Genomic DNA, 57,671 nt, shown 5'->3' with positions numbered 1-57,671 from the left:
CGCCTTCGCCAGCCAGCGCGCCGGCCCAGGCCATGGCCAGCGGCAGCTCGGCGATGCCGCTCAGCAGCAGGGCCAGCACGGCGATCTTGACCAGCCAGTTGGCCAGCGTCCACAGCCAGCCGCGCGCATGCGAGCGCAGCACCGCCTGCAGCACGCGCGCCAGCGCCCGCGCCAGCCAGGTGCCGCCACCGCCCGGCCCGCCCACTGCCGCCAGGGCAGCGCGGGCCAGGCTGGCACCGCGCCAGACGATGAGGCCCAGCAGCGCCAGCGCCAGCGTGCCGCGCAGGACAAACGCCGCAGCCGGCGCCAGGCCGAGATCAGGCCCGAAGACCGCGGCGCCCAACAGGCCCAGCACGGCGGCGTCCTGCAGGCGCAGCCAGAAAAGGCTGGCAGCCGAATCACCCACCGGCACGCCCCAGCGCTTGTACAGCAGCCAGGGGAAGCCGAGTTCGCCGGCGCGCATGGGCAGCACATTGATGGCGGCGCTGTGGACCAGCGTGATGTGCAGGCATTCGGCCAGGCGCACCGGCAGCCGGTGCCGCCACTCGTCGCGCAGGCGCAGCGCGCGCAGCGTGTAGCTGGCCCCCATGCCCAGGGCCGCGATCAGCCAGGTGAGGGGCGGCAGCGCCGTGGCGCGTGCCCACAGCTGGGCCGGCGCCGGCAGCACCCAGGCCAGGGCCAGGGCGGCCAGGCCGCCGAGCAGCCAGACGAGGATTTGGCGCTTCACCGCGCGCCCGGCCCGGGGTGGGCGCGCCACCACAGCAGCGCGGCGGCCAGGCCGATCAGCGCGACGACGCCGTGCATCCAGCCGGCCTGCGGGTATTCGCGCTCGGCGACCCAGAAGCCGCAGGCCGTGGCCACCAGGGCCGCCGCCGTCAGATGGGCGCCGACGCGGCCAGCCAGGCCATCGCCCATGCGTGCCACCAGGGCCTGCCCCTTCGGCGTGCCATTGATGGCCAGCCCCACGGCCCAGCCCAGGGCGGCGCCGGCTGCCACATCGCTGGGCCAGTGGGCGCCGACCGCGATGCGCGACAGCGCCACCGCCAGTGCCGCCAGCAGCGCGAGCACACGCCAAGGCAGGGCTGCGGCGCGCAGCGGGCCGGCCAACAGCAGTGCTGCCGCGGTGAAGGCCATCGCCGCATGGCCCGAGGGCATCGAGCGCGAGCGCAGCTCCATGCCGATGACCTGCACCGCCTCGGGCCCCAGCAAAGCCAGTGGGCGCCCCATCGCGAAGCCGCCCTTGAGCAACTGCACCAACAGGCCGCCGCCGATCACGGCGACGATGAAGGCCGCCAGCACCTGGGGCCGTCGCGGCCCGGCCGCGCCGGCGAAGAGCAGGGCGGCGCTGCCCAGGCCGGCCACCGACAGCGCCGACCAGGCCACCGCCCCCGCCGGCCCCCAGGCGTTGACGGCGGCGAAGATCTGGCGGTCGAGCGCACCGCCGTGCAGCGCCAGCGCGCCGCCGCCCAGCAACAGCGCCGCCAGCGCAGCTGTGCGCCAAGCGTGCGGGGATTGCGTTGTGGGCAGGCCTTGATCCATGCGGGTGTCCAGGCCGCGATTGTCGGCGATGCGCCCTGGGGGCGCCGGGGCGGGACGGTCAGAACAAGAAGTAGCGCTGCGCCATCGGCAGCACCGTCGCCGGGTCGCAGGTGAGCAGCTGCCCATCGGCGCGCACGCGGTAGGTCTGGGGGTCGATCTCCATCGCCGGCGTGTAGGCGTTGTGGATCATGTCGGCCTTCTTCACCGTGCGGCAGCCCTGCACCGAGGCCAGACGCTTGCGCAGGCCGAGCTGCTCGCCGATGTCGGCCTGCAGCGCGCTCTGGCTGACGAAGCTCAAGGACGTGGCCGGCAGCACACCGCCGTAGCTGCCGAACATGGGCCGGTAGTGCACCGGCTGCGGCGTCGGGATGCTGGCGTTGGCGTCGCCCATCAGCGCCGCGGCGATGAAGCCGCCCTTGAGGATGAGGCTGGGCTTGATGCCGAAGAAGGCCGGGCGCCAGATCACCAGGTCGGCCCACTTGCCGACCTCGATGCTGCCGACCTCGTGCGCGATGCCGTGGGCCAGGGCCGGGTTCACCGTGTACTTGGCGATGTAGCGCTTGACGCGGAAGTTGTCGTTCTTCGCGCCGTCACCCGGCAGCGCGCCGCGCTGGCCCTTCATCTTGTGCGCCGTCTGCCAGGTGCGGATGATGACCTCGCCGACGCGGCCCATGGCCTGGCTGTCGCTGCTGAACATGCTGATCGCGCCGAGGTCGTGCAGCACGTCCTCGGCGGCGATGGTCTCGCGCCGGATGCGGCTTTCGGCGAAGGCCAGGTCCTCGGCGATGCCGGCGTCGAGGTGGTGGCACACCATCAGCATGTCGAGGTGCTCGTCCAGCGTGTTGACGGTGTAGGGCCGGGTCGGATTGGTGCTGCTGGGCAGCACATTGGGCTCGCCCACCACGCGCATGATGTCGGGCGCGTGGCCACCGCCGGCACCCTCGGTGTGGAAGGTGTGGATGGTGCGGCCGCGGAAGGCGGCGATGCTGTCCTCGACAAAGCCGCTCTCGTTGAGCGTGTCGGTGTGGATGGCCACCTGGGTGTCGGTGACCTCGGCCATGGTCAGGCAGTTGTCGATGGCCGCTGGCGTCGTGCCCCAGTCCTCGTGCAGCTTGAGGCCGATGGCGCCGGCGGCGATCTGCTGGCTCAGGGCCTCGGGCCGGCTGGCGTTGCCCTTGCCCATGAAGCCCAGGTTCATCGGGAAGGCCTCGGCCGCCTGCAGCATGCGGTGGATGTTCTCCGGGCCCGGCGTACAGGTGGTGGCAAAGGTGCCGGTGGCCGGCCCGGTGCCGCCGCCCAGCATGGTGGTGACGCCGCTCATCAGCGCCTCTTCGATCTGCTGCGGGCAGATGAAGTGGATGTGGGTGTCGATGCCGCCGGCGGTGACGATCAGGCCTTCGGCCGCGATGATCTCGGTGCCGGGGCCGATGACGATGTCCACCCCCGGCTGCACGTCGGGGTTGCCGGCCTTGCCGATGGCGGCGATGCGGCAGCCCTTCAAGCCGATATCGGCCTTGACGATGCCCCAGTGGTCGATGATGAGGGCGTTGGTGATGACGCAGTCGGCCGCTTCGTGGTGGCCGGGGCCGTTGACGACCTGGGACTGGCCCATGCCGTCGCGGATGGTCTTGCCACCGCCGAACTTGACCTCTTCGCCATAGCCGCCGGCGTGCAGGGTGTAGTCGCTCTCGACCTCGACGATGAGGCCGGTGTCGGCCAGGCGCACGCGGTCGCCCACGGTGGGGCCGTACATCTCGGCGTAGGCGCGTCTTCCGATGGTGGCCATCACACGCCCCCGTTCGTCAGGCCGCGGAAGCCCCAGACCTGGCGCAGGCCGCCGTAGGCGACGAGCTCGACCGTGCGCTCCTGCCCCGGCTCGAAGCGCACCGCCGTGCCGCTGGCGATGTTCAGCCGCATGCCCTTGGCCGACTGGCGGTCGAAGTGCAGCGCCGCATTGGTCTCGGCGAAGTGGTAGTGCGAGCCGACCTGGATGGGGCGGTCGCCGGTGTTGGCCACGAGGAGGCTCAGGGTGGTGCGGCCGGGATTGAGCGAGTGCGCCGGGCCATCGGTGAAAAGTTCTCCTGGAATCATCGCCGGGCCTTCATGCAATAGGTTGGTGCACGGTCACCAATTTGGTGCCATCGGGGAAGGTTGCCTCGACCTGGATCTCGCTCACGATCTCGGGCACGCCCTCCATCACTTCGTCGCGCGCCAGCACGGTCTTGCCCTCGCTCATCAGCTGGGCCACGGTCTTGCCGTCGCGTGCGCCTTCGAGGATGGCGGCGCTGATCAGCGCGATGGACTCGGGCACATTGAGCTTGAGCCCGCGCGCCTTGCGGCGCTCGGCCAGCAGCGCGGCCGTGAAGAGCAGGAGCTTGTCTTTTTCACGCGGAGTCAAATCCATAAAGGCATCCAGTCAGCGCGTGCGGCCGCAAATGCCGGCCGAACACGCGGAGTCAAATCCATTGAAGTTTCCAATCAGCGCGTGCGGCCGCAAAAGCCGGCCGAACACGAGGTGTCAGGTCCATGGAGTGGGGCAGAGCACGATGGGTGCCACCATCCTAACGTCGGCGGCGTGCACCGTTGGCGCGCATCGTGCATGACCCGAGGGCCATGCCTGTTGCCGAACCCCTGACCATGCCCTCTTCCGGTGCGCCTGTCGCACCCCAGCAGCGGGTGATCAAGGTCAGGCGCGACTACAACGACTGGGTCGCCCGCGAAAGCCTGGAGGACTATGCGCTGCGCTTCACGCCGCACAGCTTTCGCAAGTGGAGCGAGTGGCGGGTGGCCCATACCGCGCTGGGCGGCGCCGCCTCCTTCCTGGTGCTGGAAGCGCTGGGCGCGACGCTGCTGCTGCAGTTCGGCTTCGTCAATGCCTTCTGGGCCATCCTGGCGACGGCGGCCATCATCTTCGCCGCCGGCCTGCCCATCAGCGTCGTTGCGGCCCGCCACGGCCTGGACATGGACCTTCTCACGCGCGGCGCCGGCTTCGGCTACATCGGCTCGACCATCACCTCGCTGATCTACGCCAGCTTCACCTTCATCTTCTTTGCGCTCGAGGCGGCCATCATGGCCTACGCGCTGGAGCTGGCCTTCGACATCCCGCCCGCCTGGGGCTATGCGCTCAGCGCGCTGGTGGTGATCCCGCTTGTCACCCACGGCGTCACCGCCATCAGCCAGCTGCAGATGTGGACGCAGCCGCTGTGGCTGGTGTTGCTCATCACACCCTACGTCTATGTCTTCCAGGCCCACCCGGGGCTGGTGGACGAGTTGCGCGCCTACGCCGGCATCGATGGCCGCGGCGGCGCCTTCGATCCGCTGCTCTTCGGTGGCGCGCTCACCGTGGGCGTGGCCCTCATCACGCAGATGGGCGAGCAGGTCGACTACCTGCGCTTCATGCCGGCGCGCACGGCCGCCAACCGCGGGCGCTGGTGGCTGGCGGTGCTGGTGGGCGGGCCCGGCTGGGTGCTGCCGGGCGTGCTCAAGATGCTGGGCGGCGCGCTGCTGGCAACGCTGGCGCTGAGCCTGTCGGTGCCGGCCGATCGCGCGGTCGACCCCAACCAGATGTACCTGGCGGCCTACGAGGGCGTCTTTCCGCGCTATGGCTGGGCGGTGGCGGCCACGGCCCTGCTGGTCATCGTTTCCCAGCTCAAGATCAACGTCACCAATGCCTATGCCGGTTCGCTGGCCTGGAGCAACTTTTTCGCGCGTGCCACCCACAGCCACCCGGGGCGGGTGGTGTGGGTGGTGTTCAACACGCTGATCGCGCTGATGCTGATGGAACTGGAGGTCTTCCGCGCCATCGGCGGCGTGCTGGGCCTGTACTCCAACATCGCCATCAGCTGGATCATGGCCGTGGTGGCCGACCTGGTGATCAACAAGCCCCTGGGCCTGAGCCCGGCCGGCATCGAGTTCCGCCGCGCCCATCTGTACGACATCAACCCGGTGGGCGTGGGCGCCATGGGCGCGGCTTCGCTGCTCTCGGTGCTGGCCTACCTGGGCGTGTTCGGCGGCGGCGCCCAGGCCTTCTCGGCCGCCATCGCGATGGGGGTGGCGCTGCTGGCCTCGCCGCTGCTGGCCTGGGCCACGCGCGGCCGCTACTACATCGCCCGGCCCGGCGCCGCGGCCGAGGGCGCCTACCTGGGCCAGGCCATGGCCAGCCGCTGCGTCATCTGCGAGCGCGCCTACGAGGGCGCCGACATGGCGCCGTGTCCGGCCTATGGCGGACCCATCTGCTCGCTGTGCTGCTCGCTGGACGCGCGCTGCCAGGACTTGTGCAAGCCGCCCGAGGCGCGCGCCTCGCTGCAGATCCGCGCCCTGCTGCGCCGCCTGCTGCCGCGCGCCTGGTGGCCCCAGCTCGACACCGGCCTGGGCCACTACCTGCCGCTGATGGCGGTGGTGGCGCCGGCCTTGGCCGGGCTGCTCTACCTGCTGTACGAGCTGGAGTTGCGCGCCATGGGCGAGGCGGCGGCGCTGCTCGGGCCTGCGCTGCGCGCCGGCTTCGTCAAGGCCTATTGCGCGCTGTTGCTGGTGAGCGGCGTGATTGCCTGGTGGCTGGTGCTCACGCGCATCAGCCGCCGCGTCGCGCAGGAGGAGTCCAACCGCCAGACCGAGGCCCTGGTCAAGGAGATCGATTCGCACGCACGCACCGATGAGCAGCTGCAGCGCGCCCGGCACGCGGCCGACGCCGCCAACCGCGCCAAGACGCGCTACATCTCGGCCATCAGCCACGAGCTGCGCACGCCGCTCAACAGCATCCTGGGCTATGCCCAGCTGCTCGACGAAGACCCGGCCATGCCCACCCACCGGCGCCAGGCCGTGGGCGTGATCCGCCGTGGCGGCGAGCACCTGCTGAGCCTGATCGAGGGCACGCTGGACATCGCTCGCATCGAGGGCGGCAAGCTCACGCTGGACGCGCGGCCGGTGCGCCTGCGCGAGGCGCTGCAGCAGATCGTGCAGATGTTCGAGCTGCAGGCGCTGGGCAAGGGCCTGCGCTTCGAGCACGACGTGCAGGGCGCGCCCGAGCTGGTGCGTGCCGACGAGCGCCGGCTGACCCAGATCCTCATCAACGTGCTGGGCAATGCGGTCAAGTTCACGCCCGCCGGGCGCGTCGCCTTTCGCGCCAGCCATCTGCGCGACATGGCGGTGTTCGAGATCGAGGACAGCGGCCCCGGCATCGCCGAGGCCGACCTGGCGCGCATCTTCGAGCCCTTTTCACGCGGCGCCCACGCCGAGGCCGCCAGCCACGCGGCGGGGGGCACGGGCCTGGGCCTGACCATCGCGAAGATGCTGACCGAGCTGATGGGCGGCGAGCTGACGGTGTCGTCGCGCCTGGGCCAGGGCACGCTGTTCCGCATCCGCCTCTTCCTGCCCGAGCTGCAACCGGGGCGCGGGCCGGTCCTGCCCCCGCCGCGCAAGGGTTATTCCGGAGCGCGTCGCCGCCTGCTGGTGGTGGACAACGAGGAGGTCGACCGCCTGCTGCTGGCGCGCCGCCTCGAGGCCCTGGGCTTCGACGTGCTGCAGGCGGCCTCGGGCCAGGCCGCGGTAGACCTGATGCAGGAGGAAGGCCAGTCGCCGCACGGCGCCGGCCGGCCGGTGGACGCCATCCTGATGGACCTGGCCATGCCCGGCATCGACGGCTGGGAGACGCTGCGCACGCTGCGCCGCCTGAAGCTCAGCGCGGCGCCGGCGGCCATCGTTTCGGCCAACGCCTTCGACAAGGCGCTGGACAACGATGTCGGCATCACGGCCGCCGATTTCATCACCAAGCCGGTGCGCTTCGACGAACTGCTCGACTGGCTGGGCGCCCAGCTCGGCCTGCAGTGGCTGGCTGCCGCGCCCGCGCCGCCGCCGCCGGCCTTGTCCGGGAACCTGCCCCTGCCCTCGCGCGAACAGCTGCTGGCGCTGCAGGAGGTGATCAGCCTCGGTTACCCGCGCGGCGTGCAGCGCCTGCTCGACGAGATAGCGGCCGCCCGTCCCGATTGCGCCGCCTGGCTGGCGCCGCTGCGCGCACTGGCCCAGGCCTTTCGCTTCGACCCCATGACCCGGCTGATCCAGGATGCACTCGCCAAGACCCACACCGCCTGAAGCTGCAGGCCCGCTCGACCGGCTCGACCGCTCGCGCGCCGGCCTCGTGCTCATCGTCGACGACGTGCCCGACAACCTGGCCCTGCTGCACGACGCGCTGGATGCCGCCGGCTACACCGTGCTGGTGGCCACCGACGGCGCCAGCGCGCTGCTGCGCGCGGCCCAGGCCGAGCCCGACATCGTGCTGCTCGACGCGGTGATGCCGGGGCTGGACGGCTTCGAGGTCGCGCGCCGGCTCAAGGCCGGGCCCGAGACGGCCCACATCCCGGTCGTCTTCATGACCGGCCTCACCGACACCGAGCATGTGCTGGCCGCCTTCGAGGCCGGCGGTGTGGACTATGTGACCAAGCCCATACGCCCGCCCGAGGTGCTGGCGCGCATGGCCGCCCACATGCAGGCGGCCCGCCAGGCCCGCCAGGCGCGCAATGCGCTGGACGCCTACGGCCACGCCACGCTGTCGCTGCGCCTGGGGCCGGGCCAGCCGCGCCTGACCTGGCAGACGCCGCTGGCGCGGCGCTGGCTGCCCGATTACTTCGGCAGCGCGGTCGACGAGGTGCCGGCGCCGCTGCTCGCTTGGTTGGCCCAGGCGGAGGCCGGGCGCGAGGTGAGGCCGCTGGCCACGCGGCTGCCGCGCGACGGCGCGCGCCAGCTCGTGTGTACGCTGCAAGGGCGCACCGTCGACGAGGATTGGCTGGTCGTGCTGCGCGAGGTCAACGACGCCGCCACCGTGGAGGCCACGATGCAGGCCTTCGGCCTCACGCTGCGCGAGAGCGAGGTGCTGTACTGGGTGGCCAAGGGCAAGACCAACCGCGACATCGGCGACATCCTGGGCTCGAGCCCGGCCACGGTGAAGAAGCACCTGGAGCGCGTCTACGAGAAGCTGGGCGTCGAGACGCGCACCGCGGCGGCGGCGCTGGCGATGCAGCGGGTGCGCGAGCTGAATCCGGCCTGAAGGTCGGTGCAAGGGCGCGCCAGCGCAGCGGTCTGCGGGCGCCAAGTCTGGCGCGGCGGGCGCGGTTTCGCCCACAATCCCGGCCCTTGATGCACCTGCCTGCCCGCCTCTCGTCTGCCTTCTCGTCCGTGCTCGACCGCCTTCTGCGCGGCGTCGGGCGGGCCTGCACGCTGGTGCCGCCGCTGCTGCTGGCCCTGGGCGCCATACGCATCGTCCAGCTCGTTCATTTCTGGCCCGCGGGATTCCATGCGTCCGCGCCCGACGTCGGCCGCGTGCTGCTCCAGGGCTTGCGATTCGACCTGCGCGTGGGCGCCGTTGCCGGCCTGCTGCTGCTGCCGGCACTGGCGTGGCTGCCGGCGCGCGCCGCGGCGCGGCTGCTGGCGGGGGTGGTGGCGTTGCTGCTGCTGCTGTCGCTGATCAACCTGCACTACTTCGGCTTCTACAAGACGCCCATCGACGACGTCGTCTTCGGCCTCTTCGAGGACGACACGCGGGCGGTGCTGCAGACCGTCTGGCACGACTTTCCGGTGCTGGCCACGCTGGCGCTGGGCGCGCTGCTGACGCTGGTCACCGTCCGGCTGCAGCGCGGGCTGCTGCGGCGCCTGGCGCCGTCGGGTGTGCAGCTGCTGGCCTGGCCGCCGGCCTTGCGTGCCCTGGCCCTGGTGCTGGCGCTGCTGGCGCTGCTGCTGGCCAACAAGGGCACGCTGCGCGCGATGCCGCTGCAGCGCCAGCACTTCAGCGTCACACCCTCGGCCTTTCTCAACGACATGGTGCCCAATGGCGCCGTTGCGCTCAACTACGCCTGGGACAGCCGGCGCAAGTCGCTGGACCTGGGCAATCCTCTGGCCGGACTGCGCGGGCTGGGCTTCGATTCGCCGCTGGCCGCTGCCGCCGTGCTGGGCCTGCCGCGCGGCAGCGAGGCCGAACTGGCCGCGGCGATGAGCACCCACGAGGCCCTGCCGGCCGGCACGCCGCGCCGCAACCTGGTCTTCGTGCTGATGGAATCCTGGAGCGCCGAGCCCCTGCGCTACCAGGGTCCGGGCTTCGACGTGCTGGGCCGCATGGCACCCACGCTGGCCAACGCCTGCCATTTCAGCAACTTCGATTCGGCCCAGGGCGGCACCCACACCACGCTGGAGGCCTTGCTCTACGCCAGCCCCATCACGCCGCTTACGCTGGGCCGCGCCGGGCGCAAGCCCATCCCCTGGTCGATCGCCCTGGTGGCGCGCCAGGCCGGCTACCGCACGCTGTTCCTGACGTCGACGCGCGCCGGCTGGCGCCAGCTCGACCGCGTGCTCGCGGTGCAGGGCTTCGACGAGGTCGTCGACGGCAGCACGCTGCAGCAGGCCTATCCCGAGGCCGAGATGGGCATCTGGGGCGTGTGGGACGGCTATGTCTTCCGCTACCTCGCCGAGCGCCTGGCCAGGCCGCCGGCCGAACCCGGCGACAAGCCGCTCTTCGTCTTCGTGCTCACCGCCACCAACCACCCGCCCTACGACCTGCCGGCCGACTACGCGCGCCCGCCGCTGGACCTGGCGGCCTGGAAGGGCGAGACCGGCTCCGAGACCCTCAAGCCCAATCTCGACACCTACCGCTATGCCACCGATCTGCTGGGCGGCTTCGTGCAGCAGGTGATGCAGGGCCCGCAGAAGGACCGCACCGTCATCGCCGCCACCGGTGACCACAATGTGCGCTCCTTCGGCATCTATGCCGAGCCGGCGCGGCGCCACCTGCTGCACCAGGTGCCTTTCGTGATCTGGGGCGCCGGCCGACCCTGCGGCGAGCAGCAGCAGCTGCCGGCCAGCCATCGCGACATCTTCCCCACGCTGATGCCGCTGGCGGGCATCAGCGGGCCCTACCTCAACAGCGGGCGCAACCTGCTGCGCCCGCCCTCGGCAGCGCCGCTGGAGGCGCCGCGGGCCCTCTTCTTCGCCGGCGAGGCGCGCAGCGCCACCGGCCTGTGGCGCCTGGGCGACCCGGCCTCCTTCAGCTGCAGCCCGCCGCGCGAGCCTGCGGATGCCTGCCGCTTCGACGCGGCCGACGACCTGCAGGAACGCGCCCGCCTGGGTCTGCTGGACTGGCACGTCCGACGCAGCCTGCGCTGAGTTGTCGAGGGGCCATCGGCCCCGGCCCATACGCCGGACGGCGTATTTCCCGTTGGTGGCTTGCTCCCTAGCCTTGCGTCTGTCGTTCGCAACATCAACCCGGAGCCACAACCCGATGAACACCACGCGCAGAAGTGCCGTCCAGAAGCTGTCCACCCTGATGCTGGGCGTCGCCGCCCTCGGCCTCACGCCGGCCCATGCCGCCGACACCATCAAGGTGGGCGTGCTGCATTCGCTGTCCGGCACCATGGCCATTTCCGAGACGGTGCTGAAAGACACCGTGCTGATGGCCATCGACGAGATCAATGCCAAGGGCGGCCTGCTGGGCAAGAAGCTCGAGCCGGTGGTGGTGGACCCGGCCTCGAACTGGCCGCTGTTCGCCGAGAAGGCCAAGCAGCTGATCAGCCAGGACAAGGTGGCCGTGGTCTTCGGCTGCTGGACCAGCGTCTCGCGCAAGAGCGTGCTGCCGGTGTTCGAAGAGACGAACTCGCTGCTCTTCTATCCCGTGCAGTACGAAGGCGAAGAACTCAGCAAGAACGTCTTCTACACCGGCGCCGCGCCCAACCAGCAGGCCATTCCCGCGGTGGAATACCTGATGAGCAAGGACGGCGGCAGCGCCAAGCGCTGGGTGCTGCTGGGCACCGACTATGTGTACCCGCGCACCACCAACAAGATCCTGCGCTCCTTCCTCAAGAGCAAGGGCGTGGCCGACGCCGACATCATGGAGGAGTACACCCCCTTCGGGCACTCCGACTACCAGACCATCATCGCCAAGATCAAGAAGTTCGCCGGCGAAGGCAAGAAGACCGCCGTCGTCTCCACCATCAACGGCGACAGCAACGTGCCCTTCTACAAGGAACTGGGCAACCAGGGCCTGAAGGCGACCGACGTGCCGGTGGTGGCCTTCAGCGTGGGCGAGGAAGAACTGCGCGGCGTCGACACCAAGCCGCTGCAAGGCCACCTGGCCGCGTGGAACTACTTCATGTCGATCAAGGCCCCGGCCAACGACGGCTTCGTGAAGAAGTGGAGCGCCTATGCCAAGGCCAAGGGCATCGCCGGCCACAAGGACAAGCCGCTGACGAATGACCCGATGGAGGCCACCTACATCGGCTTCAACATGTGGGCGCAGGCCGTGACCAAGGCCAAGAGCACCGACACCGACAAGGTGATCGCCGCGATGGCCGGCCAGACCTACACCGCGCCCTCGGGCATCACGTCCAAGATGGATGAGAAGAACCACCACCTGCACAAGAGCGTGTTCATCGGCGAGGTCAAGGCCGACGGCCAGTTCAACGTGGTGTGGAAGACGCCGGGCCCGGTCAAGGCCCAGCCCTGGAGTCCCTTCATCCCCGAGAACAAGGGCAAGAAGGACGAGCCCTCGAAGTAAGGGCCCCCCGGAGCGGCCTGGCGGCCGCATCCCCCCCCCCAAGGGGGGCAGGACGCCAGCGGCCCGGCAGAGCCGGTACCGCGGCGTCCGCTTGATGGGGGTCTACGCGCTGGGCTCGTGACCCCTCTCCTACTGTCCTTTGCTTTCTGGCTTCAACACGCTTGTGCTGAAACGACTCTTTCTTGTCTTGATGCTGTTGGGCTTGCAGCCTGCCCATGCGCTCACACCCGAGCAGGCATTGCGCATCGCCAGCGGAGACAGCGACGAGCGCATCGCGGCGCTCAACGCGGCGGTGGCGGCTGCCGATCCGGCGCTGGGCCCCTTCGTGCAGGCGCTGCTGGCCGACGAGGTGAAGCTGGCCGGTGGCCGCGCCTTCATCGTGCGCGGCGACAAGATCACCGATGCCGCCAGCGGCGGCGCGGCCACGCTGCCGGCGGCGGGGGTCGAGGATGTCGTCAACAACAACCGCGTGCGGCGCGAGTTCGAGGCCGCGCTGGCCGCGCTGGCGCTGTTCGCCCCCGACCGCGACACGCGCGACAAGGCCATCAGCGCGCTGCGCGACCAGGCCGACGAGGGCAAGCTGGGCGTGATCGAGAAGGCGCTGGCCGCCGAAACCGACGCCGAGTTGAAGGCCCGCCTCTCGCTGCTGAAGGCGGCGGTGATGATCTCCTCGCCCGACAAGGCCAAGCGCCTGGATGCCGCCCGCCTGCTGGCCGGCAGCGAACAGCCGGCGACGCGCTCGCTGCTGATCGAGCGCCTGGCAGCCGAGAGCGATGGCGAGGTCAAGGCGGCCATCGACCTTTCGCTGTCCAAGGTGCAGGCGCGCCTGGCCTGGGGTGAGCGCCTGGGCGCGCTGTTCTCGGGCATCAGCCTGGGCTCGATCCTGCTGCTGGTGGCCCTGGGCCTGGCCATCACCTACGGCCTGATGGGCGTCATCAACATGGCCCACGGCGAGCTGATGATGATCGGTGCCTACGCCACCTACGTGGTGCAGAACGTCTTCAAGAGCTGGCTGCCGGGCGCCTTCGACTGGTACATCGCGGCGGCCATTCCGGCTTCCTTCCTGGCCGCGGCGCTGGTGGGTGCGGTGCTGGAACGCAGCGTGATCCGCTGGCTCTATGGCCGGCCGCTCGAAACCCTGCTGGCCACCTGGGGCATCAGCCTGATCCTGATGCAGGCGGTGCGCACGGTCTTCGGCGCGCAGAACGTCGGTGTCGAGAACCCCAGCTGGCTCTCGGGCGGGCTGCAGGTGCTGCCCAATCTGACGCTGCCCTACAACCGCCTCGCCATCCTGGCCTTCGCGGCCCTGGTGCTGGTGGGCATGACCCTGCTCATCAGCCGCACGCGGCTGGGCCTCTTCGTGCGCGGCGTGACGCAGAACCGGCGCATGGCCAGCTGCATGGGCGTGAACACGGCGCGCATCGACACCTATGCGTTTTCGCTCGGCGCCGGCATCGCCGGCCTGGCCGGCTGCGCGCTCAGCCAGGTCGGCAATGTGGGGCCGGACCTCGGCCAGGGCTACATCGTCGACAGCTTCATGGTGGTGGTGCTGGGCGGCGTGGGCCAGCTCGCCGGCACCGTCTACGCCGGCCTGGGCCTGGGCATTCTCAACAAGCTGCTGGAGGGCTGGAGCGGCGCCGTGCTGGCCAAGATCATGGTGCTGGTCTTCATCGTCGTCTTCATCCAGAAGCGGCCCCAAGGCATCTTCGCCCTCAAGGGCCGGAGTGCTGAGGCATGAACCGCGGCCTGCTGGGAACCCGCGGCTGGACCGCCGTGCTGGCCGCCGTCATCGTGGCCACCGTGCTGGTGCCGCTGCTCAACCTGGTGGTGCCCGCCGGCAGCGCCTTCCACCTGGCCGACTTCCATGTCAGCCTGCTCGGCAAGATCCTCTGCTACGCCATCTGTGCGCTGGCGATGGACCTGATCTGGGGCTATACCGGCATCCTTTCGCTGGGCCACGGCCTCTTCTTCGCGCTCGGCGGCTACGGCATGGGCATGTACCTGATGCGGCAGATCGGCCGCGACGGTCAGTACAAGAGCGACATGCCCGACTTCATGGTCTTCCTGAACTGGAAGGAATACCCCTGGACCTGGGCCGTGAGCGACAGCTTCGCGCTTCAGATGCTGCTGGTGCTGCTGGTGCCCGGGCTGCTGGCCTTCGTCTTCGGCTTCTTCGCCTTCCGCTCGCGCATCAAGGGCGTCTACTTCTCGATCATCACGCAGGCGCTGACCTTCGCCGCGATGCTGCTGTTCTTCCGCAACGAGACCGGCTTCGGCGGCAACAACGGCTTCACCGATTTCAAGCGCATCCTCGGTGTGCCCATCACCACGCCCGGCATGCGCGTCTTCCTGTGCGTGTTGACGGCGCTGGTGCTGATCGGCTTCTACCTGATGTCGCGCGCCATCGTACACAGCAAGTTCGGCCGCGTGCTGCAGGCCATTCGCGATGCCGAGACGCGCGTGATGTTCAGCGGCTACAACCCGGTGCACTACAAGCTGGCGATCTGGACCCTCAGCGCCGCGATGTGCGGCGTGGCCGGTGCCCTCTACGTGCCCCAGGTGGGCATCATCAACCCCGGCGAAATGAGCCCCGCAGCGAGCATCGAGATCGCCATCTGGGCCGCGGTGGGCGGGCGCGCCACGCTCATCGGCCCCATCGTCGGCGCCTTCTTCGTCAACGGCGCCAAGAGCTGGTTCACGGTGGCCTTTCCGGAGTTCTGGCTCTTCTTCCTGGGGGCGCTGTTCATTGGCGTGACGCTGTTCCTGCCGGACGGCATCGTGGGGCTGGTGCGCCGCTTGACCGCCAAAGAGACGGAGCGCAAGGCATGACGCCCGACCTGATGGAAGAGGGCGCGCGCCGCCTGGCCGAGCACCGGGCTCGCGCCGGCGCCGGCGGCAGCGTGATGGCGGGCCACCAGCCCTACTTCGGCCAGGGCGTGGCGCTGTACCTGGACGAGATCACCGTCAGCTTCGATGGCTTCCGCGCCCTCAATGCGCTCACGCTGACCATCAACGTGGGCGAACTGCGCTGCATCATCGGCCCCAATGGCGCCGGCAAGACGACGATGATGGACTGCATCACCGGCAAGACCCGGCCCGACAAGGGCAAGGTCTTCTTCGGCTCCAACATCGACCTGCTGCGCCTGACCGAGCCCGAGATCGCGCAGATCGGCGTCGGCCGCAAGTTCCAGAAGCCCACGGTGTACGAGCAGCTCAGCGTGTTCGAGAACCTCGAGCTCTCGCTGGTGGCCGACCGCGGCGTGCGCGCCAGCCTGCTGTCGCGCCTGAATGGCACCCAGCTCGACCGCCTGGGCGAACTGCTGACGCTCATTCACCTCAAGGACGAGGCCCAGCGCACCGCCGGCCTGCTTAGCCACGGCCAGAAGCAGTGGCTGGAGATCGGCATGCTGCTGGCGCAGGACCCCAAGCTGCTGCTCCTGGACGAACCCGTGGCCGGCATGACCGACGAGGAAACCGAGCGCACCGCCGAGCTCTTCCTCACGCTCGAAGGCCAGCATTCGCTGGTGGTGGTGGAACACGACATGAAGTTCGTCGACCAGCTCACGCAGGGGCGCAAGAAGGTCACGGTGCTGCACGAAGGCAGCGTGCTGGCCGAGGGCCTGCTGAGCGAGGTGCAGGCCAACGAGAAGGTCGTCGAGGTTTATCTTGGTCGATAGCGCGCCCGTCCTGCAGGTCGAGGGCCTGAACCAGTACTACGGCGGCAGCCACATCCTGCGCGGCCTCGCCTTCGAGGCGCGGCTGGGCGAGGTGACGGTGGTGCTGGGCCGCAACGGCGTGGGCAAGACCACGCTGCTCAAGAGCCTGATGGGCGTGGTGCCGGTCAAGGCCGGGCAGATCAAGTTGGCTGGCGCCGACATCACCAAGGCCACGCCTTATGAGCGCGTGCGCCAGGGCGTGGGCTATGTGCCGCAGGGGCGCGAGATCTTCGGCCGCCTGACGGTGGAGGACAACCTGCGCATGGGCCTGGCGTCGCGGCCCGCGGGCTCGGCCATCCCGCCGGAGCTGTTCGAGCTGTTCCCTATCCTCAAGCAGTTCCTGCACCGCCGCGGAGGCGACCTCTCCGGCGGCCAGCAGCAGCAGCTGGCCATCGCCCGCGCGCTGGCCGCGGGGCCGCGCCTGCTGATGCTGGACGAGCCCACCGAGGGCATACAGCCCAGCATCATCAAGGACATCGGCCGCGTCATCCGCATGCTGGCCGACCGCAAGACCATGGCCATCGTGCTGGTCGAGCAGTACTACGACTTCGCCGCCGAACTGGCCGACCAGTACCTGGTGATGGAGCGCGGCGAGATCGTCCAGCGCGGCCGCGGCAAGGACATGGAGGCCGAAGGCGTGCGCCAGCGCATGTCGATCTGAGGCCGGGCGGGCCGCGGCGGCGCACGGCGGCAGAACAGCACCCGCAGTTGCCGCCTTTTCGCCCTAAAGCAAGGGCGGTTGACTGCCGAAAATCCGTCTTCGCGGGGTTGTACGCGGGCGGAGCTGACGATGACGGGCGGGCGGTGTCGATTCGCGGTGGGCTTGTTGCTGGTGGCGCTGGCCGCGCCGGTGGCGGGCCAATGCACGCGCGTCGTCTTCTCGGCCCACCCTGACTATCCGCCCTACCACTGGGCCGAGGGCGAGCGCCTGGCTGGCGCCAGCGTGGCCCTGGCCGGCCGCATCCTCGACGAGCTGGGCGTGCGCTGGGAGGCGCGCTTCGTCGGCCCCTGGCCGCGCGTGCTGAAGTCGGCCGAGTACGGCGAGATCGACCTCGTCGTGAGCCTGAAGCCCACACCCGAGCGCCAGGCCTTCCTCGAGTTCACGGCATCGCCTTCGTTCCAGAACCCGATGGCGGTGTTCGCCGCCCGCGACCGGCCGCTGAAGTTCCAGGCGCTCGAAGACCTGGTGGGCAAGCGCGGCGGGCGCAGCGCCGGTGACCGCTTCGGCGACGAGTTCGACCGCTATGCCAGGCAGCACCTGAGCCTGGAAGACGCCGACAACCTGGACATCAATTTCAGCAAGCTGCTGGCCGGCCGCATCGACTACGTGGTGACCGGCCTGTACACCGGGCGTGCCCATCTGCTGCGCCAGGGCCTGGCCGAGCGCATAGCGCCGCTGGCGCGTCCGCTCAACGAAGGCACGGTCCACTTCGCATTCTCCCGCCGCAGCCCCTGCCTGGCCATGCTGGCGGCCGTGGACGCGCGGCTGGTGGCGGCACAGCGCAGCGGACTGGCGGCACGCCTGCTCGAAGAATCGCTGCAGCAATGGCCCAGCGGTGCCCGCAAGGCCGGCCCGCCATGAAGGCGCAGGGCTCCTGGCACTTCGAAGGCCGCCTGGCCATCCGGCAGGCCTTGATCGCTGCGCTGGTGGGCCTGCTGCTGGGCGTGGTGTTCAGCGCCCACCAGGTCAGCCGTGAGTTCAGGGAATCGGAAGCGGAGGAGCGCCAGGAAATCGAGCAATTGCTCGCCGTCCTGCGCGAACCCGCCGCCCAGGCCGCCTACCAGCTGAGCGTGGCGGCGGCGGCCGTCGTCGTGCAGGGCACGCTGTCGTTCGGGCCGGTGCAGGAGGCCGAGTTGAAGAACGACTTCGGCGAAACCCTGGCGCGGGGCCGCGGCACCGCGCCGCCCGTCGACCCCGGCGTCTGGTGGGCCCGCTTCGTCGCGCCCACCCACGAGCACCGCCTGTCGCTCAGCCATGGCCCTGGCGGCAAGCGGGTGGGTGAGCTGCGCCTGGTGACGACGCGCGGGCCGCGGGTCGAACGCCTGATGCAGGGCATCTGGCGCGAGGGCGGCCTTTCGGTGCTGCGCAGCCTGATCGTCGCAATGGCGCTGGGCGTGTGCTTCCACCTCACCTTGACGCGGCCACTCTCGGCGGTGGCGCGGCGCATCCGCAACGGCCCCGCGCAGGACGAGCCGGCAGCGCCGGCCGAGGCACCGCGGGCCGACGAGATTGGTGAAATCTCCGCCGCCTTCGAGCGCTACGAACGCGAGGCGCGCGAGCGCAGGCTCAGCATGGAGGCAGCGGCGTCGGCCCTGGCCGCCAGCGAAATGCGGCACCGCCGCATCGTCGAGACCGCTGGCGAGGGTGTCTGGCAGATCGACGAGCACGGCACGACGACGCTGGCCAACGAGGCCATGGCCGAGATGCTGGGCACGCGCGCCGCGCTGCTGCTGGGGCGCTCGATGTTCGACTTCATGGACGAGGAGGGCGCCCGCGTCGCCAAGGCGCTCTTCCTCACGCGCCAGAGCGGCGGCCACGAACGGGGCGAGTTCCGTTTCCTGCGCGCCGACGGCCGCGAGTTGTGGACCTATCTCTCCACCTGCCCCATCACCGACGCCGACGGCCGCCACGCCGGCGCGCTGGCGATGGTGACCAACGCCACCGAACGGCGGCGGCGCGATGAAGAACTGCGCGCCTCCAACGCGCAGCTGCGCGAAATGGTGGGCGACCTCGAGGCGCACAAGCTCGACATGGCCCACATCGCCGAGCTGAACGAGCTGCTGCAGTCGGCGCGCGCCGAGGCCGAGGCCTATGGCGCCATCGGTGCCGTCGGCGCACGCCTGTTTGCCGGCGGCTCAGGCGGGCTGGCCATGGTCATGTCCGGCACCGAAATGGCCACCGTCTGCACCTGGGGCCCGTCCGACTGGTTGCCGCTGCGCTACGAGCGTGATGACTGCTGGGCGATAAGGCGCGGCGGCCCGCACCTGCAGGCGCCCGGGCACGGCGTGCCCTGCAACCATGTCCTCGATGGCCGGATCGACCTGGTGCTGTGCATGCCGCTGTATGTCGAGGGTGAACTCCTGGGCGTGCTGCACCTGGCCGACGGCGATGCGGCCGACCACGAATTGCTGGATGGCGCGCTGCGGCGGCGCGTGGAGATCTTCGCGCAGGTGATCAAGCTCGGCCTGTCCAACCTGCGCCTGCGCGAGAGCCTGCGCGACCAGGCGCTGCGCGACGTGCTCACCGGCCTGCCCAACCGCCGCCTCTTCGACGAGACGCTGCCGCGCGAGCTGGCGCGCTGCGCGCGCTCGGGGCAGGCGTTGACGGTGGCCGTCGTCGACGTCGACCGTTTCAAGCACTTCAACGACAGCTACGGCCACGACGTGGGCGACCGCGTGCTGCGCGCGGTGGCGGCAGCGCTGCTGCGCAACATCCGCTCCGGCGACATGGCCTGCCGCTGGGGCGGCGACGAGTTCATGTGCCTGCTGATTGGCGCCACCGCCGCCGAGGCCAGGGCGCGCTTCGTCGAGCTGCTGGTGCGCACCGGCGAGGGCGACGAACTGGGCGCGGGGGCGATGCCGGAGGCGGTGACCTTCACTGTCGGCCTGGCCAGCGCCCCGGACGCAGCCACCGATGCCGCGGGCCTGCTGCGGGCCGCCGATGCCGCGTTGTACGTGGCCAAGGCGCGGGGCGGCCATTGCGTCGAGGTGGCGCCCGGCCGCGCCGCTGCGGCCAGCCTCGCCACCGGTGTACTGCCGGCCTGACGCCGGCCGCCATAATCCGCCCCGTGAAGCAGGCCAGACCGCCGCTGGTGCGAGCGTGGAAACACGGCACTGGAGGAAGGTCCGGACTGCGCAGGGCGGCGTAGCAGCTAACGGCTGTCCACCGTGAGGTGAGGATCAGAGCAACAGAGACGAGTCAAGGCGGGGCCCCGAGGCGGGTGTTCTGTGAGGCGCCGGCGCAAGCCGGCGGGCCGTGCGGCCTGCCGCACGGCCTCGGGCGCAAGCCCGAACCGAACAGCCACTCAAGGCGGGACAAGCTCCGCCTTGGGTGAAACGGGCAATCTCTACGCGCAGCAATACCAAGTAGGCACACGTTGACCTGGCCCGGGGAGTGTGCGGGTAGGTAGCACCGAGCCGGGGGGTGACTCCCGGCCCAGAGGAATGGCGGTCACGGCTCCGAGGCGCAAGCTGCAGGGGCTGCACAGAATCCGGCCTATCGGCCTGCTTCACACTTTTCATCGAAACGGGCGGCCCCGGCCCGGCGGGCCGGCCATGTTGCCGTGGCCACCGGCCGCGGGCCGCGACTTTGTGCCTGGCCCGCACGGGGCCGCCGGGTCAAGCGGCATGCCGGGATTGCCGATAAGGGACGAGACACCCTTGAGAGGCAAGCCATGGCCCGCGCCCACCTGAACCTGATCTGCGCCGCTGCATTGCTGGGGCCGCTGGGCGCCCTGGCCGCCGACCCCGGAGCCGCTCACGGGGCAGCGGCGCCAGCCGTGAACAAGGCGGCGCAGAGGCCGGAACCGAAGGTGGCCGCCAGGCCCGAGGCCCACGCCGAGACCGTGCTGCCCAACCGCGGCCTCAAGACGGTGCGCGCCGGCAGCTCGCTGGAAGCGGTGGCGCCGCCGGTGGCCGGCGTCTCCCCCAGCGACGCCGACGCCATCGACCAGCTGCGTGCCCGCCTGGCCGAGAAGCTCGCGGCCCGCACCCTGGCCGCCAACCAGCCCGGCGAGCTGCGTGTGGCCCCCCGCGCGGTGCCGCCGCCGGCGCACCGGCCCCGCGCCGCGGCTGCGGCCGGCCATGGCACGGCCGCGGCTTCGCTCAAGGCCGCCGAGGCCACGGGCCACGGCGCAGCCCACTGGGGCTACAACGGCCCCGCCGGCCCCCAGACCTGGGGCGGCCTCAAGCCCGAGTTCGCGCTGTGCAGCAACGGCCAGCGCCAGAGCCCCATCGACATCCGCGGCGGCCTCGCGGTCGACCTCGAGCCGGTGAAGTTCGACTACCAGCCCTCGCGCTTCGGCGTCATCGACAACGGCCACACGGTGCAGGTCAACGTGCCGCCGGGCAATGCCATCGAGGTCGGACCGCGCCGCTTCGAGCTGCTGCAGTTCCACTTTCACCGGCCTTCGGAAGAGCGCATCGACGGGCGCCAGTTCGAGATGTCGCTGCACATGGTTCACAAGGACCCCGAGGGCCGGCTGGCGGTGGTGGCGGTGTTGTTCGACAAGGGGCAGTCCCACGGCCTGCTGCAGCGCGTGTGGAGCAACCTGCCGCTGGAACGCAACGAGGAATCGCAGGCGCGCGTGACGCTGGATGCCAACGAACTGCTGCCCGCCGACCGTCGCTACTTCACCTACATGGGCTCGCTCACCACGCCGCCGTGTACCGAAGGCGTGCAGTGGGTGGTGATGCGCCAGCCGGTGACGGCCTCGGCCGAGCAGATCGACCTGTTCGCGCGCATCTACCCGATGAATGCGCGGCCGGTGCAGTCGGCCGCGGGCCGGCGCATCCTGCAGTCGAACTGAGGCCGGCCGGACACTGCGGCGCCTGGCCGTTGCATGCCTGTTCCAGGCCCCGGTGATCGCGGCCCATCCGCTGCTTGACATCGCCATTGCTGCAGAGCCTGTACATCCCGGTTGCCCACTCAACCCGGCGTCGGCTGCATTGATGATGGAGCTGTCCTGCGGATGGCCTTTTGACCCGCGGCTCCTCCCTGCAACGGCTTCACGATTGAAGGCCTTCGGCTGTCCTGCCTTGACCACCGGGCACCATGCGACGCGACGCACGCCAGGTTGCCGGCCGCAAGTCGTGGGTGTGCGGGAGGGCCGTTGGACGCAAGACGCAAGGGAAGGTCGAAGGCCTGGCCGGCTCAGGCGGTGCAACTGCGGTTCACCCTTCTCGGCGTGCCGACCTGGCGATGTGAAGGGCGCCATGCCTTCCTGGACAGCCAGGACGCCGCCTGGATCGCCCGGCTGGCTTTGGACGTCGCGAAAGAACAGAGCGCATTGGCCAGGCTGCTGTGGCCGCACAAGGATGTTGAGCACGCCGTTGGCAGTTTGAAGCATCGGTTCACGTCGCTTCGCAAGACTTCCGGGCACCCTGTGTGCGTGGGTGGTGATCCAGTGCAACTGCTGCCCAGCGTGAGCGTGGACGTCAACGACAGTCTCGACGAACTCTCCCTTGAAGAACTCCTGGGTCGCGGCGATCTGCTCGCCGGCCTGAGCTACGCGGCACTGCCTGACTTCCAGCGCTGGCTGGACCGGCAACGACAACAGTGGCGCCATCGGCTGTTCGGCGCGCTCAACAGCCACAGTGCGCGGCTCCAGCACGAAGGTCGGTATGCCGAAGCCCGGACGCCGCTCGAGCGCGTCCTGATGCTGGAGCCGACGCTTGAGCCGGCCTGGTTGCGCCTCATGCGCCTGCACTTCCTGCAGGGCAACCGGACGGCGGCCATCGACACCTTCGACCGCCTGCAGCATCAGATGGCGGCGCTCGGCTTGCAAGTGCATCCAGAGGCCCTTGAACTGCTCCGACTCGTGCAGCGCGAGACCGTCCCGGCCCTGCGCCCAGGGAGCCTCCCTCCCGTACTGGAACGGCCGCCGACGCTGGTGGGCCGCGAGCGCCAGCTGCAGGCCATGGAGCGGGCCTGGCGCCAGGGCCTTGCGTTCCTGCTGCGTGGCGAGCCAGGCATCGGCAAGACCCGGCTGATACAGGACTTCGCGCAGAGCCGGTCGGGCATCCTGATCGTCGAAGCACGCCCGGGCGACGAGCAGTCAGCCTGCTCGCTATTGAAGCGAGTGCTTCGAACGGTGCTGCAAGAGTACGCCGTCACGCTTGGCAATGAACTTGTTCGGCACCAACTCAGCCGGCTGCTGGATGAGTTCGGACCACCCCCGATCGGTACGACCATTCGGGAAGAGGCCCTGTGGGAGGCTGGCGAATACTTGCTGCTGGCGGCGGTGCCCACTGGGTTGAAGGCGCTGTTGATCGACAACTTGCACTTTGCCGATCTGTCCAGTGTCAAGGCCCTGCGCTGGCTTTCGGCGAGCAAGGAGCTTGGCGCAGTTTCGTTCGGCTTCACGGCCCGCGAAGAGCAGTCCTTGGAGTTGCATGCGCTCGTGGACGCATGGCTTACCGACCCGAAGCGGCTGATTGCCGTCGATCTCACGCCACTGAATGTGGATGACCTCGCGCAGCTGATCGCCGACCTGAATTTGCCCGAGCGCTTGCCGACGAGCCTTGCGAGCGCCCTGCGCGCGCACACCGGAGGCATCCCGTACATCAGCATCGAGACGCTGATCGACCTGTGGCAGCAGGAGGCCGAGCCCTCGCAGATGAGGCTTTCGATGCCTGCCAGCATCGTTTCGCTGCTGCAGATGCAACTGCGAGCCGTACCGACGGACTGCGCCGAACTGGTGTGGGCCGCTGCACTGATGGGCGGAGATTTCACCGCGGCGCGCGCTGCTGCGGTGGCGGGGCTGGCCAGCACCGCACTGGGCGAGGGCCTGCAGGCTCTCGAGCGATGCCGTGTCTTCGCAGGCCCTCGCTTCAGGCATGACCTGCTGCGCGAATGCGCGCTGATGGATGTTCCCGGCGCATTGCGCCCGCTTCTGCACGTCCGCATTGCCGAAGCCTTGAAGGACGACCCGGGCATCCCACCGGGCAGGCTGGCCCACTACTGGGAGGCAGCCAAATGCTGGGCGCCGGCCGCTCGCTGTCTGCTGGCCGCCGCGGCGGCTGCGCGCATGGCCGGTCAATTGCAGGCGCACCAGACGCTGCTGGAGCGCGCAGCGGGCTGCTGGCAGCAGGCCGCAGACGCGGACTCGGCCTTCGACGCGTGGTGCCGGCGGACAGGCGGCACGCTTGTACTCAGCGGTCCGAAAGCCTTGCTGGCTGAACTGCCGCAGTTGCGAGCCCTGGCTGTGAGGCCCGGGCAGCAGCTGCGGGTGATGCTGTTGCAGGCCGATGCGCTGGTTCACCTGGGCGACAACGATGAAGCCCTGAGCGTGGCGGATGCGGTGCTGCGGCATCCCGCCCTGGATGTGGTCTCGGAGGTCGAGGCCAAGGTCGTGCGCACGACGGCGCTGGCGCAGTCCGGCCGGATTGCCGAGGCACTGCGAGCCCAGGAAGATGCTGAGGAACTCGCCGTTCGTGGAGGAGACGCCGAGCAGGTGCTGCGCCTGACCCATCTGGGTGTCGTTGTGCTCTTCCACAACGGATGCATCGGCCAGGCCGTGGCCGCGGCGCGGAAGTCGGCCGAACTTGCCCGCGCCGCCGGCGATCTGACCGAAGCGGTCCAGGTCGATGGCAACCTTTGCACGCTGCTGATGGTTTGCGGCGAAACCGGCGAGGCCTATTCGCTGGCACGCAGCGTGCGGCGGCAGCACGACACGATGGGTTCGTCGACGAACAGCCACACGCGAGGGCTGAATCTCGTGGCGCTCAGCAATTCGGCGGCCTGGCATGGCCATTTCGATGAGGCGCTGGCTGCGCTGGCCGCAGCGGCCGTGGTGCTTGGCGAGCAGGCCGCCCCGCAACCGCGGGCGGTCATGTGCATGTCGTCGGCCTACCTTTGGCTGACGCTCGGCGACAGCCGCAAGGCCGCCGAGGTGCTGCCGTCGGCACCCGACGGCCTCAATCCCGGCCTTCAGATGCGATGGCATTGGGTGCAGGCGCGGGTGGCCGCCTTGGAGGGGCGCCCGGACGATGCGGCACTGGAGGCTATCGGGCGAATCCAGGCGGCGCATCCGGATCTTTCGCATGGGCAGAGCGCCTGGCTCGAATGGTCCTGGCAGGGCCAGGCGCAGGTGGTCGTCGTGACCCTCCGTGAGCTTCGCCGGCAGGCTGTGCGAGTCGGCGTGCTCGGCTTTGCGAGGGCCACGATGGTTCGTGAGCTTGATCGCCTGGCCGATATCGATGGTTCCGAAGCACTGCAGGCCGCCGTCGATCTGGCGTCCGAGCTGGGTGACATCGGCGCCAGCAGCCTGTCGTTTCAGATCTACGTACCGCACGCCTGGCTGATCCTGGCCCGGGTCTGGCAACGAGCCGGCGAGCCCGGCCGTGCGGCGCATGCACGCGCTCAGGGACGCGCCTGGGTTCTGCAAGCGGCCCGGCGTTTGCCGGCGGATCTGCGGCGATCCTTTCTTCGCTGCAACCCCGTCAACCGCGACCTGCTCGATGAAGCCGACGCCTGAGTTCTGCGGCAACGGCTTTCACTCCAAATTCACTCGCCTTGTTGTCAACTGCGCGCAGTGCATCGGACAGCGGGTTCGGTGCCGCAGGAGCAAATGGAGCATGCGATGAAACTGAGTGGAAGTTTGGCCGTTGCCGCCACATTGGGAACGCTTGCCGCGCCGTCGGCCTTTGCAGTGGGCGTGCTCCTGGGATCGGGCACGCTGAATACGCCGGGTGACCTGACGCGCATCCAGGTGGGCCCGGGTGTGCTCGAGTTCCTCGATCTTTCGGTCACGAGGGGCAGCACAGTGGCGGCCGCGGTGAATACCTACGCGCCATTCGGCTTTCACTGGGCCAAGCGCGTGGAGGTCAGCGATCTGTTCGACGCTTTCGGCATCACTTACGCGTCGCAGGCCAACAGCGTGGTTTCGATGGCTGCCACCGTTGCGCAGCGCAGCAGCTTCATAGACCAGCTCGGGAGCGGCTCTGTCGTGCTGGGTTGGCTGGACGACCTGACGACTGCAAGCGCACACACCTACACCTGCGTGAGCATCAACGCGGGCTGCTCCCCCGATGTGTTCTCCAACAACTCCCCGAACTTCTGGCCCACGTTTCCTGGTTCGAGCACGGGCGTCTACCTCGTGCGGGCCGTGCCCGAGGCGCCGACCTGGGCTGCAATGTTGGGCGGCCTGGCGGGCTTGGCACTGCTGATGCGGCGGCGATGGGTTGGCGTTTGAGCCGGGTCGCGGCCGCGGTCGGCTTCACAGGGCTCCAGATCAGGAGGTAGAGGCCCAGGCTGAAGAACGCCCGGGAGTCGTTCCGTAGTGCGCGGGCGCGGCGCGCACACTGTCCAGCGCTGCGACCGCAACCCCGCCCCAGGCCGGCGCCGCCTGCACCACATCGCCGATGACGACGATGGCCGGGCTGGCCAGGCCTTCGCGGGCCACGGTTTCCACCAGGCTGTCCAGCGTACACACCGCCTGGCGCTGGGCCGGCGTGTGGGCATGGCAGACCACCGCGGCCGGCTTGTCGCCGGCCAGGCCGGCGGCACGCAGGGCGGCGGTGATGGCGGGCAGGCGGGCCACGCCCATGTAGATCACCAGCGTCAGGCCCGAGCGCGCCAGCGCCGCCCAGTCGGGTTCGCCTTCTTCGGTGCCTGCATGGCCGGTGACCAGGGCCACGCCGCGCGTCCAGCGGCGGTCGGTGACCGGGATGCCGATGGCCGCCGGCGCGGCAATGCCGGCCGTGAGGCCGCTGATGACCTCGACCGCGATGCCGGCCGCACGCAGCGCCTCGCATTCCTCGCCGCCGCGGCCGAAGACGAAGGGGTCGCCGCCCTTGATGCGCACGACGCGCTCGCCGCGTTGGGCCTCGGCCACCATCAGGCGGTGGATGAAGGCTTGCGGCGTGCTCGGGCAGCCGCCGCGCTTGCCGACGTGGACGACGCGGGCGCCGCGCCGCAGGTGGCGCAGCACGTCCGGGTGTACCAGGTCGTCGACCAGGGCCAGGCTGGCGCGGCGCAGCGCTTTCACGGCCTTGATCGTCAGCAGTTCGGGGTCGCCGGGGCCGGCGCCGACCAGGGTCACGGTGGGGATGTCGTCACGGGTCTTCATGCAGGGATCGCTGTGCGTGGGTGCTGGCGCAGCAGCGTCTTCAGGGTCGGCAGGCAGGAGCCGCAGGAGGTGCCGCACTTCAGCTGTCCTTGCAGGCTTTGCAGCCGCGCTGCCTCGTCGCCTTCGCACAGCTTCAGCGTCGCGGCGATGCGGTCTTCGTCGACATCGTGGCAGGCGCAGACCTGGCGCGAGCGTGCGGCCACCGGCAGCGGCGGTGTGCGGCTGGCGGCCAGCAGGGCGCGGCCAAAGGCGGCTGCCGGCTGGCCCTGCTGCAGCAGGGCCAGCACCCAGGCCTGGGCGGCGGCATCGCCAGCCAGCACAAAGGCCTGCAGCGTGCCGTCGTCGTGCAGGCGCATCGCGCGGTGCTGGCCGGCGCGGGCATCGGCGTAGCGCAGCACGCGGCCATCGCCCAGGCCCAACACGGCCTCCAGTGGCGGCAGCTCGGCCGGCAGCGGCGCGGCAGCGGCGGCGCGGAACAGCAAGCCGATGCGCCCGTCGGGCTCGCGCCCGAAGGGCAGGCAGCTGGCGTAGCCCCAGGCGGCGAAGCGGGCGCGCAGGGTCTCGCGCAGCATGAGGGCCGCGTCGGCCGGCAGCCAGGCCGCGGCCACGACCTGCCAGGGCAGGGCTGCCGGCTCCAGCCTGACCGCGGCATGCTTCAACTCGGGCTGCATGGACTGCGGGCAATAGGCCGAGGTGGTGAGCGCGTTGACGCCCAGGCCGGCCATGGCCTCGGGGCCCCAGTGCATGGCGATGAAGGCCTGGGCCGGCATCACCGCCTCGCTGGCCTGCACCGGCAGCACCAGCTGGCCGCGGCGCGAGCTGACGCGCACCAGATCGCCCGCCGCCCAGTGCCGCCGCGCCAGCTCCTGCGGGTGCAGTTCCAGCGCCGGCTCGCTGGCGTGGGCATAGAGGCGGCCCAGGGTGCCGGTGCGGCTCATGCCATGCCACTGGTCGCGCAGGCGGCCGGTGTTCAGCGCGATGGGGTAGCGTGCGTCGCGCGGCTCGGCCACAGGCCGCCAGGCCGGGGCCACGAAACGGGCGCGGCCGTCGGGCGTGGCAAAGCGGCCGTCTTCGTAGAGCCGTGCCCGGCCGGCGCTGGCGCCTTGCGGGCAAGGCCATTGCTGCGGGTTCTCCAGCGCGGCATAGCTGAGGCCGGTGATGTCGAGATCGCGCCCGCGCGTGCTCTCGCGGTGCTCCATCCAGATGCTCTCGGGCGTCTCATAGGGAAAGAGGCTGGTGCCGTCGGCACGCCGGGGCGGCAGCAGGGCCTCGAGGCGGCGCGCCACGTCCACGGCGATGCGCCAGTCGTCGCGCGCCTGGCCCGGGGCCGGCACGGCGGCGTACACGCGGCTGATGCGGCGTTCGCTGTTGGTCACCGTGCCCGCCTTCTCGCCCCAGCTGCTGGCCGGCAGCAGCAGGTCGGCACAGGCGGCCGTCGCGGTATGGGCATAGGCCTCCTGCACGACGACGAATTCGCAGCGCTGCAGCGCGCGCCGCACCAGGTTCTGGTCGGGCAGGCTCTGGGCCGGGTTGGTGCAGGCTATCCACAGCGCCTTGATGCGGCCGTCGGCCGCGGCCTCGAACATCTCCACCGCGCTCAGGCCCGGCGCGGCCGGCACCTGGCTCACGCCCCAGAGCGCGGCCACCTCGGCGCGGTGCGCCGGGTCGGCGAGGTCGCGGTGGGCGCTGAGCTGGTTGGCCAGGCCGCCGACCTCGCGCCCGCCCATCGCATTGGGCTGGCCGGTGAGCGAGAAGGGTCCGGCACCGGCGCGGCCGATCTGGCCCGTGGCCAGGTGCAGGTTGATCAGGCTGCTGTTCTTGTCGGTGCCGCTCGTGCTCTGGTTCAGGCCCTGGCAGTAGAGCGACAGCGTGGGCCTGCGGCTGCCATCGGCAGCCAGGCCGGCGAACCAGCGCGCCGCCTGCACGATGTCGGCCTCCTTCAGGCCGCAGGTCTTGGCGGCCTGGGCCGGGCTGATCTCGCGCACGCGGTCGCGCAGTGCGGGGAAGCCGCTGGTGTGGGCCGCGATGTAGTCGGCATCGACCAGGCCTTCCCACAGCATCAGGTGCAGCAGGGCGTGGTGCAGCACGACATCGGTGCCGGGCAGCAGTTGCAGGTGCAGGTCGGCGACGGCGGCGGTCTCGGTGCGACGCGGGTCGACGACGATGAGCCTTTGCGCCGGGTTGGCGCGGCGCGCGTCTTCCAGGCGCCGGAACAGCACCGGATGGGCCCAGGCCATGTTGGAGCCGGTGATGAAGACCGTCTGCGCCAGGGCCAGGTCTTCGTAGCAGGCCGGCGGCGCGTCGGCGCCCAGGCTTTGCTTGTAGCCGGCCACCGCGCTGCTCATGCACAGGCGCGAGTTGGTGTCGACGTTGTTCGTGCCTATCAGGCCCTTGGTCAGCTTGTTGAAGACGTAGTAGTCCTCGGTGAGCAACTGGCCCGAGAGGTACAGGCCCACCGCGTCGGGCCCGTGCTGCTGGATGGTGGTGGCAAAGCGGCTCGCCACTTCGTCCAGCGCCGCGTCCCAGCCGACGGGCTGCAACTCGCCGCCGCGGGTGGCGCGACGCAGCGGCTGCAGCGCGCGCACCTGGCGCGTGATGCCGGCCGCGGCCGTGAGGTGCAGGGTCTGGCCCTTGGTACACAGGCGGCCGAAGTTGGCCGGATGCTCGGGGTCGCCGCGCACGCCGCTGATCTGCCCGCTCTCATGCTCGATGACGACGCCGCAGCCGACGCCGCAGTAAGGGCAGGTGGAACGGGTCTCGGCCATGGCTCGCTCAGCGGCCCTCAGGCCTGGGCCTTGGCGCAGGGGCCGGCGACCGGCGCCTGCAGGTCCAGCGCCTTGGCGGCCAATTCCTCGGCATCGAGCCAGACGCGGCCGTCCTCGAGCTTGCAGGCGAAGGTTGGCGTACACCCTTCATCGGGGGCGCGGGCGTGGCCGTCGGCCAGGCTGATGGTCTGGTTGTGCAGCGGGCAGGCCACGCCGTCGCCGTAGACGATGCCCTGGCTGAGCGGCCCGCCCTTGTGCGGGCAGCGGTCAAGCAGCGCAAAGACGCGGTCGTCGCCGGTGCGGAACAGCGCCACCGGCATGCCCCGGGCGCGGGCGACGCGGCGCGCACCCAGGCGCGGCAGCTCATCGAGCGAGCAGACGGCGGTCCAGTCCTTCATGCGATCTCCTTCACGTTGCTCGGCGCCGCCACCGGCTCGAACTGGCTCAGGTCGACGCGCGCCTGCTCGAAATCGAACCAGGGGTCGGGCTCACCGTCGAGGCTGAACTGCAACTTCTCCCACAGCGCGCGCCGGCCCTGTTCGTCGTCGAGGATGCGCTTCTTGACCGTGTCCAGGCCGACGCGGTTGATGTAGTGCACCGTGCGTTCGAGGTACCAGCCTTCCTCGCGGTAGAGCTGCAGGAAGGCGCCGCTGTACTCCAGCACCTCGGCGGGGGTCTTGAGCTTGACGAGGAAGTGCGCCACCTCGGTCTTGATGCCGCCGTTGCCGCCGATGTGGATCTCCCAGCCGGAGTCCACGCCGATCACGCCCACGTCCTTGATGCCGGCCTCGGCGCAGTTGCGCGGGCAGCCGCTCACCGCCAGCTTGACCTTGTGCGGCGCATACATGCGCCACAGCGCGCGTTCGAGATCCTTGCCCATCTGCGTGCTGTCTTGCGTGCCGAAGCGGCACCACTCGCTGCCGACGCAGGTCTTCACCGTGCGCAGCGCCTTGGCATAGGCGTGGCCGCTGGGCATGCCGATGTCCTTCCACACGCCGGGCAGGTCTTCCTTCTTCACGCCGAGCAGGTCGATGCGCTGGCCGCCGGTGACCTTGACGGTGGGGATCTTGTACTTGTCCACCGCGTCGGCGATGCGGCGCAGCTCGCTGGCGCTGGTCTCGCCGCCCCACATGCGCGGGATCACGCTGTAGCTGCCGTCCTTCTGGATGTTGGCGTGGCTGCGCTCGTTGATGTAGCGGCTCTGCGGATCGTCCTGGGCCTCCTTGGGCCAGCTGCTGAGCAGGTAGTAGTTGATCGCCGGGCGGCAGCTGGCGCAGCCGTCGGGCGTGCGCCAGTCCAGCGTGCGGTGTACATCTGCAATGCTCAGCAGATGGCGCTCGCGGATGGCCTCGCGCACCGCCTGGTGGCCAAGATCGGTGCATCCGCATAGGGCCTTGGTCTTGGGCGTGGCGCTGTAGTCGCCGCCGGCCGTGAACATCAGCAGCTGCTCCACCAGGCCGGTGCACGAGCCGCAGGAGGCGCTGGCCTTGGTGTGCTTGCGCACCTCGTCCAGCGTAAAGAGGCCCTTCTCGCGTATGGCCTTGCAGATGCTGCCCTTGCTGACGCCATTGCAGCCGCAGACCTCGTCGCTGTCGGCCATGGCCGCGGCCTTGCTGTGGCCCTGGTGGCCGAGGTCGCCGATATTGCTTTCGCCGAACATCAGCTTGTCGCGGATGTCGGCGACGCGGCGGCCGTCGCGCAGCAGCTTGAAGTACCAGCTGCCGTCCACCGTGTCGCCGTAGAGGCAGGCGCCGACCAGCTTGTCGTCCTTGATCACGAGCTTCTTGTAGACGCCGCCGACGGCGTCGCTCATCACGATCTCCTCGAACCCCTCGCCGCCGGTGAAATTGCCGGCCGAGAAGAGGTCGATGCCGGTGACCTTGAGCTTGGTGCTGGTCTGGCTGCCGGTGTAGCGGCCGATGCCGAACTGCGCCAGGTGGGTGGCGCAGACCTTGCCCTGCTCGAACAGCGGCGCCACCAGGCCGTAGGCGATGCCGCGGTGGGCGGCGCACTCGCCCACCGAATAGATGCGCGGGTCGGTGATCGTCTGCATCGTGTCGTTGACGACGACGCCGCGGTTGCAGTGCAGGCCGGTCGCCTCGGCCAGGGTGGTGTTGGGGCGTATGCCGGCGGCCATCACCACCAGGTCGGCCGGGATTTCCTGGCCATCCTTGAAGCGCACCGCCATCACCCGTCCCTTGTCGTCGGGGATCAGGGCCTCGGTCTGCGCGCCCATCATGAAGCGGATGCCGCGCTCTTCCAGCGATTTCTGCAGCAGCTTGCCGGCGGTGTCGTCGAGCTGGCGCTCCATCAGCCACGGCATGATGTGGACCACGGTGACCTGCATGCCGCGCCGCATCAGGCCGTTGGCGGCCTCCAGGCCCAGCAGGCCGCCGCCGATGACGACGGCGTGCTTGTACTTGGCGGCCGCATCGATCATGGCCTGGGTGTCGGCGATATCGCGGTAGGCCAGCACGCCCTGCAAGTCCTTGCCCGGCACCGGCAGGATGAAGGGGCTGGAGCCGGTGGCCAGCAGCAGGCGGTCATAGGGCGCCTGGGTGCCGTCGGCCGCGTACACGATGCGCTTGACGCGGTCGATGCGCTCCACCGTCTTGCCGGCGTGCAGCGTGATGCCGTGTTCGGCATACCAGCTCAAGGGGTTGAGCACGATCTCGTCCAGCGTCTGCTCGCCAGCCAGCACCGGCGAGAGCAGGATGCGGTTGTAGTTGGGGTGGGGCTCGGCGCCGAACACCGTGATCTCGTAGAGATCGGGGGCGATCTTCAGCAGCTCTTCCAGCGTGCGCACGCCGGCCATGCCATTGCCGATGAGCACCAGTTTCATCTTCTTCATGGAGTCCTCTCGTGTCCTCTTGTGCAGAGGGCTGCGACGCGGGTTCAGAAATACCAGGCGACGACGGCCGCCACGCGGCCGGCGCGCAGCACCGGCAAGGCGATCAGCGTCTGCAGGCCGGCCACCGGGGACTCGCCGATGCGCGGCACGCCGCTGGCCAGGGCCTGGCCCAGGGCGCCGCTGCCGCTGGCCACGCGCTCGTCGAAATGCCCGCTGTCCAGCGCGCCCGCGGTCTCGCAGAAGCCTTCGCGGCGCAGCAGGTAGCTGCCGGCCTCATCGGGCAGCCAGGTCTCGAAGCGGCGCACGATGGGCGTGGCCAGGGCCGAGAGAAAGGCCATCACATAGTGGCAGCCGTCGGCGGCGCTGCAGGGCAGGGCAAAGCCGCGGTTGATGCCCACCTTCTGAGCGCTGTCGGCGCGCAGGAAGCGGCCGCCCTTGCCGAGGTCGGGCATGAAGACCGGCAGGCCGCTCTCCCAGGCCAGGCCGGGCAGGCCCGTGCCCTTGCGGAAGGCGGTGCGGCGCGAGATGAACTCGAAGGCCTCGGCGGTCTGGCCATAGTGGCCGCCGTCCAGCGTGAGATCGCGCGATTCGGCCGGGTCGTTGCGCCACAGCTCGATGGCGCCGGCCACGTCGCGGCTGCTGCTGCCGCAGAAGATCAGCACCACCGCCTTGAGCCTTTCGCCGTCGAACAGGGGCAGGGCGATGGCGCAGCTCAGGCCCTCGGCCTGGGCCGCCTGGGTGCGGCGGAAGACCGAGCCCTCCAGGCTTTCGAGCACGATGGGCCGGCCAGTCTCCCAGGCCTGGCCCGGCAGGCCCTCGCCGCGGCCGAAGCACATGTGGTGGCTGAGGGCGCCGAAGTGGCGGGCGCTGCCATAGTGGCCGCCGCCCAGCACCAGCAGCGAGCCTTCGGCCTCGGGTTCCCAGACCTCGACAACGCGGATGAAGGTGTCGGCGGGCTGCATCAGGCGGCCCTCTCGACGTGGCTGTGGCGCATGTAGAGGAAGTCGATCACCTCCTTGCGGTATTGCACGTAGGCACGGTCCTCGACCAGCTCGACGCGGTTGCGCGGCCGCGGCAGGTCCACCCGCAGCACCTCGCCGATGGTGGCGGCGGGGCCGTTGGTCATCATCACGATGCGGTCGGACAACAGCACCGCCTCGTCCACGTCATGGGTGACCATCATCACGGTGGCGCCGGTGCTGGCCACGATCTTGGTCAGTTCGTCCTGCAGCCGCGCTCGCGTGAGCGCATCCAGCGCGCCGAAGGGCTCGTCCATCAGCAGCATCTTGGGCTCCATCGCCAGCGCGCGGGCAATGCCCACGCGCTGCTTCATGCCACCCGAGATCTCGTGCGGGCGCTTGGCGGCGGCGTGGGCCATGCTCACCAGTTCCAGTGCGGCCTGGGCGCGGGCGCGGCACTGGGCCTTGCTCTCCTTCTCGCCGAAGACGCGCTCCACCGCCAGCAGCACGTTGTCCAGGCAGCTCAGCCAGGGCAGCAGCGAATGGTTCTGGAACACGACGCCGCGGTCGGGCCCCGGGCCTTCGAGTTCGCGGTCGTCAAGCAGCAGCACGCCCTGGGTGGGTGTGGTCAGGCCGGCCACCAGGTTGAGAAGGGTCGACTTGCCACAGCCCGAGTGGCCGATCAGCGTCACGAACTCGCCGCGCTGCACGTCCAGCGAGATGTCGCGCAGTGCCACGAAGGGCCCCCGCCTGGTGGCGAAGCTCATGCCGACATCGGCGATCTGCAGCATCGGCCTGGTGGTCTTGCCGGTTTTGCCCATGATGGCCTGCTCCTTCAGTTGTATTCGAAGCGTTTGGCCACCGCCATCAACGCCCATTCGAGCAGCAGCCCGACGATGCCGATGACGAAGATGGCGACGATGATGTGGGCGACGTTGAGGTTGTTCCACTCGTCCCAGACCCAGAAGCCGATGCCGACGCCGCCGGTCAGCATCTCGGCCGCGACGATGACCAGCCAGGCCGTGCCGACGCTCAGGCGCACGCCGGTCAGCAGATAGGGCATCACCGAGGGCAGCAGGATGCGCGTGGCGATCTTCCATTCGCTGAGCTTGAGCACGCGCGCCACGTTCAGGTAGTCCTCGGGCACACGCTGCACGCCGACCGCGGTGTTGATGACCATGGGCCAGATCGAGCAGATGAAGATGGTCCAGATGGCCGCCGGGTTGGCCGACTTGAAGACCAGCAGGCCGATCGGCAGCCAGGCCAGCGGCGACACCGGCTTGAGCAGGCTGATCAGCGGCGACACCATGCGGTTGAGCAGGGCGAAGCGGCCGATCAGGAAGCCCAGCGGAATGCCCACCAGCGCCGCTAGGCCGAAGCCCAGGCCCACGCGCTCGAGCGAGAACAGGATGTTCCAGCCTATGCCCTGGTCATTGGGGCCCTTGCTGTAGAAGGGGTCGGCGAAGAGCTTGACGGCGGCGTCGAAGGTCGCGGCCGGGGTCGGGAAGGGGCCGCCCTTCATCGTCAGCAGGGCCCAGATGCCGACCAGCAAGGCCATGCCGGCCAGCGGCGGCAGTACGCGGGCCAGCGGGCCGCGCCAATCGATGGGATCGCGCACGCGGGCCGGGGCGGTGGGCACCGCAGCCGGCGCCGCGGCGGCTTCGCCGCGCTTGGCCGGTGCGGCCGGTGCGGCCGGCGTGGCCTCGAGCGGGGAGTGGAAGACGGCACTGACCATGGCGATGCTCCTTGTGCTCGGGGCTCAGGCCGCGGCGGCGGCGCGGACCTTGAAGCCGTCGGCGTACTTGGCCGGGTCCTTGCCGTCCCAGACCACGCCGTCGACCAGCTTGCTGCTGCGCAGCTCACTCTTGGGCAGGCTCACCTTGGCGGCGGCGGCGCCTTGCTTGTAGAGCTCGGTCTGGTTGATGGACTTGGCCACCGCCAGGTAGTCGGGGTGGTCCTTGAGCAGGCCCCAGCGCTTGTGCTGGGTGAGGAACCACATGCCGTCGCTGAGGTAGGGGAAGTTCACCGCGCCGTCGTCGAAGAACTTCATGTGGTGGGGGTCGTCCCAGGTCTTGCCCAGGCCGTTCTGGTAGCGGCCCAGGATGCGCTGGTTGATGGCGTCGGCGCTGGTGTTGACCCAGGATTTCTCGGCGATGGTCTCGGCCATCTTGTTCTTGTTCTGCAGGCCGGCGTCGATCCAGCGGCTGGCTTCCAGCACCGCGGCAATCACCGCGCGGCAGGTGTTGGGGTACTTCTTCGCGAAATCGCCCGTCGTGCCCAGCGCCTTCTCGGGGTGGTCGCGCCAGATGTCCTGCGTGGTGGTGGCGGTGACGCCGATGCCGTCGATGATGGCGCGGTGGTTCCAGGGCTCGCCGACGCAGTAGCCGTCCATGTTGCCGACGCGCATATTGGCCACCATCTGCGGCGGCGGCACGGTGATGACCTTGGCGTCCTTGACCGGGTTGATGCCCACGCTGGCCATCCAGTAGTACAGCCACATCGCGTGGGTGCCGGTGGGAAAGGTCTGGGCAAAGGTGTATTCGCGCTTCTCGCTGGCCATCAGCTTGGCCAGGCTGGCGCCGTCGACCGCGCCCTTGTCAGCGAGCTTCTTGCTCAGCGTGATGGCCTGGCCATTGCGATTGAGGTTCATCAGGATGGCCATGTCCTTCTTCGGCCCGCCCACGCCCATGTGGACGCCGTAGATCAGGCCCCACAGCACATGGGCCATGTCGAGCTCGCCATTGACCAGCTTGTCGCGCACGCCGGCCCAGGAGGCTTCCTTGGTCGGGATGATCTTGATGCCGTACTTCTCGTCGAACTTCAGCACCGAGGCCATCACCACGCTGGCGCAGTCGGTGAGTGGAATGAAGCCAATTCGCACCTCTTTCTTTTCGGGTGCATCCGAGCCCGCAGCCCAGGCGCCGGTGCTCACGGCCGACCCCGCACCCACGGCCAAGGCGGCCGACCCCTTGATGAATTGCCTGCGCTCTTCACTCATCAGACCCTCGCGTTCGTTCATGCTTCACTCCCGACAAGACAAAAAGAAAATGGCGTCGCGACTGCCAACCCAGCCCTGAGGCGGGGGTGACGGTCGGACGCCATTGCCCGAATCCAAGTGGCCCTCACACGCCGTTGTGCGCGGGCCTTGCCTTGTCCAATGCACGCGGCGTGCCAGGACTTGGAAGGGTCAAAGGGTGGTCTTTGGGCCGCATCAAGCCCCGTGACTGCACCAGCAGGGCGCCGGGGTGGTCTCGGTCTGCTTCGTCGTGGTGCGCTGCACCATGACGGCGTGCAGGCTCAGCCAGCGGGCCGCAGCAGGTCGCGGGCGTCGACGATGCGTTCGGCCGCCTGCGCCAGACGCTGGCCGCGGTCCATCGCCAGCTTGCGCAGATGGCGATAGGCCTGCTCCTCGGACAGGCCGATCTCGTCCATCAGGATGCCTTTGGCGCGCTCGATCAGCTTGCGGTCGGCGAGCTGGGTCTGGGCCGCGTCGAGTTGCTCGCGCAGGCCGCGCTCCTGCTCGAAGCGGGCGATGGCCACCTGCAGCACCGGCATCAGGCGCTGCGGCGCCAGGCCGGCGATGACGTAGGCACTGACGCCGGCCTTGAGCGCCTGCTGCATGGGCTCGGCGCTGGCGTCCTCGGTGAACACCACCACCGGGCGCGGGTTGTGCGATGACAGCGTGGCCAGGTTCTCCAGCGTGTCGCGCCCTGGTGATTCGGCGTCGACGATCACCACGTCGGGCTGCAGGCGCAGCACGCAGTCATGGATCAGCAGCGCCTGGTCGACCACGCCCACCACAAGGTGGCCCAGCCGCGCCAGCTCGTCGCGGATCGCTGTGCTGCGGTGGGCGCCGTCGTCGATGAGCAGGACGCGCAGCGGTGCTTGCGAGGCGGGGGCGGGCGAGGGGGTGTCCACGGGGGAGCGTCTGCAAGTTCCGCGCCGACGGAGCGCCCCTACCCGGCCCGCCGCCGCGCCAGCAGCAGCACGGGCCACAGCCACAGGCTGGCCAACCACAGCGCGACGCGGCCGGCGCTGAGCGGGCGCGTTTCGTGGCGCGCCACCTTGGCGAACAGCACGCCGGCGCCCACCACCAGATAGACCAGCAACGCGGCATAGACGGCAACGCGGCCGCCATAGCCGGTGCCCAGTGCATCGCCCACCCAGCGCCCTGCAAAGGCGGCGGCGGGCACCGACAGCAGCAGGGCCAGGCCGACGCCGGCCAGCGCGTGGCGCAGCTTCCAGAGCGGGTCGTTGTCCATCATGCGGCCCGCCGTGGCCCGCGATTCAGGGGGGGTGGGGCGGCGTCGGGCAGGCCCCACTTCTCACAAAGCACTTTCAGTGCTAACTGCAAGTGCTTCATTTTGAAGGATATTTTTCGCTGAAGTGCTTGCAAGACCGGGTGTAAGTACTTGATTTGATTGATTTTTCGATGGCCGAGTCGTTGACCCGCCGACGGCGCCGGATTAAAGTGGGGAAAAGTGCATTTCAGTGGGGGTTTGTGTCTGCTTTTGCTTTTCGGGGTGGCCCGGTACTGACCTTGGACGCGAAGGGGCGGATCACCGTGCCCGCGCGCCATCGCGACGTGCTGATGGCCACCGTGAGCGGGCAGATGGTGGTGAGCAAGAACCCCGACGGCTGCCTCTCGCTGTATCCGCTGCCGGTGTGGGAGCAATTCGAGGCCGAACTGCTCAAGCTGCCGCTCGAGGCCGAGGGCTGGCGCCGCCTGTACGTGGGCAGCGCCACCGACGTCGAGATCGACAGCGCCTCGCGCGTGCTGGTGCCGCCCGAGCTGCGGGTCTGGGCCGGTCTGGAGCGCGAGGTCAAGTTCATGGGCGTGGGTTCGAACTTCGAATTGTGGGACTCCGCCCGCTACGAGGCGCGCGAGACCGCGCTCATCGCCGCCGGCCGCCCCGAAGTCCTGCGCAACCTCGTCATCCGCTGACCCCACCGAGACCAGCGATGAACGCCGCCCCCGCATGGCAGCACCGCAGCGTATTGCTGGCCGAAGCCGTGCAAGCCCTGGTGACGCGCGACGACGGCATCTACGTCGATGGCACCTTCGGCCGCGGCGGCCACGCACGCGCCGTGCTGCAGCGCCTGGGCCCGCGCGGCCGCCTGCTGGCCTTCGACAAGGACCCCGAGGCCGTGGCCGCGGCGGCCGACATCATCGACGCCCGCTTCAGCATCCACCACGGCAGCTTCGGCGAGATGGCCGAGACCCTGACCGGGCAGGGCGTCGCCCAGGTTGCTGGCGTGCTGCTTGACCTGGGCATCAGCTCGCCACAGATCGACAACCCGGAGCGCGGCTTCAGCTTCCGCTTCGATGCACCGCTGGACATGCGCATGGACACCACGCGCGGCGAGACGGCGGCCGAGTTCCTGCAACGCGCCGATCAGCGCCAGATCGAGGAGGTGATACGTGAACAAGGCGAAGAACGGTTTGCTTTTCAGATTGCAAAGGCGCTTGTCGCTCGCCGCGAAAGCGGGGCTGCCGTTCGAAGCACCGGCGAGCTGGCCGCACTCGTGGCTCGTGCCGTCAAAACCCGCGAGCCGGGCCAGGACCCTGCAACGCGCACGTTTCAGGCTCTTCGGATTCATGTCAACGCCGAGCTTGAAGCGCTGCACCAAGGCCTGAGCGCGGCGCTGGCCCTGCTCGAGCCGGCCGGGCGGCTGGTGGTGATCAGCTTCCATTCGCTGGAAGACCGCATCGTCAAGACCTTCATCGCGCGTGAAAGCCGCGACGAGGTCGACCGCCGCGCCAAGATGGCGCCGCCGCGTGCCATGCGGCTGCATGCGCTGGGCCGCGTCAAGCCCGGCGCCGAGGAAGTGGCGGCCAACCCGCGCGCCCGCTCGGCGGTGATGCGCGTGGCCGAACGCACGGCGGTGGTGTCGTGACCAAGCTCAACATCCTGCTCTTCGCTGCGCTGCTGGCCAGCGCGCTGGTGCTGGTGCGCACGGCCTATGAATCGCGCCGCGTCTTCGCCGAGATCGACCGCGCCCGCCAGGAAGGCGCCCAGCTCGACGCCGAGTACAAGCGCCTGGACGCCGAGCGCCAGGCCCAGGGCACGCATCTGCGTGTCGAGAGGGTGGCGCGCGAGAAGCTGAGCATGCGCACCGCCACGCCGGCAGTGACGGCCTATGTCGCCGACCCGGTGGCCTCGGAGGCCGCGCGATGAGCCGCAGCACCGCCAACAGCGTGCGCAGCGTCAACTACGCCACCAGCCCGCTGCTGGCCAGCAAGACGCCACCCTGGCGTTCGCGTTTCGTCGTCTTCCTGGTCGGCCTGGCCTTCCTGGTGCTGTTCGGCCGCGCCATCCACCTGCAGATCTGGGCTACCGATTTCTACAAGGCGCAGGGCGAGAAGCGCTTCGTCCACAAGCAGGCCCTGCCGGCCAGCCGAGGCCGCATCGTCGACCGCAACGGCCTCGTGCTGGCCACCAGCGTGGCCCTGCCCTCGGTGCAGGTCGACACCAAGCTCTTTGCCGCCGATGCGGCGCAGCGGCGCCTGCTGGCGCGCCTGCTGGCCATGACGCCGGCCGAACTGGACGACAGGCTGGCGGTCGCCGGGGGCACCGTGATGCTGCGTCGTCATCTGGAAGAGGCCGCCTGGCAGCAGGTCAAGGCCCTGGGCCTGAAGGGCGTGAGCGAGCTGCGCGAATACAAGCGCCGCTATCCCGAAGGCGAGGCCGCGGCCCATGTGGTGGGCTTTACCAACATCGACGATGTCGGCCAGGAAGGCATAGAACTCGGCTTCCAGAGCCATCTGCTGGGCCAGGCCGGCCAGCGCACGGTGCTGCGCGACCGCCTGGGCCGCGTGGTCGAGGACGTGGGCGACCAGGCCGATCCGGTACACGGACGCGACATCACGCTGGCCATCGATTCCAAGGTGCAGTTCTTCGCTTGGCAGCGCATGCGCGACGCTGTCAAGGAGCACAAGGCCAAGGCCGGCAGCGTGGTGGTCATCGACACCCGCACGGGCGAGGTGCTGGCGCTGGCCAACTACCCGAGCTACGACCCGGCCGACCGCAGCAACCTGAGTGGCGCCCAGCTGCGCAACCGCGCGCTCACCGATGTCTTCGAGCCGGGCTCGACGATGAAGCCGCTGGTGGTGGCGCTGGCGCTGGAGACCGGCCGCGTGAAGGTGGACACCGTCATCAACACCGCGCCCGGCAGCCTGGTCGTCGGGCCGCTGGTGGTGCGCGACGCACACCCGCATGGCGCGTTGACCGTGCAGGAAGTGATCCAGAAGTCCAGCAACATCGGCGCCGCGCGCATTGCGATGCAGATGCCGGCGCGCGAGCTGTGGGAGTTGTTCAGCGGCGTGGGCTACGGCCAGAAGCCGCAGATCGCCTTTCCCGGCGTCGTCACCGGCCGCCTGAAGCCCCACAAGAACTGGCGCCCGGTGGAGCAGGCAACCATGGCCTATGGCTACGGCCTTTCGGCCAGCCTTCTGCAGATGGCGCGCGCCTACACGCCGCTGGCGCGCGACGGCGACGTGATCCCGCTGACCCTGCTTCGCCCCGAGGCGGGGCTGGCCCCAGTGCAGGGTCACAAGGTGCTGTCGCCGGCCACCGTGTACGAGGTGCGCAAGATGCTGCAGATGGCGGCCGGCCCCGGCGGCACCGCCACCAAGGCCCAGACCATAGGCTATTCGGTGGGCGGCAAGAGCGGCACGGCGCACAAGCAGGAGGGCAAGGGCTACGCCAGCAACAAGTACCGCGCCTGGTTCGTGGGCATGGCGCCCATCGTCGAGCCGCGCATCATCGTCGCGGTGATGGTCGACGAGCCCAGCAACGGCAAGCACTACGGCGGCGATGTCGCCGCGCCGGTGTTCAGCCAGGTTGTGCAGCAGACGCTGCGCATGATGAACGTGACACCCGACATCGACGTCAAGGCGCAGATCAGCGCCAAGCCGGTGGCCGCCGAGCCGGAGAGCTTCTGACGTGGCCACGCAACTCGCCTCCGCCATCGAAGCCGTGCTGTGGCTGCGCGGCCGGGTCAAGGGCCGCCTGTGCATGGACAGCCGCGCCGTGCAGCCCGGCGACGGCTTCATCGCCTGGCCCGGCCATGCCGTCGACGGCCGCGCCTTCGTCGCTGCGGCGCTGGCCGCGGGTGCGGCGGCCTGCCTGGTCGAGGCCGAGGGCGCGGCGGCCTTCGCGCTGGGCGACGACGAGCGCGTGGCCATCCTGCCCGGCCTCAAGGCCGCCAGCGGTGCCATCGCCAGCGCCTGGTTCGGCGAGCCCGGCCGCGCGCTCGACGTGGTGGCCATCACCGGCACCAATGGCAAGACCAGCAGCGCCTGGTGGGTGGCGCAGGCGCTGTCGGCCCTGGGGCGGCGCGGCGGCGTCATCGGTACCCTGGGCGTGGGCGAGCCGCCCCGTGCCGGCGCCGACGATGGCGCGGGCGCGATACAGCCCACCGGCCTGACCACGCCCGACCCGCTGACCCTGCACGCCACGCTGCGTCGCTTTGCCGACGAAGGCTATGCCGCCTGCGCCATCGAGGCCTCGTCGATAGGCCTGGTCGAGCACCGCCTCGATGCACTGGCGATCGACGTCGCGGTGTTCACCAACTTCACGCGCGACCACCTCGACTTCCACGGCAGCATGGAAGCCTACTGGGCCGCCAAGCGCATGCTTTTCGGCTGGCCCGGGCTGCGCGCCGCGGTGGTCAATGTCGACGACGCCCAGGGCGAGCGGCTGGCGCAGGAACTGGCCGGCGGCGCGCTCGACCTCTGGTCGGTCTCGCGCCACGGCCCGGCGCGGCTGCAGGCCCGCGCGCTCGGCTATGACGGCGGCGGCCTGGCCTTCGAAGTGAGCGAAGGCGGCGCGACGGTGGCGCTGCGCAGCGCGCTGATCGGCGACTACAACGCCAGCAACCTGCTGGGCGTGCTGGGCGCGTTGCGGGCGCTGGGCCTGCCGCTGGCCGCCGCCGCCGGCGCGATGGCGGCGCTGAGCCCGGTGCCGGGCCGGCTGCAGCGCGTGGCCGGGCGCGAGGTGGAGGTGGTGGTCGACTACGCCCACACGCCCGATGCCCTGGAAAAGGCGCTGCAGGCGCTGCGCCCGCTGGCCTCTGCCCGCGGCGGGCGCCTTTGGTGCGTGTTCGGCTGCGGCGGCAACCGCGACGCCACGAAACGCCCGCTGATGGGCGCCATCGCCAAGCGCGATGCCGACCGCGTGGTGCTGACCAGCGACAACCCGCGCCAGGAGGCGCCCGGGCTGATCCTGGCCCAGATCCTCGCGGGCGTGACGGGCCACGACGAGGTGGCCGTGATCGAGGACCGCCGCGCCGCCATCCGCAGCGCCGTGGTGGGTGCCGCGCCCGGCGACGTGGTGCTGCTGGCCGGCAAGGGCCACGAGGACTACCAGGAGGTGGCCGGCGTCAAGCGACCCTTCAGCGATGCGCAAGAGGCCGCAGCCGCGCTGCGCGAGCGCGAGGAGGGCGCCGCATGAACACGTCCAGCAACACCGCGATGATGACCCTGGCCCAGGCCCAGGCGCTGCTGCCGGGCAGCGTGCTCGTCGGCGACGGCGCCATCGCCATCGCCCGCGTCCACAGTGACACGCGCACGCTGCGCGCCGGCGACCTCTTCGTCGCGCTGCGCGGCGAGCGCTTCGACGGCAATGATTTCCTGGCCCAGGCGCGCGCCGCCGGCGCCGTGGCCGCGCTGGCCGAGCGCGGGCTCTCGGCTGATCTGCCCGGCCTGCAGGTGCCCGATGCGCTGCAGGCGCTGCAGCAGCTGGCAGCGGCCTGGCGCCAGCGCTTCACGCTGCCGCTGATCGCCGTCACCGGCAGCAATGGCAAGACCACCGTGACGCAGATGCTGGCCGCCATCCTGGCCGCCTGGCAGGGCGAGGCGGCGCTGGCCACGGCCGGCAATTTCAACAACCACATTGGCGTGCCGCTGACCCTGTTGCGCCTGCGCGATATGCACCGCGCCGCGGTGGTGGAACTGGGCATGAACCACGTCGGCGAGATTGCGCTGCTGGCTGGCCTGGCCGCGCCCACCGTGGCCCTGGTCAACAACGCCCAGCGCGAGCACCAGGAATTCATGGCCAGCGTCGCGGCGGTGGCGCAGGAGAACGGCAGCGCCATCGCCGCGCTGGGCGCTGGCGGCACGGCGGTGCTTCCGGCCGGTGATGCGCACGCGCCGCTGTGGCAGGCGCTGGCGGGGTCGCGGCGCGTGCTGCGCTTTGCGCTCGATGGCCAGGCCGATGTTGCGGGCCACGCGGTCTGGCAGGCGGATGCGGCGCACTGGGCGCTGACGCTGGCCACGCCCGCCGGCGGCATCGCCACCACGCTGGCCCAGCCGGGCCGCCACAACGCGCTCAACGCCGTCGCGGCGGCGGCCTGTGCGGTGGCCGCTGGCCTCCCCACCGATGCCATCGCGGCCGGCCTCGCCGCCTTCCAGCCGGTGGCCGGGCGCAGCCAGGTGCACCGCCTGCCCCACGCCGGCAGCACGCTGACCCTGGTCGACGACAGCTACAACGCCAACCCCGATTCGGTGCTCGCCGCCATCGAGGTGCTGGCCAGTCTGCCGGGCCCGCGCTGGCTGGTGCTGGGCGACATGGGCGAGGTCGGCAGCCAGGGCGCGCAGTACCACGCCGAGGTCGGCGCCCGCGCCCGCGAGCGCGGCATCGAGCACTTCTGGGCCGCCGGCCCGCTGTGCGCCCACGCCGGTGCCGACCGCCATTTCGCCAGTGTCGCGGCGCTGTTGCAGGCCTTGGCCGATGCGCCGCAGGCCGCGTCCGTGCTGGTCAAGGGATCGCGCTTCATGAAGATGGAACAGGTGGTGCAGGCGCTGCGCGCCCGCCCCGACGGGGAGGCCGGCCATGCTGCTTAGCCTGACGCAGTGGCTGATGCAGTGGGCGCCCGACCAGCTGGGCTTTCTGCGCGTCTTCCAGTACCTCACCTTCCGCGCCGTGCTGGCGGCAATGACCTCGCTGCTCATCGGCCTGGCCTTCGGGCCCTGGGTCATCCGCAAGCTCACCGAGATGAAGATCGGCCAGCCCATTCGCGAATACGGCGTGCAAAGCCATCTCGGCAAGCGCGGCACGCCCACCATGGGTGGCGTGCTGGTGCTCATCGGCATCGGTGTCAGCACGCTGCTGTGGTTCGACTGGACCAACCGCTTCGTCTGGGTGGTGATGCTGGTCACCTTCGGCTTCGGCGCCATCGGCTGGACCGACGACTACCGCAAGGTCGTGCGCAAGGATCCCGAGGGCATGCGCAGCCGCGAAAAGTTCTTCTGGCAGACGCTGATCGGCCTGATTGCCGCGCTGTACCTGGCCTTCAGCGTCAGCGAGACCAGCAATCTGCGCGTGCTCGAGCTCTTCCTGCGCTGGGTGGGCAGCGGCTTCAGCAACGAGTTGCCGCCGCGTGCCGACCTGATGGTGCCCTTCTTCAAGACCGTGAGCTATCCGCTGGGCGTCTTCGGCTTCATCATCCTGACCTGGTTCGTCATCGTCGGCGCCAGCAATGCCGTCAACTTCACCGATGGCCTGGACGGACTGGCCATCATGCCGGTGGTGATGGTGGGCAGCGCCCTCGGCATCTTTGCCTACATCACCGGCAATGCAGTGTTCAGCAAGTACCTGCTGTTCCCGCACATTCCCGGCGCCGGCGAGTTGCTGGTCTTCTGCGCCGCGATGGCCGGCGCGGGCCTGGCCTTTCTGTGGTTCAACGCCAGCCCGGCCCAGGTCTTCATGGGCGACGTGGGCGCGCTGTCGCTGGGCGGGGCCCTGGGCACCATCGCCGTCATCACGCGCCAGGAGATCGTGCTCGGCATCATGGGCGGCGTCTTCGTCGCCGAGGCGCTGAGCGTGATGATCCAGGTGGGCTGGTTCAAGTACACCAAGCGCAAGTACGGCGTGGGCCGCCGCATCTTCCTGATGGCGCCGCTGCACCACCACTTCGAGAAGAAGGGCTGGGCCGAGACCCAGGTGGTGGTGCGCTTCTGGATCGTCACCATGCTGCTGTGCCTGATCGGCCTGGCCAGCCTCAAGCTGCGCTGAGCCCCGCGACGGACCCCATGGACCATCTGCGCGACCTCCCCGTCCTCATCCTCGGCCTCGGCGACAGCGGCCTGGCAATGGCGCGCTGGTGCCTGCGCCATGGCGCGAAGGTGAGGGTGTGGGACTCGCGCGAGGCTCCGCCCCAGGCCGAGACGCTGCGCGCCGAGCTGCCCGGCGCGGCGCTGGAAAGCGGCGTGCTGGATGCGACGCGGCTGGGCGACACGCGGCTGCTGCTCAAGAGCCCCGGCCTCGGCCCCTATGACGAGCGCATCGCGCCGCTGTTGCAGGAGGCACGCGCCAGTGCCATTGCGGTGCAGGGCGAACTCGACCTCTTCGCGCGGGCGCTGGCTGACCTGAAGGCGGCGCACGGCTATGCGCCCCAGGTGCTGGCCATCACCGGCACCAATGGCAAGACCACCACCACGGCGATGACGGCGCTGCTGGTGGAGCGCGCCGGCCGCCGCGTCGCGATGGCCGGCAACATCGGCCCGACGCTGCTGGACACGCTGGCGGTGCGGCTCGAAGCCGAACAGCAAGCCTGGCCCGAGGTCTGGGTGCTGGAGCTGTCGAGCTTCCAGCTCGATGGCGGCGGCACCGGCGTCAAGGGCTTCGAGCCGGCCGCCGGCACCGTGCTCAACGTCACGCAAGACCACCTCGACTGGCACGGGAGCATGGCCGCCTATGCCGCGGCCAAGGCGCGCGTCTTCGGCAGCGCCGGCCTGAGGGTGATCAACCGCGATGACGCCCTCGTCGAGGCCATGGTGCCGGTGCCGCCGCCGGTCAAGGGCAAGGCCAAGTCCGTGGAACGCGCGACCATCCGCTTCGGTCTGGACGCGCCGCGGCGCCCGGGAGATTTCGGCCTCGTCACCGAGAACGGCATTGCCTGGATGGTGCGTGCGCTGCCGACCGACGAGACCATCAAACGCAAGAAGGACGAAGAGGTCGAGATCCACCTGCAGCGCCTGATGCCGGCCGATGCCCTGCGCGTGCGCGGCCGCCACAACGCCGCCAATGCGCTGGCCGCGCTGGCCCTGGCCACGGCCATCGGCTGCCCGCTGGCGCCCATGCTGCATGGCCTGCGCGAATACGAAGGCGAGCCGCACCGCGTGCAGTTCGTCGCCGTGCTCGACGGCGTCGAGGCCTATGACGACAGCAAGGGCACGAATGTCGGCGCCACCGTCGCCGCGCTCGATGGTCTGGGTGCCGACAAGTCGCCCGCCCGCCTGGTGGTCATCCTGGGTGGCGACGGCAAGGGCCAGGATTTCGGCCCGCTGGCCGCGCCGCTGGCCCGCCATGCGCGCGCCGTGGCCACGATAGGGCGCGACGCCGCCGCCATCGAGGCCGTGATCCAGCAAGGCGCGGCAGCCATTCCCTTCCAGCGCCACGACAGCCTGGAGGTCGCCGTTGCCTGGTGCTTTGCGCAGGCGCGGCCGGGCGATGCCGTGCTGCTGAGCCCGGCCTGCGCCAGCCTGGACATGTTCCGCAACTACGCCCACCGCGCCGAAGTCTTCGTGCAGGCGGTGCAGGCGCTGGCGCTGGACCGGGGGCAGGCATGACGGCGGCCCTGGCCATGCTCAAGGGCTGGTTCGCCGCGCGCCGCACAGGGGGTGGCGGTGGCCGCAGCGGCGCCACCGAATTGCCGGTGCGCGACCACGTCGACGTGGCCGGCGCGCGCCCGGTGCGCATCACCGCCTTCGACCAAGGCCTGCTGGTGGTGGTGGGCACCCTGATCGCCCTCGGCGTGGTGATGGTCTATTCGGCCAGCGTGGCCCTGCCCGACAACCCCAAGTTCGCCCTCTACTCGCAGGCCTTCTTCCTGCAGCGCCATCTGCTGGGCCTGGCCATCGCCTTCGTCGCCGCGCTGGCCGTGCTGCAACTGCCGATGAGCTTCTGGGAGAAGCACGCGCCGCTGGTCTTCCTGGTCTCGCTGGCGCTGCTGTTCGCGGTGCTGCTGCCCTTCATCGGCAAGGTGGTCAACAACTCGCGACGCTGGATACCGCTGGGCATCATGAACTTCCAGCCCAGCGAGATGGCCAAGCTGGCCATCGCCATGTATGCCGCCAGCTACATGGTGCGCAAGATGGACGTTAAGGAGAACTTCTTCAAGGCCGTCTGGCCCATGGTGGTGGCGGTGGCCTTCATCGGCGCCATGCTGCTGCGCCAGCCCGACATGGGCGCCTTCATCGTCATCGCCACCATCGCGATGGGCATCCTCTTCCTGGGCGGCGTCAATGCGCGCATGTTCTTCCTGATCGCCGCGGTGATCCTCGTCACCTTCGCCGGCATCATCGCCTTCGACGACCTGCGCCGCGAGCGCATCCTGGCCTACCTCGACCCCTGGAACCCGAAGTACGCCCAGGGCAAGGGCTACCAGCTCACGCACTCGCTCATCGCCATCGGCCGCGGCGAGATCTTCGGCCAGGGCCTGGGCTCCAGCGTCGAAAAGCTGCACTACCTGCCCGAGGCGCATACCGACTTCCTGCTTGCGGTGATCGGCGAAGAACTCGGCTTCGTCGGCGTGGCCTCGGTCATCGTGCTTTTCTTCTGGCTCACCCGCCGCGTCTTCCTGATCGGCCGCCAGGCCGTCGCGCTGGACCGCGTGTTCGGGGGCCTGATGTGCCAGGGCATCGGCATCTGGATCGGCTTCCAGGCCTTCATCAACATGGGCGTCAACCTCGGCGTGCTGCCCACCAAGGGCCTGACGCTGCCGCTGATGAGCTATGGCGGCTCGGCCATCCTGATGAACCTCATCGCGCTGGCGCTGGTGTTGCGGGTGGACATTGAAAACAGGGCACTCATGCGCGGAGGCCGCACATGACGGCCATGCGCAGCATGGGCGCCGCGCGAAGCGCGGGTGCGCTGTTTCGGCGCAGGCTCACATCGCGCAGCGATGTGAAGCGCGCGCAGCGCGCGGGCCGAAGCCAAAACAGGGCACTCATGCGCGGAGGCCGCGCATGAGCCATCTCGTCATCATGGCCGCGGGAACGGGTGGGCACATCATCCCCGGCCTGGCCGTCGCCAAGGAGATGGCGGGCCGCGGCTGGACCGTCAGCTGGCTGGGCACGCGCCACGGCATGGAGAACCAGCTCGTGCCCAGGAGCGGCATCGCGCTGGACACCATCGCCTTCAGCGGCCTGCGCGGCAAGGGCTTGCTGCACACGGCCACCGGCGGCCTGCGCCTGCTCAAGGCCTTCTGGGATTGTCTGCAGATCCTGCGCCGCCGCGGCACGCACGCGGTGCTGGGCATGGGCGGCTATGTCTGCTTTCCGGGCGGGCTGATGGCCTCGCTGCTGAACAAGCCGCTGCTGCTGGTGAATGCCGATGCGGCGCTGCTGCTGTCCAACAAGAGTCTGCTGCCGGTGGCCGACCGCGTCGCCTTCGGCTTTGCCGGTGTCGCCGCGCAGCAGACCAAGAATGCCATCGTCACCGGCAACCCGGTGCGCGCCGAGATCGAGGCTCTGGCTGAACCGGATGCGCGCTGGGCCGGCCGCAGCGGCCCGTTGCGCCTGCTGGTGGTGGGCGGCAGCCTGGGCGCCCAGGTGCTCAACCAGACCCTGCCGGCCGCGCTGGCGCTGCTGCCGGCGGGCCAGCGCCTGCAGGTCGTGCACCAGAGCGGCGGCACCCAGGCCGCGGCGGTGCGCGAGGCCTATGCCCGCGAAGGCATCGCCGCCGAGGTGCTGCCCTTCATCGACGACATGCCGCGCCGCCTGGCCGAGTGCGATGTGATGGTCTGCCGCGCCGGCGCCATCACCGTGAGCGAGTTGTGCGCGGCTGGCGTGCCGGCCCTGCTGGTGCCGCTGATCGTCAGCACCACGGCCCACCAGCGCGACAACGCCGAGTGGATGGCCGGGCAGGGCGCGGCCATTCACCTGCCGCAGGCCGGGCTGACGCCGCAAGCCCTGGCCACGGCCCTGGCTGGCTTGAACCGCGACGGCCTGCTGGCGATGGCCCGCCAGGCCCGCGCGCTGGCAAGGCCGCGCGCCGCGGCCCGCGTGGCCGACGAGATCGAGAAGCTCGTTGCGGGGGGGCGCCGGTGAAGCCCTTTGTCAGCCGCATCCACTTCGTCGGCATCGGCGGCGCCGGCATGAGCGGCATCGCCGAGATCCTGCACCAGCAGGGGCTTGAGGTCTCGGGCTCCGACCAGGCCGAAAGTGCCGTGACCCGCCGCCTGGCCGGGCTGGGCCTGGCCATCCACATCGGCCACGATGCCGCCCATGTCGGCGAGGCCCAGGCCGTGGTCACCAGCACCGCGGTCAAGGCCGACAACCCGGAAGTCTTGGCCGCGCATGCGCGCGGCCTGCCGGTGGTGGCGCGCGCCGTGGTGCTGGCCGAACTGATGCGGCGCCAGCAGGGCATCGCCATCGCCGGCACCCACGGCAAGACCACCACCACCTCGCTGGTGGCCAGCGTGCTCATCGAGGCGGGCCTGGACCCCAGCTTCGTGATCGGCGGCAAGCTCGAAAGCGCCGGTGTCAACGCCCGACTGGGCAGCGGCGAATTCATCGTCGTCGAGGCCGACGAGAGCGATGCCAGCTTCCTGCACCTGCACCCGGTGCTGGCGGTGGTGACCAACATCGACGCCGACCACATGGAAACCTACGGCCACGATGTCGCCCGCTTGCATGGCGCCTTCGTGGACTTCCTGGCCCGCCTGCCCTTCTACGGCCGCGCCATCGTGTGCAGCGACGACCCCGGCGTGCGCGCGGTGCTGCCGCAGCTCGCGCAGCGCGGTATAGCCTGCATCCGCTATGGCATCGATGACGATCAGGCTGATCTGCGCGCCACCGAGGTGCAGGCCCTGGCCGGCGGCGGCATGCGCTTCGTCGTGCGGCGCCGCGATGCGCAGGCACTGCCGCTGACGCTCAACCTGGCCGGTGCCCACAATGTGCGCAATGCGCTGGCCGCCGTGGCCATCGCCGGCCTGCTGGGCATTGCCGACGCCCCGCTGCAGCGCGCGCTGGCGGCCTTTGCAGGCGTCGGCCGCCGCTTCCAGCGCCATGGCGAATGGCCGGCGGTGGGTGGCGGCCACTTCACCCTCATCGACGACTACGGCCACCACCCGGTGGAGATGGCCGCGGTGCTGGCCGCGGCGCGCGGCGCCTTTGTCGGCCGGCGCATCGTGCTGGCCTTCCAGCCCCATCGCTACAGCCGCACGCGCGACTGCCTGGCGGACTTTGCCGCCGTGCTGGGCCAGTGCGACGCCGCGCTGGTGACCGAGGTCTATGCGGCCGGCGAGACGCCCATCGCCGGTGCCGACGGCCGCGCCCTGGTGGCCGCGGTGGCCGCGGTGCAGGGGCCGGTGGCGCCCGTCTTCGTCGACGACGTGGCCGCGCTGGCCGGCGAGATCGTGCGCGTGGCGCGCGGCGGCGACGTCGTCATCACCATGGGCGCCGGCTCGATTGCCGGCGTGCCGCGCCAGCTGGCGCAATTGCTGGAGAGCCAGGCATGAACGACACGGTAAGCAGCCTGGGCAAGGTGGCGGTGCTGATGGGCGGCAGCAGCGCCGAGCGAGAGGTCTCGCTGATGTCGGGCGGCGGCGTGCTCGCCGCGCTGCGCAGCCAGGGCGTCGATGCCCACGCCTTCGACCCCGCCGAGCGCGATCTGGTGCTGCTCAAGTCCGAGGGCTTTGTGCGGGCCTTCGTCGCACTGCACGGCCGCCATGGCGAGGACGGCACGGTGCAGGGAGCGCTGGAACTGCTGGGCATCCCGTACACCGGCTCGGGTGTGATGGCCAGCGCCATCGCGATGGACAAGGTGATGACCAAGCGCGTCTGGCTGGCCGAGGGCCTGCCCACGCCGCGCTGGCAATGGCTGGCACCCGACAACCAGGGCCGCGAGGCGCTGAACGCCGTGCCCGACGCCATCGGCCTGCCGCTCATCGTGAAGCCGCCGCGCGAGGGATCGTCCATCGGCATCAGCAAGGTGCTGGGCTATTCGCAGATGCAGGACGCCGTGGCCCTGGCCGCGAAGTACGACGCCGACGTGCTGTGCGAAGAGTTCATCGATGGCATCGAACTCACCTGCCCGGTGCTGGGCGAGGGCTCGGCAGCGCGTGCGCTGCCGGTGATCCGCATCGACGCGCCCGGCGGCAACTACGACTACGAGCACAAGTACTTCAGCGAAGACACCGGCTACCGCTGCCCCAGCGGCCTCGATGCCGCCGAAGAGGCCGAGGTGCAGCGCCTCACGCTGGCCTCCTACCGCGCGCTGGGCTGCCGCGGCTGGGGTCGTGCCGACCTCATGCTGCGCAGCTCCGACCGCCGCATCTTCCTGCTCGAGATGAACACCAGCCCCGGCATGACCGGCCATTCGCTGGTGCCGATGTCGGCGCGCGCCGCCGGCATCAGCTATGAGGCGCTGTGCCTGCAATTGCTGCAGATGGCCGCGCTCGACGGCCCCAATAAGGCCTGAACCCCCGTGACGCGCAAGCTTCGCCCTCCCCGCCCCGTTACCCCGCGTGCGCCGCTGCCGGCCGACGTGCGGCTGTTGAACGCGGTGTCGAGCGCGGTTTTCGCGCTCGCCGGCGTGGGCGCGGTGGCCGCCGGTGGCGCTTGGCTGATGCGTTCCAACGTTTTCCCCATCCGCGCCATCCAGCTCGAAGGTGAGCTCACGCGCAACAGCGTGCCCACCATTCGCGCCAACGCGGCGCCGCGCCTGGCAGGCAACTTCTTCAGCGCCGACCTGCAGGACGGCCGCCGCGCCTTCGAGGCCGTGCCCTGGGTGCGCCGCGCCGTCGTGCGCCGCGTCTGGCCCGACCGCCTGGCCGTGTACCTGGAAGAGCATCGCGCCGCCGCGCTGTGGGAAGGCCCGCGCGACGAGCGCGGCGCCGAGCGCCTGGTCAACCAGCAGGGCGAGGTCTTCGAGGCCAATGTGGGCGATGTCGAGGACGAAGGCCTGCCCGCGCTGGCCGGCCCCGACGGCAGTTCGGCGGCCATGCTGGCCCTGCTGCAACGCCTGCAGCCGGTGTTCGCGCGGCTTGAGGCTGCCGTCACGCGCGTCGAGCTGTCGGGGCGCGGCTCCTGGCGCGTCGAGCTCGACAACGGCGCCACCGTCGAACTCGGCCGCGGCAGCGATGCCGAACTGCTGGCGCGCACCGAACGCTTCGTGCGCACCCTGGGGCCGGCCACCGGCGGCTGGCAGGCACCTCTGCTCTACGCCGACCTGCGCCACACCGACGGCTATGCCGTGCGCCTGCGCGGCGTGAGCACCACATCCACACCCGCGGGCGCCAACAAGCCCGCGGCCAAGACGCATTGAGGGGACGGACGAAGATGGCCAAGGAATTCAAGGACATGGTCTTCGGCCTGGACATCGGCACCGCCAAGGTGATGGTGGTGGCCGCCGAGGTGATGCCCGACGGCGAACTGCGCGTGGCCGGCCTGGGCGTGGCGCCCACCCATGGCTTGAAGCGCGGCGTGGTGGTGAACATCGACGCCACCGTCCAAAGCATCCAGGCGGCGCTGAAGGAGGCCGAGATGATGGCCGCCTGCAAGATCGACCGCGTCTACACCGGCATCACCGGCAGCCACATCCGCGGCCAGAACAGCACCGGCATGGTCATCGTGCGCGACAACCGCGAGGTCACGCCGGTGGACGTGGCGCGCGTGGTCGAAACCGCCAAGGCCATCAACATCCCCAACGACCAGCGCCTGCTGCTGGTGGAGCCGCAGGAATTCGTCATCGACGGCCATGAGGTGAAAGAGCCCATCGGTATGAGCGGCAGCCGGCTCGAGGTGAAGGTCCACATCGTCACCGGCGCCCAGAGCGCGGCCGAGAACATCCTAAAGTGCGTGCGCCGCTGCGGCCTGGAGGTGGAGCGCCTGGTACTCAACCCCAGCGCCAGCGCCGCCGCGGTGCTGACCGCCGACGAGAAGAGCCTGGGCGTGGCCGTGGTCGACATCGGCGCCGGCACCACCGACGTGCAGATCTACACCGACGGCAGCGTGCGCCACACGGCAGTGATCCCCATCGCCGGCGATCTGATCACCAGCGACATCGCGATGGCCTTGCGCACGCCCACCAAGGACGCCGAGGAGATCAAGGTCGAGCACGGCGTGGCCAAGCAACTGTTGGCCGACCCGGGCGACCAGGTCGAGGTGCCGGGCCTGGGTGATCGCGCGCCGCGCATGCTCAGCCGCCAGGCGCTGTCGGGCGTGATCGAGCCGCGCGTCGAGGAGATCTATTCGCTGGTACACCAGGTCATCCGCGAAAGCGGCTATGAAGAACTGCTGTCCAGCGGCATCGTCATCACCGGCGGCTCGGCGGTGATGCCGGGCATGGTGGAGCTGGCCGAGGACATCTTTCTCAAGCCCGTGCGCAAGGGCCTGCCGCTGTACCGCGCCGCGCTCGACGACATGGTGGCCAACCCGCGCAGCGCCGCGGTGATGGGCCTGCTGGAAGAAGCGCGTCTGGCGCGGGCGCGCGGCCACAAGGCGGCGGCGCAGGCCGGCTCGGTGAAGAACCTGGTGACGCGAGCCAGGGACTGGTTTCTCGGAAATTTCTAGAAAGGGGCCGCACATCGATACCCACAAGACAAGCCCCTCTTTTCCCCCAAAGGCAACTGCTATCTACTTTTCAAGGAGGCTCCCATGCCTATAGAGATGATCGACGAATTCGACGAAGGCACGCAGATCAAGGTGATCGGCGTGGGTGGCGGCGGTGGTAACGCCGTCGAGCACATGATCGGCCAGGGCGTGCAGGGCGTGGAGTTCATCTGCGCCAACACCGACGCCCAGGCCCTGCACCGCAGCAACGCCGGCCAGCTCGTGCAGTTGGGCAAGACCGGCCTGGGTGCGGGCAGCAAGCCGGCCGCCGGCAAGGTGGCGGCCGAAGAGGCGGTGGACCGCATCAAGGAAGCCATCAGCGGTGCCCACATGCTCTTCATCACCGCCGGCATGGGCGGCGGTACGGGCACCGGCGCGGCGCCGGTGATTGCGCGCGTGGCCAAGGAAATGGGCATCCTCACCGTGGGCGTGGTGACCAAGCCCTTCGACTTCGAAGGCCGCAAGCGCGGCAAGCAGGCCGAGGACGGCGTGTCGGAACTCGAAGCCAATGTCGACAGCCTCATCGTCGTGCTCAACGAGAAGCTGCTCGAGGTGATGGGCGACGACGTGACGCAGGAGCAGGCCTTCGCCCACGCCAACGACGTGCTGAAGAACGCCGTTGGCGGCATCAGCGACATCATCCACATCCCCGGCCTCGTCAACGTCGACTTCGAGGACGTGAAGACGGTGATGAGCGAGCCCGGCAAGGCGATGATGGGCACGGCCGTGGCCGGCGGCCCCGACCGCGCTACCAAGGCGGCCGATGCGGCCGTGGCCTGCCCGCTGCTGGAAGGCATTGACCTCAGCGGCGCCAGGGGCGTGCTGGTGCTGATTGCCGCGAGCAAGGGCACCTTCAAGCTGGCCGAGAGCCGCAATGCGATGAACACCATTCGTCGCTACGCGGCCGATGATGCGCATGTGATCTTCGGCACCGCCTACGACGAAAGCCTGGGCGACCAGCTGCGCGTGACCGTCATCGCCACCGGCCTGAGCTCGGCCAACCGCAAGGCCCAGGGCACGCCGCCGCTGGCCGTGGTGCAGCCGCAGACCCACGCCCCGCAACATGCCGTGGCCCAGGCCCTGCGCACCGGCACCGACAACATCCCGGTGCTGGTCAACCAGGTGCCCGGCCTGCCGCAGCAGCCCAACTATGACAACCTCAACACCCCCAGCGTCTGGCGCCACGGCCGCACGCAGGCGGCGGCGAAGGTGGAGGCGCTCAGCTCCAATGGGATGGATGAGATCGAGATTCCGGCGTTCCTGCGCAAGCAGGCGGACTGAGGGGCGGCAGCGTCATCGGGGGCGCTGCATCTCGCAAGTGAACTGGGCCCGGCTTGCCGGGCCTTGTTTTTGGGGCAGCCTAAGGCGCCTTGCGGCATGACTCGGCCAGTTGCCGACGGTCGTGATTGACCGGCAACTGGCTTCCCGCCTCTACGAGTTGACTACCGTCGCACCCGCATAGAGGGTAAGAGTCCGGGGCTCAGTCGATTCGAGGAACCTGGCCTAAGGCCGGTCAGGCGCCAGAATTGCTGACACCCGCGAGGTGGGCAGATTGTCACCCGTCATAGCTGCCTGCGGTTGGCCTCCCCACGACGGGCGAACGAACGGGTCCACGATCTTGCAGCCTAGGACATAAGCTGGAGTGCATACTGCGGCGCACCACTCTCGATCAACGGGGGAAGGATTCGCCCGACATCGGGCCGAACGTCGAGTGCTTCTTGGTTAGTTTGAGAATCTTGATGTGCCGAACTGTCCCGCCCCGAACTGCGCGGTCGCGGCCGACGCGCTGGGACTGCTCGTAGGTGCCGTTGGCACTGCTGGCGATCCTGCTGCTCCGCCACTTACTTCGGGAACTGGCGTGCCATTTCTTCCACCACATGCCGCAAGTTCAATTAGTAGGATCAACGCGAATGCCGCCCTCATTGCGGTCCTCATTTGATCGTCACGGGAACGACGCTGCTGCCAATGCTCTTGCCATGGCCGTTTGTCGCAAAGATTTGGTACTGATAGTCTCCCGTCGCCAAGTCACTATCCACGAAGCTCCTCGCCGCCGAATCCGGAATGTCCTTTACGTTGACCCAAGTGACCCCGTTATCCGAAGTTCGCTGAACAGAGTATCCAGTCTGGTCGGCATGCGAACTGGACCAAGTCAACATGGCACTCGCTCCGGAAGCGGCAACCGAGACTGTAGCGACTGGCGAAGGGGGGATGTTCAGTTTGTCTAGAACGAGGATGTTGAATGCTCCCGATGCCGACTGAATATCCTGAAGGACGATCCGGGTCGCGCTCTTCTTTTTCGCATAGAAGTATTGGAATGCTATGACCCCGTCACCTAGATTGCCAGAGAAGATGGCGGTCTCCGCGATAACGCTGGCAGTACCTGCCTCAGGCGCATTTGGGAGGGCACCAACGAATGATCCAAGGCGGGCTTGGGAATAGACCAGCGCTGTTCCGTCTATCGAAAAGGTCACCGTGTCTGTCCGGGAACGCGACATTTGATCGGCAGCATCCGCGAGCCCTGTCATTGTGCATGAACTGTTGACACGGCAATTGCCATTGCCGGGTTGCCCATTGAAGGGAACAACCTGCGTCACTAGCCACGTACCGACAAGATCGGACGCAACGATTGGGCTCGTAGCATCATTGACCCTGGCAAACAAGGCGTTCATGACGTTCGCACTAAGTACATCGCCCTTTTTGAAAATGAGCGGAATCGCGTCGCTTGCTCTAAGCGACAACGATACGACTGCGAGAGCTGCTACAGAGCCTATGCTGATGTACTTGGCCTTTTGCAAGAGTTTCATCAAGAGGCTCCGTTCTTCGGTCTACTTGTGGTTCGGTTGTTGTAGGGTGGTTGTGGCGGCCAGGATCGCGGACTATGGGAGCCTTCGCGCCTGCACTCCACGACTTGGGAAAGTATCCTGACGGTGGCCCAAACCAATCAGTTGAGAAGTGCCCAAATTGACATGCAAATCGTGAGTACGCAACTTAAGAGTCCTGCGGAGAACCAGTGACTATGTCCACAGGAAGCGTCTCGGCAGTTTGGCGTGGGCGTCTGCTCCGCGGCTTCCAATTCATGCTTGTATGTCGACAAAGGGTCGCCAGCAGTCAGCCGGGCTGCTACGGTTCTACGGCTCGGTTCCGGCATTCGCTTCTCGCTCGAACGGACAGCCGTCGGCTGCCGTTCAGCTCTCCGCTTCGCCTCATCGTCGTGCTCAACGAGAAGCTGCTCGAGGTGATGGGCGACGACGTGACGCAGGAGCAGGCCTTCGCCCACGCCAACGACGTGCTGAAGAACGCCGTGGGCGGCATCAGCGACATCATCCACATCCCCGGCCTCGTCAACGTCGACTTCGAGGACGTGAAGACGGTGATGAGCGAGCCCGGCAAGGCGATGATGGGCACGGCCGTGGCCGGCGGCCCCGACCGCGCTACCAAGGCGGCCGATGCGGCCGTGGCCTGCCCGCTGCTGGAAGGCATTGACCTCAGCGGCGCCAGGGGCGTGCTGGTGCTGATTGCCGCGAGCAAGGGCACCTTCAAGCTGGCCGAGAGCCGCAATGCGATGAACACCATTCGTCGCTACGCGGCCGATGATGCGCATGTGATCTTCGGCACCGCCTACGACGAAAGCCTGGGCGACCAGCTGCGCGTGACCGTCATCGCCACCGGCCTGAGCTCGGCCAACCGCAAGGCCCAGGGCACGCCGCCGCTGGCCGTGGTGCAGCCGCAGACCCACGCCCCGCAACATGCCGTGGCCCAGGCCCTGCGCACCGGCACCGACAACATCCCGGTGCTGGTCAACCAGGTGCCCGGCCTGCCGCAGCAGCCCAACTATGACAACCTCAACACCCCCAGCGTCTGGCGCCACGGCCGCACGCAGGCGGCGGCGAAGGTGGAGGCGCTCAGCTCCAATGGGATGGATGAGATCGAGATTCCGGCGTTCCTGCGCAAGCAGGCGGA

44 protein-coding genes, 1 other RNA gene and 1 pseudogene (1 of these 46 running past the window's edge) are annotated in these 57,671 nt (G+C 69.6%); 30 read left to right on the top strand and 16 right to left on the bottom strand.

The annotated features are described in order from the left end of the window. The 5 genes in view from JMV16_RS05830 to ureA are tightly spaced (at most 58 nt apart) and all read right to left on the bottom strand, a layout consistent with a single transcriptional unit that may run on beyond the window. Nucleotides 1-727, bottom strand: partial view of a lysylphosphatidylglycerol synthase domain-containing protein gene (locus JMV16_RS05830; RefSeq protein WP_201493245.1) — the 5' portion only. Its footprint begins 215 nt before the window's first position; the window shows 727 of its 942 coding nt (coding positions 1-727); it begins with the start codon at nt 725-727; its stop codon lies off the left edge, out of view. After that, nucleotides 724-1,539 carry a phosphatase PAP2 family protein gene (locus tag JMV16_RS05825; protein WP_201493244.1) on the bottom strand — a complete coding sequence of 272 codons (816 nt, stop codon included), beginning with the start codon at nt 1,537-1,539 and terminating at the stop codon, nt 724-726. Before JMV16_RS05825 ends, JMV16_RS05830 begins: the two co-directional genes overlap by 4 nt. Before the next feature lie 58 nt (nt 1,540-1,597). Further along, complete coding sequence (gene ureC, locus JMV16_RS05820; RefSeq protein ID WP_201493243.1) at nt 1,598-3,325, bottom strand: urease subunit alpha; 1,728 nt, start codon at nt 3,323-3,325, stop codon at nt 1,598-1,600. Continuing rightward, nucleotides 3,325-3,630, bottom strand: coding sequence for an urease subunit beta (locus JMV16_RS05815; RefSeq protein WP_201493242.1), 306 nt, complete (start codon nt 3,628-3,630; stop codon nt 3,325-3,327). The genes ureC and JMV16_RS05815 overlap by 1 nt, the downstream gene beginning before the upstream one ends. 10 nt (nt 3,631-3,640) lie before the next feature. Beyond that, complete coding sequence (gene ureA, locus JMV16_RS05810; protein ID WP_201493241.1) at nt 3,641-3,943, bottom strand: urease subunit gamma; 303 nt, start codon at nt 3,941-3,943, stop codon at nt 3,641-3,643. Between the two features lie 233 nt (nt 3,944-4,176). Between ureA and JMV16_RS05805 the strand changes: the two genes are divergently transcribed. The 14 genes from JMV16_RS05805 (at nt 4,177) to JMV16_RS05740 (ending at nt 25,700) form a co-directional block, all read left to right on the top strand. Beyond that, the gene (locus JMV16_RS05805; protein WP_236580377.1) at nt 4,177-7,626 is read left to right on the top strand and encodes an ATP-binding protein; all 3,450 of its coding nucleotides are present in this window, start codon (nt 4,177-4,179) and stop codon (nt 7,624-7,626) included. Further along, a complete protein-coding gene (locus JMV16_RS05800; protein WP_201493239.1) occupies nt 7,598-8,578 on the top strand; it encodes a response regulator transcription factor in 981 nt (326 codons plus the stop codon). Before JMV16_RS05805 ends, JMV16_RS05800 begins: the two co-directional genes overlap by 29 nt. Before the next feature lie 89 nt (nt 8,579-8,667). Next, nucleotides 8,668-10,683 carry an LTA synthase family protein gene (locus tag JMV16_RS05795; protein WP_201493238.1) on the top strand — a complete coding sequence of 672 codons (2,016 nt, stop codon included), beginning with the start codon at nt 8,668-8,670 and terminating at the stop codon, nt 10,681-10,683. 160 nt (nt 10,684-10,843) lie between these two features. Next, nucleotides 10,844-12,070: an urea ABC transporter substrate-binding protein gene (gene urtA / locus JMV16_RS05790; protein WP_411565010.1), complete on the top strand. Its 1,227-nt coding sequence runs from the start codon at nt 10,844-10,846 to the stop codon at nt 12,068-12,070. Between the two features lie 190 nt (nt 12,071-12,260). Beyond that, entirely contained in the window at nt 12,261-13,808 is a 1,548-nt protein-coding gene (gene urtB, locus JMV16_RS05785; RefSeq protein WP_201493236.1) for an urea ABC transporter permease subunit UrtB, read from the top strand. Further along, the gene (urtC, locus tag JMV16_RS05780; protein ID WP_201493235.1) at nt 13,805-14,899 is read left to right on the top strand and encodes an urea ABC transporter permease subunit UrtC; all 1,095 of its coding nucleotides are present in this window, start codon (nt 13,805-13,807) and stop codon (nt 14,897-14,899) included. Before urtB ends, urtC begins: the two co-directional genes overlap by 4 nt. Further along, complete coding sequence (gene urtD, locus JMV16_RS05775; RefSeq protein WP_201493234.1) at nt 14,896-15,747, top strand: urea ABC transporter ATP-binding protein UrtD; 852 nt, start codon at nt 14,896-14,898, stop codon at nt 15,745-15,747. The genes urtC and urtD overlap by 4 nt, the downstream gene beginning before the upstream one ends. Next, nucleotides 15,737-16,447: an urea ABC transporter ATP-binding subunit UrtE gene (urtE, locus tag JMV16_RS05770; RefSeq protein ID WP_201493233.1), complete on the top strand. Its 711-nt coding sequence runs from the start codon at nt 15,737-15,739 to the stop codon at nt 16,445-16,447. Before urtD ends, urtE begins: the two co-directional genes overlap by 11 nt. A 129-nt stretch (nt 16,448-16,576) precedes the next feature. Further along, complete coding sequence (locus JMV16_RS05765; RefSeq protein WP_201493232.1) at nt 16,577-17,368, top strand: substrate-binding periplasmic protein; 792 nt, start codon at nt 16,577-16,579, stop codon at nt 17,366-17,368. Beyond that, nucleotides 17,365-19,551, top strand: a complete 2,187-nt coding sequence (locus tag JMV16_RS05760; RefSeq protein WP_201493231.1) for a diguanylate cyclase — start codon at nt 17,365-17,367, stop codon at nt 19,549-19,551. Before JMV16_RS05765 ends, JMV16_RS05760 begins: the two co-directional genes overlap by 4 nt. 25 nt (nt 19,552-19,576) lie before the next feature. After that, nucleotides 19,577-20,021, top strand: an RNA gene (gene rnpB / locus JMV16_RS05755) — RNase P RNA component class A. 159 nt (nt 20,022-20,180) lie between these two features. Then, nucleotides 20,181-21,314 carry a carbonic anhydrase gene (locus tag JMV16_RS05750; protein ID WP_201493230.1) on the top strand — a complete coding sequence of 378 codons (1,134 nt, stop codon included), beginning with the start codon at nt 20,181-20,183 and terminating at the stop codon, nt 21,312-21,314. A 351-nt stretch (nt 21,315-21,665) separates the two neighbouring features. Further along, a complete protein-coding gene (locus tag JMV16_RS05745; RefSeq protein ID WP_201493229.1) occupies nt 21,666-24,983 on the top strand; it encodes an AAA family ATPase in 3,318 nt (1,105 codons plus the stop codon). A gap of 93 nt (nt 24,984-25,076) precedes the next feature. Next, the gene (locus JMV16_RS05740; protein WP_201493228.1) at nt 25,077-25,700 is read left to right on the top strand and encodes a hypothetical protein; all 624 of its coding nucleotides are present in this window, start codon (nt 25,077-25,079) and stop codon (nt 25,698-25,700) included. A 39-nt stretch (nt 25,701-25,739) separates the two neighbouring features. On the opposite strand, the gene cobA is transcribed toward JMV16_RS05740, so the two are convergent. The 10 genes from cobA to JMV16_RS05690 all read right to left on the bottom strand — a co-directional run bounded on the left by cobA (nt 25,740) and on the right by JMV16_RS05690 (nt 37,416). Then, entirely contained in the window at nt 25,740-26,576 is an 837-nt protein-coding gene (gene cobA / locus JMV16_RS05735; protein ID WP_201493227.1) for a uroporphyrinogen-III C-methyltransferase, read from the bottom strand. Then, the gene (locus tag JMV16_RS05730) at nt 26,573-29,341 is read right to left on the bottom strand and encodes a nitrate reductase (RefSeq protein ID WP_201493226.1); all 2,769 of its coding nucleotides are present in this window, start codon (nt 29,339-29,341) and stop codon (nt 26,573-26,575) included. Before JMV16_RS05730 ends, cobA begins: the two co-directional genes overlap by 4 nt. A gap of 17 nt (nt 29,342-29,358) precedes the next feature. Further along, entirely contained in the window at nt 29,359-29,739 is a 381-nt protein-coding gene (gene nirD, locus JMV16_RS05725; protein WP_201493225.1) for a nitrite reductase small subunit NirD, read from the bottom strand. Continuing rightward, on the bottom strand, nt 29,736-32,192 hold the full coding sequence (gene nirB / locus JMV16_RS05720; protein ID WP_201493224.1) for a nitrite reductase large subunit NirB: 2,457 nt from the start codon (nt 32,190-32,192) through the stop codon (nt 29,736-29,738). Before nirB ends, nirD begins: the two co-directional genes overlap by 4 nt. A 44-nt stretch (nt 32,193-32,236) precedes the next feature. Beyond that, the gene (locus tag JMV16_RS05715; RefSeq protein WP_201493223.1) at nt 32,237-33,154 is read right to left on the bottom strand and encodes a GAF domain-containing protein; all 918 of its coding nucleotides are present in this window, start codon (nt 33,152-33,154) and stop codon (nt 32,237-32,239) included. Beyond that, nucleotides 33,154-33,918, bottom strand: a complete 765-nt coding sequence (locus JMV16_RS05710) for an ABC transporter ATP-binding protein (protein ID WP_201493299.1) — start codon at nt 33,916-33,918, stop codon at nt 33,154-33,156. Before JMV16_RS05710 ends, JMV16_RS05715 begins: the two co-directional genes overlap by 1 nt. Nucleotides 33,919-33,986: 68 nt before the next feature. After that, on the bottom strand, nt 33,987-34,886 hold the full coding sequence (gene ntrB / locus JMV16_RS05705) for a nitrate ABC transporter permease (protein WP_201493222.1): 900 nt from the start codon (nt 34,884-34,886) through the stop codon (nt 33,987-33,989). Between the two features lie 24 nt (nt 34,887-34,910). Next, nucleotides 34,911-36,170 (bottom strand): CmpA/NrtA family ABC transporter substrate-binding protein, encoded by a 1,260-nt coding sequence (locus tag JMV16_RS05700; protein WP_236580375.1) that lies wholly within the window; start codon nt 36,168-36,170, stop codon nt 34,911-34,913. Between the two features lie 278 nt (nt 36,171-36,448). After that, a complete protein-coding gene (locus JMV16_RS05695) occupies nt 36,449-37,069 on the bottom strand; it encodes an ANTAR domain-containing response regulator (protein ID WP_201493221.1) in 621 nt (206 codons plus the stop codon). Between the two features lie 38 nt (nt 37,070-37,107). Next, complete coding sequence (locus tag JMV16_RS05690; RefSeq protein ID WP_201493220.1) at nt 37,108-37,416, bottom strand: hypothetical protein; 309 nt, start codon at nt 37,414-37,416, stop codon at nt 37,108-37,110. A gap of 236 nt (nt 37,417-37,652) precedes the next feature. On the opposite strand from JMV16_RS05690, the gene JMV16_RS05685 reads away from it, so the two are divergent. From JMV16_RS05685 to ftsZ, 15 genes are all read left to right on the top strand, one after another. After that, a complete protein-coding gene (locus JMV16_RS05685) occupies nt 37,653-38,096 on the top strand; it encodes a division/cell wall cluster transcriptional repressor MraZ (RefSeq protein WP_236580384.1) in 444 nt (147 codons plus the stop codon). Nucleotides 38,097-38,113: 17 nt separating this feature from the next. Continuing rightward, on the top strand, nt 38,114-39,049 hold the full coding sequence (gene rsmH / locus JMV16_RS05680; RefSeq protein WP_201493218.1) for a 16S rRNA (cytosine(1402)-N(4))-methyltransferase RsmH: 936 nt from the start codon (nt 38,114-38,116) through the stop codon (nt 39,047-39,049). Further along, entirely contained in the window at nt 39,046-39,330 is a 285-nt protein-coding gene (gene ftsL, locus JMV16_RS05675; RefSeq protein ID WP_201493217.1) for a cell division protein FtsL, read from the top strand. Before rsmH ends, ftsL begins: the two co-directional genes overlap by 4 nt. Further along, on the top strand, nt 39,327-41,096 hold the full coding sequence (locus JMV16_RS05670; protein WP_201493216.1) for a peptidoglycan D,D-transpeptidase FtsI family protein: 1,770 nt from the start codon (nt 39,327-39,329) through the stop codon (nt 41,094-41,096). The genes ftsL and JMV16_RS05670 overlap by 4 nt, the downstream gene beginning before the upstream one ends. A gap of 1 nt (nt 41,097) precedes the next feature. Then, nucleotides 41,098-42,606, top strand: a complete 1,509-nt coding sequence (locus JMV16_RS05665; protein WP_201493215.1) for a UDP-N-acetylmuramoyl-L-alanyl-D-glutamate--2,6-diaminopimelate ligase — start codon at nt 41,098-41,100, stop codon at nt 42,604-42,606. Continuing rightward, nucleotides 42,603-43,997 (top strand): UDP-N-acetylmuramoyl-tripeptide--D-alanyl-D-alanine ligase, encoded by a 1,395-nt coding sequence (locus JMV16_RS05660; protein ID WP_201493214.1) that lies wholly within the window; start codon nt 42,603-42,605, stop codon nt 43,995-43,997. The genes JMV16_RS05665 and JMV16_RS05660 overlap by 4 nt, the downstream gene beginning before the upstream one ends. Further along, nucleotides 43,987-45,168 (top strand): phospho-N-acetylmuramoyl-pentapeptide-transferase, encoded by a 1,182-nt coding sequence (gene mraY / locus JMV16_RS05655; RefSeq protein ID WP_201493213.1) that lies wholly within the window; start codon nt 43,987-43,989, stop codon nt 45,166-45,168. Before JMV16_RS05660 ends, mraY begins: the two co-directional genes overlap by 11 nt. A gap of 17 nt (nt 45,169-45,185) precedes the next feature. Next, nucleotides 45,186-46,724, top strand: a complete 1,539-nt coding sequence (gene murD / locus JMV16_RS05650; RefSeq protein ID WP_201493212.1) for a UDP-N-acetylmuramoyl-L-alanine--D-glutamate ligase — start codon at nt 45,186-45,188, stop codon at nt 46,722-46,724. Next, nucleotides 46,721-47,986 carry a putative lipid II flippase FtsW gene (gene ftsW, locus JMV16_RS05645; protein WP_201493211.1) on the top strand — a complete coding sequence of 422 codons (1,266 nt, stop codon included), beginning with the start codon at nt 46,721-46,723 and terminating at the stop codon, nt 47,984-47,986. Before murD ends, ftsW begins: the two co-directional genes overlap by 4 nt. A 136-nt stretch (nt 47,987-48,122) precedes the next feature. Continuing rightward, complete coding sequence (murG, locus tag JMV16_RS05640; RefSeq protein WP_201493210.1) at nt 48,123-49,205, top strand: undecaprenyldiphospho-muramoylpentapeptide beta-N-acetylglucosaminyltransferase; 1,083 nt, start codon at nt 48,123-48,125, stop codon at nt 49,203-49,205. Further along, on the top strand, nt 49,202-50,617 hold the full coding sequence (gene murC, locus JMV16_RS05635; protein WP_201493209.1) for a UDP-N-acetylmuramate--L-alanine ligase: 1,416 nt from the start codon (nt 49,202-49,204) through the stop codon (nt 50,615-50,617). The genes murG and murC overlap by 4 nt, the downstream gene beginning before the upstream one ends. Beyond that, nucleotides 50,614-51,579, top strand: coding sequence for a D-alanine--D-alanine ligase (locus JMV16_RS05630; RefSeq protein WP_201493208.1), 966 nt, complete (start codon nt 50,614-50,616; stop codon nt 51,577-51,579). The genes murC and JMV16_RS05630 overlap by 4 nt, the downstream gene beginning before the upstream one ends. A gap of 6 nt (nt 51,580-51,585) precedes the next feature. Further along, on the top strand, nt 51,586-52,425 hold the full coding sequence (locus JMV16_RS05625) for a cell division protein FtsQ/DivIB (RefSeq protein WP_236580374.1): 840 nt from the start codon (nt 51,586-51,588) through the stop codon (nt 52,423-52,425). A 14-nt stretch (nt 52,426-52,439) separates the two neighbouring features. Then, complete coding sequence (gene ftsA, locus JMV16_RS05620; protein ID WP_201493207.1) at nt 52,440-53,672, top strand: cell division protein FtsA; 1,233 nt, start codon at nt 52,440-52,442, stop codon at nt 53,670-53,672. A gap of 84 nt (nt 53,673-53,756) precedes the next feature. Next, the gene (gene ftsZ / locus JMV16_RS05615) at nt 53,757-54,992 is read left to right on the top strand and encodes a cell division protein FtsZ (protein WP_201493206.1); all 1,236 of its coding nucleotides are present in this window, start codon (nt 53,757-53,759) and stop codon (nt 54,990-54,992) included. Nucleotides 54,993-55,642: 650 nt separating this feature from the next. Here the strand turns inward: ftsZ and JMV16_RS05610 are convergent. Continuing rightward, the gene (locus JMV16_RS05610; protein ID WP_201493205.1) at nt 55,643-56,515 is read right to left on the bottom strand and encodes a fibronectin type III domain-containing protein; all 873 of its coding nucleotides are present in this window, start codon (nt 56,513-56,515) and stop codon (nt 55,643-55,645) included. 398 nt (nt 56,516-56,913) lie between these two features. On the opposite strand from JMV16_RS05610, the pseudogene JMV16_RS05605 reads away from it, so the two are divergent. Then, nucleotides 56,914-57,671, top strand: a pseudogene (locus JMV16_RS05605) (cell division protein FtsZ); the annotation flags it as partial.

The sequence above is a fragment of the Rubrivivax sp. A210 genome, from assembly GCF_904426505.1.
Classification (GTDB): domain Bacteria; phylum Pseudomonadota; class Gammaproteobacteria; order Burkholderiales; family Burkholderiaceae_C; genus Rubrivivax.
Note: the sequence above shows the minus strand (reverse complement) of the source record. Positions and strands in the feature narration are given on the sequence as shown.

Coding starts and splice junctions, on each gene's coding strand:
- JMV16_RS05825 (WP_201493244.1), bottom strand. CDS start 1,539: ATGGATCAAGGCCTGCCCACAACGCAATCCCCGCACGCTTGGCGCACA.
- ureC (WP_201493243.1), bottom strand. CDS start 3,325: ATGGCCACCATCGGAAGACGCGCCTACGCCGAGATGTACGGCCCCACC.
- JMV16_RS05815 (WP_201493242.1), bottom strand. CDS start 3,630: ATGATTCCAGGAGAACTTTTCACCGATGGCCCGGCGCACTCGCTCAAT.
- ureA (WP_201493241.1), bottom strand. CDS start 3,943: ATGGATTTGACTCCGCGTGAAAAAGACAAGCTCCTGCTCTTCACGGCC.
- JMV16_RS05805 (WP_236580377.1), top strand. CDS start 4,177: ATGCCCTCTTCCGGTGCGCCTGTCGCACCCCAGCAGCGGGTGATCAAG.
- JMV16_RS05800 (WP_201493239.1), top strand. CDS start 7,598: ATGCACTCGCCAAGACCCACACCGCCTGAAGCTGCAGGCCCGCTCGAC.
- JMV16_RS05795 (WP_201493238.1), top strand. CDS start 8,668: ATGCACCTGCCTGCCCGCCTCTCGTCTGCCTTCTCGTCCGTGCTCGAC.
- urtA (WP_411565010.1), top strand. CDS start 10,844: ATGCTGGGCGTCGCCGCCCTCGGCCTCACGCCGGCCCATGCCGCCGAC.
- urtB (WP_201493236.1), top strand. CDS start 12,261: ATGCTGTTGGGCTTGCAGCCTGCCCATGCGCTCACACCCGAGCAGGCA.
- urtC (WP_201493235.1), top strand. CDS start 13,805: ATGAACCGCGGCCTGCTGGGAACCCGCGGCTGGACCGCCGTGCTGGCC.
- urtD (WP_201493234.1), top strand. CDS start 14,896: ATGACGCCCGACCTGATGGAAGAGGGCGCGCGCCGCCTGGCCGAGCAC.
- JMV16_RS05765 (WP_201493232.1), top strand. CDS start 16,577: ATGACGGGCGGGCGGTGTCGATTCGCGGTGGGCTTGTTGCTGGTGGCG.
- JMV16_RS05760 (WP_201493231.1), top strand. CDS start 17,365: ATGAAGGCGCAGGGCTCCTGGCACTTCGAAGGCCGCCTGGCCATCCGG.
- JMV16_RS05750 (WP_201493230.1), top strand. CDS start 20,181: ATGGCCCGCGCCCACCTGAACCTGATCTGCGCCGCTGCATTGCTGGGG.
- JMV16_RS05740 (WP_201493228.1), top strand. CDS start 25,077: ATGGAGCATGCGATGAAACTGAGTGGAAGTTTGGCCGTTGCCGCCACA.
- cobA (WP_201493227.1), bottom strand. CDS start 26,576: ATGAAGACCCGTGACGACATCCCCACCGTGACCCTGGTCGGCGCCGGC.
- JMV16_RS05730 (WP_201493226.1), bottom strand. CDS start 29,341: ATGGCCGAGACCCGTTCCACCTGCCCTTACTGCGGCGTCGGCTGCGGC.
- nirD (WP_201493225.1), bottom strand. CDS start 29,739: ATGAAGGACTGGACCGCCGTCTGCTCGCTCGATGAGCTGCCGCGCCTG.
- nirB (WP_201493224.1), bottom strand. CDS start 32,192: ATGAAGAAGATGAAACTGGTGCTCATCGGCAATGGCATGGCCGGCGTG.
- JMV16_RS05715 (WP_201493223.1), bottom strand. CDS start 33,154: ATGCAGCCCGCCGACACCTTCATCCGCGTTGTCGAGGTCTGGGAACCC.
- JMV16_RS05710 (WP_201493299.1), bottom strand. CDS start 33,918: ATGAGCTTCGCCACCAGGCGGGGGCCCTTCGTGGCACTGCGCGACATC.
- ntrB (WP_201493222.1), bottom strand. CDS start 34,886: ATGGTCAGTGCCGTCTTCCACTCCCCGCTCGAGGCCACGCCGGCCGCA.
- JMV16_RS05700 (WP_236580375.1), bottom strand. CDS start 36,170: ATGAACGAACGCGAGGGTCTGATGAGTGAAGAGCGCAGGCAATTCATC.
- JMV16_RS05690 (WP_201493220.1), bottom strand. CDS start 37,416: ATGATGGACAACGACCCGCTCTGGAAGCTGCGCCACGCGCTGGCCGGC.
- rsmH (WP_201493218.1), top strand. CDS start 38,114: ATGAACGCCGCCCCCGCATGGCAGCACCGCAGCGTATTGCTGGCCGAA.
- JMV16_RS05670 (WP_201493216.1), top strand. CDS start 39,327: ATGAGCCGCAGCACCGCCAACAGCGTGCGCAGCGTCAACTACGCCACC.
- JMV16_RS05660 (WP_201493214.1), top strand. CDS start 42,603: ATGAACACGTCCAGCAACACCGCGATGATGACCCTGGCCCAGGCCCAG.
- mraY (WP_201493213.1), top strand. CDS start 43,987: ATGCTGCTTAGCCTGACGCAGTGGCTGATGCAGTGGGCGCCCGACCAG.
- murD (WP_201493212.1), top strand. CDS start 45,186: ATGGACCATCTGCGCGACCTCCCCGTCCTCATCCTCGGCCTCGGCGAC.
- ftsW (WP_201493211.1), top strand. CDS start 46,721: ATGACGGCGGCCCTGGCCATGCTCAAGGGCTGGTTCGCCGCGCGCCGC.
- murG (WP_201493210.1), top strand. CDS start 48,123: ATGAGCCATCTCGTCATCATGGCCGCGGGAACGGGTGGGCACATCATC.
- JMV16_RS05630 (WP_201493208.1), top strand. CDS start 50,614: ATGAACGACACGGTAAGCAGCCTGGGCAAGGTGGCGGTGCTGATGGGC.
- ftsA (WP_201493207.1), top strand. CDS start 52,440: ATGGCCAAGGAATTCAAGGACATGGTCTTCGGCCTGGACATCGGCACC.
- ftsZ (WP_201493206.1), top strand. CDS start 53,757: ATGCCTATAGAGATGATCGACGAATTCGACGAAGGCACGCAGATCAAG.
- JMV16_RS05610 (WP_201493205.1), bottom strand. CDS start 56,515: ATGAAACTCTTGCAAAAGGCCAAGTACATCAGCATAGGCTCTGTAGCA.